At 69.7% G+C, this 56608-nt stretch carries 52 protein-coding genes (1 of these 52 cut by a window edge); 24 read left to right on the plus strand and 28 right to left on the minus strand.

The features are described from left to right. Window positions 1-128: 128 nt before the first annotated feature. On the minus strand, window positions 129-3596 hold the full coding sequence (locus ACQFZP_RS17315) for an efflux RND transporter permease subunit (RefSeq protein ID WP_249312706.1): 3468 nt from the start codon (window positions 3594-3596) through the stop codon (window positions 129-131). Between the two features lie 126 nt (window positions 3597-3722). Beyond that, complete coding sequence (locus tag ACQFZP_RS17320) at window positions 3723-4811, minus strand: YdcF family protein (protein WP_211892231.1); 1089 nt, start codon at window positions 4809-4811, stop codon at window positions 3723-3725. Window positions 4812-5006: 195 nt separating this feature from the next. Here ACQFZP_RS17320 and ACQFZP_RS17325 point away from each other — a divergent pair, with 195 nt between their 5' ends. From ACQFZP_RS17325 to ACQFZP_RS17350, 6 genes are all read left to right on the plus strand, one after another. After that, complete coding sequence (locus ACQFZP_RS17325) at window positions 5007-6026, plus strand: hypothetical protein (RefSeq protein WP_104310417.1); 1020 nt, start codon at window positions 5007-5009, stop codon at window positions 6024-6026. Beyond that, window positions 6023-7063 carry a PadR family transcriptional regulator gene (locus tag ACQFZP_RS17330; protein ID WP_211892232.1) on the plus strand — a complete coding sequence of 347 codons (1041 nt, stop codon included), beginning with the start codon at window positions 6023-6025 and terminating at the stop codon, window positions 7061-7063. Before ACQFZP_RS17325 ends, ACQFZP_RS17330 begins: the two co-directional genes overlap by 4 nt. 252 nt (window positions 7064-7315) lie before the next feature. Continuing rightward, a complete protein-coding gene (locus ACQFZP_RS17335) occupies window positions 7316-7774 on the plus strand; it encodes a fluoride efflux transporter FluC (RefSeq protein WP_211892233.1) in 459 nt (152 codons plus the stop codon). After that, the gene (locus ACQFZP_RS17340) at window positions 7774-8238 is read left to right on the plus strand and encodes a CrcB family protein (protein ID WP_211892234.1); all 465 of its coding nucleotides are present in this window, start codon (window positions 7774-7776) and stop codon (window positions 8236-8238) included. The genes ACQFZP_RS17335 and ACQFZP_RS17340 overlap by 1 nt, the downstream gene beginning before the upstream one ends. 134 nt (window positions 8239-8372) lie before the next feature. Continuing rightward, the gene (locus ACQFZP_RS17345) at window positions 8373-9146 is read left to right on the plus strand and encodes an ABC transporter ATP-binding protein (protein ID WP_211892235.1); all 774 of its coding nucleotides are present in this window, start codon (window positions 8373-8375) and stop codon (window positions 9144-9146) included. Then, window positions 9143-10624, plus strand: a complete 1482-nt coding sequence (locus ACQFZP_RS17350; RefSeq protein WP_211892236.1) for a permease — start codon at window positions 9143-9145, stop codon at window positions 10622-10624. Before ACQFZP_RS17345 ends, ACQFZP_RS17350 begins: the two co-directional genes overlap by 4 nt. A gap of 28 nt (window positions 10625-10652) precedes the next feature. On the opposite strand, the gene ACQFZP_RS17355 is transcribed toward ACQFZP_RS17350, so the two are convergent. Continuing rightward, on the minus strand, window positions 10653-11846 hold the full coding sequence (locus ACQFZP_RS17355) for a flavin-containing monooxygenase (RefSeq protein WP_104310411.1): 1194 nt from the start codon (window positions 11844-11846) through the stop codon (window positions 10653-10655). Window positions 11847-12025: 179 nt separating this feature from the next. Between ACQFZP_RS17355 and ACQFZP_RS17360 the strand changes: the two genes are divergently transcribed. Together ACQFZP_RS17360 and ACQFZP_RS17365 are read left to right on the plus strand one after the other, a co-directional pair. Continuing rightward, window positions 12026-12271: a DUF3073 domain-containing protein gene (locus ACQFZP_RS17360; protein WP_104310410.1), complete on the plus strand. Its 246-nt coding sequence runs from the start codon at window positions 12026-12028 to the stop codon at window positions 12269-12271. Between the two features lie 68 nt (window positions 12272-12339). Next, window positions 12340-12717, plus strand: coding sequence for an SdpI family protein (locus tag ACQFZP_RS17365; RefSeq protein WP_104310409.1), 378 nt, complete (start codon window positions 12340-12342; stop codon window positions 12715-12717). 7 nt (window positions 12718-12724) lie between these two features. Here the strand turns inward: ACQFZP_RS17365 and ACQFZP_RS17370 are convergent, their stop codons facing one another. The 10 genes from ACQFZP_RS17370 to ACQFZP_RS17415 form a co-directional block, all read right to left on the minus strand. Further along, window positions 12725-12952, minus strand: a complete 228-nt coding sequence (locus ACQFZP_RS17370; protein ID WP_371029087.1) for a YbdD/YjiX family protein — start codon at window positions 12950-12952, stop codon at window positions 12725-12727. A 1-nt stretch (window position 12953) separates the two neighbouring features. Beyond that, window positions 12954-15218 carry a carbon starvation CstA family protein gene (locus ACQFZP_RS17375; protein WP_211892237.1) on the minus strand — a complete coding sequence of 755 codons (2265 nt, stop codon included), beginning with the start codon at window positions 15216-15218 and terminating at the stop codon, window positions 12954-12956. Window positions 15219-15335: 117 nt separating this feature from the next. Further along, window positions 15336-15827, minus strand: a complete 492-nt coding sequence (locus tag ACQFZP_RS17380) for an FBP domain-containing protein (RefSeq protein ID WP_211892238.1) — start codon at window positions 15825-15827, stop codon at window positions 15336-15338. 25 nt (window positions 15828-15852) lie between these two features. Next, complete coding sequence (locus ACQFZP_RS17385) at window positions 15853-16533, minus strand: alpha/beta fold hydrolase (RefSeq protein ID WP_211892239.1); 681 nt, start codon at window positions 16531-16533, stop codon at window positions 15853-15855. A 215-nt stretch (window positions 16534-16748) separates the two neighbouring features. After that, window positions 16749-18056, minus strand: a complete 1308-nt coding sequence (locus ACQFZP_RS17390) for a M20 family metallo-hydrolase (RefSeq protein ID WP_211892240.1) — start codon at window positions 18054-18056, stop codon at window positions 16749-16751. Continuing rightward, window positions 18046-19164, minus strand: a complete 1119-nt coding sequence (locus ACQFZP_RS17395; protein WP_211892241.1) for a DUF917 family protein — start codon at window positions 19162-19164, stop codon at window positions 18046-18048. Before ACQFZP_RS17395 ends, ACQFZP_RS17390 begins: the two co-directional genes overlap by 11 nt. Further along, the gene (locus tag ACQFZP_RS17400) at window positions 19157-21046 is read right to left on the minus strand and encodes a urocanate hydratase (protein WP_211892242.1); all 1890 of its coding nucleotides are present in this window, start codon (window positions 21044-21046) and stop codon (window positions 19157-19159) included. The genes ACQFZP_RS17395 and ACQFZP_RS17400 overlap by 8 nt, the downstream gene beginning before the upstream one ends. Then, window positions 21039-21881, minus strand: a complete 843-nt coding sequence (locus ACQFZP_RS17405; RefSeq protein WP_104310401.1) for an IclR family transcriptional regulator — start codon at window positions 21879-21881, stop codon at window positions 21039-21041. The genes ACQFZP_RS17400 and ACQFZP_RS17405 overlap by 8 nt, the downstream gene beginning before the upstream one ends. Before the next feature lie 2 nt (window positions 21882-21883). Continuing rightward, a complete protein-coding gene (locus ACQFZP_RS17410) occupies window positions 21884-23272 on the minus strand; it encodes a dihydroorotase (RefSeq protein WP_211892243.1) in 1389 nt (462 codons plus the stop codon). Window positions 23273-23548: 276 nt separating this feature from the next. Then, window positions 23549-24031 carry an Lrp/AsnC family transcriptional regulator gene (locus ACQFZP_RS17415; protein ID WP_104310601.1) on the minus strand — a complete coding sequence of 161 codons (483 nt, stop codon included), beginning with the start codon at window positions 24029-24031 and terminating at the stop codon, window positions 23549-23551. Window positions 24032-24172: 141 nt separating this feature from the next. On the opposite strand from ACQFZP_RS17415, the gene ald reads away from it, so the two are divergent. Next, window positions 24173-25294 carry an alanine dehydrogenase gene (gene ald, locus ACQFZP_RS17420; protein WP_211892244.1) on the plus strand — a complete coding sequence of 374 codons (1122 nt, stop codon included), beginning with the start codon at window positions 24173-24175 and terminating at the stop codon, window positions 25292-25294. A 237-nt stretch (window positions 25295-25531) separates the two neighbouring features. Here ald and ACQFZP_RS17425 read toward each other — a convergent pair whose 3' ends face one another. The 5 genes from ACQFZP_RS17425 to ACQFZP_RS17445 form a co-directional block, all read right to left on the minus strand. Next, a complete protein-coding gene (locus ACQFZP_RS17425; protein ID WP_211892245.1) occupies window positions 25532-26305 on the minus strand; it encodes an ABC transporter permease in 774 nt (257 codons plus the stop codon). Then, on the minus strand, window positions 26305-27048 hold the full coding sequence (locus ACQFZP_RS17430; RefSeq protein ID WP_211892246.1) for an ABC transporter permease: 744 nt from the start codon (window positions 27046-27048) through the stop codon (window positions 26305-26307). The genes ACQFZP_RS17425 and ACQFZP_RS17430 overlap by 1 nt, the downstream gene beginning before the upstream one ends. Further along, window positions 27045-28109 (minus strand): ABC transporter ATP-binding protein, encoded by a 1065-nt coding sequence (locus ACQFZP_RS17435; protein WP_179555980.1) that lies wholly within the window; start codon window positions 28107-28109, stop codon window positions 27045-27047. Before ACQFZP_RS17435 ends, ACQFZP_RS17430 begins: the two co-directional genes overlap by 4 nt. Before the next feature lie 49 nt (window positions 28110-28158). After that, complete coding sequence (locus ACQFZP_RS17440; RefSeq protein WP_211892247.1) at window positions 28159-29841, minus strand: aromatic amino acid ammonia-lyase; 1683 nt, start codon at window positions 29839-29841, stop codon at window positions 28159-28161. Window positions 29842-30001: 160 nt separating this feature from the next. Next, window positions 30002-30940, minus strand: a complete 939-nt coding sequence (locus ACQFZP_RS17445) for an ABC transporter substrate-binding protein (protein ID WP_104310394.1) — start codon at window positions 30938-30940, stop codon at window positions 30002-30004. 245 nt (window positions 30941-31185) lie between these two features. Between ACQFZP_RS17445 and ACQFZP_RS17450 the strand changes: the two genes are divergently transcribed. Beyond that, window positions 31186-32127 carry an asparaginase domain-containing protein gene (locus ACQFZP_RS17450; RefSeq protein ID WP_258067830.1) on the plus strand — a complete coding sequence of 314 codons (942 nt, stop codon included), beginning with the start codon at window positions 31186-31188 and terminating at the stop codon, window positions 32125-32127. A gap of 324 nt (window positions 32128-32451) precedes the next feature. Here ACQFZP_RS17450 and purM read toward each other — a convergent pair whose 3' ends face one another. Continuing rightward, window positions 32452-33564, minus strand: coding sequence for a phosphoribosylformylglycinamidine cyclo-ligase (purM, locus tag ACQFZP_RS17455; protein ID WP_374100778.1), 1113 nt, complete (start codon window positions 33562-33564; stop codon window positions 32452-32454). 193 nt (window positions 33565-33757) lie between these two features. On the opposite strand from purM, the gene purF reads away from it, so the two are divergent. The 4 genes from purF (at window position 33758) to ACQFZP_RS17475 (ending at window position 37455) form a co-directional block, all read left to right on the plus strand. Further along, window positions 33758-35215 (plus strand): amidophosphoribosyltransferase, encoded by a 1458-nt coding sequence (gene purF, locus ACQFZP_RS17460; protein ID WP_211892249.1) that lies wholly within the window; start codon window positions 33758-33760, stop codon window positions 35213-35215. Between the two features lie 152 nt (window positions 35216-35367). Beyond that, entirely contained in the window at window positions 35368-35997 is a 630-nt protein-coding gene (locus tag ACQFZP_RS17465) for a biotin transporter BioY (protein WP_104310390.1), read from the plus strand. 51 nt (window positions 35998-36048) lie between these two features. Next, a complete protein-coding gene (locus ACQFZP_RS17470) occupies window positions 36049-36750 on the plus strand; it encodes an energy-coupling factor ABC transporter ATP-binding protein (protein ID WP_211892250.1) in 702 nt (233 codons plus the stop codon). Between the two features lie 90 nt (window positions 36751-36840). Beyond that, window positions 36841-37455: an energy-coupling factor transporter transmembrane component T family protein gene (locus tag ACQFZP_RS17475; RefSeq protein WP_211892251.1), complete on the plus strand. Its 615-nt coding sequence runs from the start codon at window positions 36841-36843 to the stop codon at window positions 37453-37455. 253 nt (window positions 37456-37708) lie between these two features. On the opposite strand, the gene ACQFZP_RS17480 is transcribed toward ACQFZP_RS17475, so the two are convergent. Both ACQFZP_RS17480 and ACQFZP_RS17485 read right to left on the minus strand, forming a co-directional pair. After that, a complete protein-coding gene (locus ACQFZP_RS17480; protein ID WP_104310387.1) occupies window positions 37709-38134 on the minus strand; it encodes a hypothetical protein in 426 nt (141 codons plus the stop codon). 83 nt (window positions 38135-38217) lie between these two features. Further along, on the minus strand, window positions 38218-38592 hold the full coding sequence (locus ACQFZP_RS17485) for a sterol carrier family protein (protein ID WP_181026850.1): 375 nt from the start codon (window positions 38590-38592) through the stop codon (window positions 38218-38220). 243 nt (window positions 38593-38835) lie between these two features. Between ACQFZP_RS17485 and purD the strand changes: the two genes are divergently transcribed. From purD to ACQFZP_RS17505, 4 genes are all read left to right on the plus strand, one after another. Further along, window positions 38836-40119 (plus strand): phosphoribosylamine--glycine ligase, encoded by a 1284-nt coding sequence (purD, locus tag ACQFZP_RS17490; RefSeq protein WP_211892252.1) that lies wholly within the window; start codon window positions 38836-38838, stop codon window positions 40117-40119. Next, on the plus strand, window positions 40116-41009 hold the full coding sequence (locus ACQFZP_RS17495; protein ID WP_179555971.1) for a phosphoribosylaminoimidazolesuccinocarboxamide synthase: 894 nt from the start codon (window positions 40116-40118) through the stop codon (window positions 41007-41009). Before purD ends, ACQFZP_RS17495 begins: the two co-directional genes overlap by 4 nt. Window positions 41010-41189: 180 nt before the next feature. Next, entirely contained in the window at window positions 41190-42722 is a 1533-nt protein-coding gene (locus ACQFZP_RS17500) for a SulP family inorganic anion transporter (protein WP_374100776.1), read from the plus strand. A 52-nt stretch (window positions 42723-42774) separates the two neighbouring features. After that, window positions 42775-43077: a DUF1905 domain-containing protein gene (locus tag ACQFZP_RS17505; protein WP_211892253.1), complete on the plus strand. Its 303-nt coding sequence runs from the start codon at window positions 42775-42777 to the stop codon at window positions 43075-43077. A 69-nt stretch (window positions 43078-43146) separates the two neighbouring features. Here the strand turns inward: ACQFZP_RS17505 and ACQFZP_RS17510 are convergent, their stop codons facing one another. Beyond that, window positions 43147-44631, minus strand: a complete 1485-nt coding sequence (locus ACQFZP_RS17510; RefSeq protein WP_249312708.1) for an MFS transporter — start codon at window positions 44629-44631, stop codon at window positions 43147-43149. Between the two features lie 92 nt (window positions 44632-44723). Here ACQFZP_RS17510 and ACQFZP_RS17515 point away from each other — a divergent pair, with 92 nt between their 5' ends. Next, window positions 44724-45389, plus strand: coding sequence for a TetR/AcrR family transcriptional regulator (locus tag ACQFZP_RS17515; RefSeq protein ID WP_211892255.1), 666 nt, complete (start codon window positions 44724-44726; stop codon window positions 45387-45389). 206 nt (window positions 45390-45595) lie between these two features. Here the strand turns inward: ACQFZP_RS17515 and ACQFZP_RS17520 are convergent, their stop codons facing one another. From ACQFZP_RS17520 to ACQFZP_RS17530, 3 genes are all read right to left on the minus strand, one after another. Continuing rightward, window positions 45596-46708, minus strand: coding sequence for a transaldolase family protein (locus ACQFZP_RS17520; RefSeq protein WP_104310381.1), 1113 nt, complete (start codon window positions 46706-46708; stop codon window positions 45596-45598). Window positions 46709-46989: 281 nt separating this feature from the next. After that, window positions 46990-47844, minus strand: a complete 855-nt coding sequence (locus tag ACQFZP_RS17525) for a hypothetical protein (protein ID WP_211892256.1) — start codon at window positions 47842-47844, stop codon at window positions 46990-46992. Continuing rightward, window positions 47844-49295 carry an AI-2E family transporter gene (locus tag ACQFZP_RS17530; RefSeq protein ID WP_249312709.1) on the minus strand — a complete coding sequence of 484 codons (1452 nt, stop codon included), beginning with the start codon at window positions 49293-49295 and terminating at the stop codon, window positions 47844-47846. The genes ACQFZP_RS17525 and ACQFZP_RS17530 overlap by 1 nt, the downstream gene beginning before the upstream one ends. Before the next feature lie 120 nt (window positions 49296-49415). On the opposite strand from ACQFZP_RS17530, the gene purS reads away from it, so the two are divergent. The 3 genes from purS to ACQFZP_RS17545 are packed head-to-tail and all read left to right on the plus strand — an operon-like array spanning window position 49416 to window position 51016. Then, window positions 49416-49775: a phosphoribosylformylglycinamidine synthase subunit PurS gene (gene purS / locus ACQFZP_RS17535; protein WP_104310379.1), complete on the plus strand. Its 360-nt coding sequence runs from the start codon at window positions 49416-49418 to the stop codon at window positions 49773-49775. Beyond that, a complete protein-coding gene (gene purQ, locus ACQFZP_RS17540) occupies window positions 49772-50476 on the plus strand; it encodes a phosphoribosylformylglycinamidine synthase subunit PurQ (RefSeq protein WP_068495145.1) in 705 nt (234 codons plus the stop codon). Before purS ends, purQ begins: the two co-directional genes overlap by 4 nt. A gap of 3 nt (window positions 50477-50479) precedes the next feature. Continuing rightward, a complete protein-coding gene (locus tag ACQFZP_RS17545) occupies window positions 50480-51016 on the plus strand; it encodes a DUF3817 domain-containing protein (RefSeq protein ID WP_307852978.1) in 537 nt (178 codons plus the stop codon). Between the two features lie 79 nt (window positions 51017-51095). Here the strand turns inward: ACQFZP_RS17545 and ACQFZP_RS17550 are convergent, their stop codons facing one another. Both ACQFZP_RS17550 and ACQFZP_RS17555 read right to left on the minus strand, forming a co-directional pair. Then, window positions 51096-52124, minus strand: coding sequence for an ATP-dependent 6-phosphofructokinase (locus ACQFZP_RS17550; RefSeq protein ID WP_104251579.1), 1029 nt, complete (start codon window positions 52122-52124; stop codon window positions 51096-51098). A gap of 333 nt (window positions 52125-52457) precedes the next feature. Further along, entirely contained in the window at window positions 52458-53978 is a 1521-nt protein-coding gene (locus ACQFZP_RS17555) for an MFS transporter (protein ID WP_211892257.1), read from the minus strand. A 54-nt stretch (window positions 53979-54032) separates the two neighbouring features. Here ACQFZP_RS17555 and ACQFZP_RS17560 point away from each other — a divergent pair, with 54 nt between their 5' ends. Beyond that, entirely contained in the window at window positions 54033-54587 is a 555-nt protein-coding gene (locus ACQFZP_RS17560; RefSeq protein ID WP_179555964.1) for a TetR/AcrR family transcriptional regulator, read from the plus strand. 297 nt (window positions 54588-54884) lie between these two features. Here ACQFZP_RS17560 and ACQFZP_RS17565 read toward each other — a convergent pair whose 3' ends face one another. Then, window positions 54885-55928 carry a LacI family DNA-binding transcriptional regulator gene (locus tag ACQFZP_RS17565; protein WP_104310376.1) on the minus strand — a complete coding sequence of 348 codons (1044 nt, stop codon included), beginning with the start codon at window positions 55926-55928 and terminating at the stop codon, window positions 54885-54887. A 191-nt stretch (window positions 55929-56119) separates the two neighbouring features. On the opposite strand from ACQFZP_RS17565, the gene ACQFZP_RS17570 reads away from it, so the two are divergent. Further along, window positions 56120-56608: the 5' portion of a dihydrodipicolinate synthase family protein gene (locus ACQFZP_RS17570; RefSeq protein ID WP_179555962.1), read on the plus strand. It continues 447 nt past the right edge of the window; the window shows 489 of its 936 coding nt (coding positions 1-489); its start codon is at window positions 56120-56122; its stop codon lies beyond the right edge, outside the window.

A 56608-nucleotide genomic window follows, 5' to 3' on the forward strand; every position in this document is an offset into this window, starting at 1 on the left:
CCAACTTGCCAGGCTAGCTCACGTCGCTCGCTCTGACCAGACGGGAACGTGCGGCGTCCCGAACTCTCGCCGGAATCCGCGACCGAGCGGGTCCGGATACGTCCTCGCGCTCCGATCCCCCAACCGGGTCAGTCGACGTCGTTGGCGGCCAGTTCTTCCTCGATGCGCGCGTCACGTCGAGCGCGGCGCCGCTCAAGCGGGCCTTCGACCACCGTGTAGAGCGCGGGGAGCACGAGGAGCGTCAGGACGGTTGAGGAGAGGAGTCCTCCGATGACGACGAGGGCGAGGGGCTGCGAGATGAACCCGCCGTGGCCGGTGATGCCCAACGCCATGGGCGTGAGGGCGAGCATCGTCGCGAGGGCGGTCATGACGATGGGACGGACTCGGCGGGCGCCGCCGGCGAGGATCGCGTCGCGAACGGCGAGTCCTCGCTCCCTGAACTGGTTGACGAGGTCGATGAGCACGATGGCGTTCGTGACGACCACGCCGATGAGCATGAGCACGCCGATGAGCGAGGCGACGCCGAGGGGAACCCCGCTCGCGAGCTGCAGCAGGATGGCTCCGGTCGCGGCGAAGGGTACCGAGACGAGGAGCAGCAGCGGCTGCAGGAGGCTCTTGAACGTCGCGACCATGACGATGTAGACGATGAGGATGGCGGCGAGCAGTGCGAGCCCGAGCTGCTGGAAGGCGGCGGCCTGGTCTGAGCTGACGCCGCCGAGCACAGCCGTCGCGCCTTCTGGGAGTGTCAGCGAGTCGAGCTGCTCGGTGATGAGTGCGTTTGCGGAGCTCAGGTTGTCGTCGGTCGGGACGACGGTGACGGAGGCGAGGGGCACGCCTCGCTCTGACGAGATGGAGACTGGTCCGTCGACGATCTCGACCGTCGCGAGCGTGGTGAGCGGGACGGGCCCGAGCGCGGTTGGGATGCTCGTGGCGCGAAGCGCATCGATGTTGGCGGGCGGTTCCGCCCCGAGCAGCACGACCTGCACGCTGGCGCCGTCGACGGTGAGGGAGCCGACGGGGGTGGGCTGGAGCTGCTGGGCGACGATGCCGCCGATGGCGGTCTGGCTGAGCCCGTACTGGGCGGCCGTCGCCTGGTCGATATCCATCTGCACGAAGGGGCGGGTCTCGTCGAGGTCGCTCGTGACTTCTCCGAGTTCTTCGACTCCGGTGAGGGTGGCGACGACCTGGTCGCTCGCCTCGCGGAGCGTCTCCGCGTCTGGAGCCGTGAGGTCGACGCTGATGGCGCTGGAGAAGCCGGCGCTTCCGCCGCCGCCGACGGAGATCTCGCCAGCTTCTTCGGGGAGGGCGTCGAGTTCTTCGCGCAGTTCGGCCTGGATCGCGTCGGAGTCGGCGTCTGTCGATGTGGTCACGGAGAAGCTGGCGCGTGAGGCGCCGCCGCCGGTGAAGAGCGAGGCCGCGCCGCCTCCGCCGATCGTGAGCTGCACGGTCTCGACACCTGGCTTGGCTCGCAGGATGTCCTCCACCTGCGAGGCGGCTTCCCCGGAGGCGGCGAGCGTGAGGTTGGGTTCGAGAGCCTGCGTCACCGTGAAGCTGTTGCTGCCGGTGTTGCCGAGGAAGTTGGTCTTCATGAGCGGAGCGAGGGCGCCCGTGAGGATGAGGATGAGGACGGCCGCGCCGAGGGTGATGAAGGGTCGGCGGAGGGTCCATCCCAGCACCGGCTCGTAGCCGCGCTGCAGCCAGCTCGATTCTTCGTGCGCGGTCGCGAGCTCGGAGTCGGGGCCGTGCTCTGCACGACCTGCGACGCCCGCTCCCTGTTCTGCCTGGCGGCGGCGGGCTCGGCGCGGGTGGAGCTCTTCGTCGTCACTCCGCAGACCGAGGGGTGCGAACCTCCCGGCGTCACGCTGCGCGCGTTCGCGGCGCGGGCGCACTCGAACGGCCTCGACGGGGCCGTCGCTGCTCGCCGTCTCCGTCTTCGTCTCCGAGCCTTGGACGGCGACGACGTCCGTGGCGGGTGCGGATTCGCTCGCGAGCACGTGCTCACGTTCTCTGCTCGGCTCCGAAGGCGTCGACGCGTCACCGGTCTCGGCGCCGTTGTCGGCGCCGTTGCCGTTGCCCGACCAGGTTTCCGCCGTGCCGACGCGGGCGCGACGCTTGCGGTGCCGCCCGCCGAGCATCCAGTAGGCGAGCACGGGCACGATGGTGAGGGAGACGAGCAGCGACGCCAACAGGGCGATGACGCTCGTGAGCGCGAACGGGCGGAAGAGCTCTCCGGAGATGTCGCCGACGAACGCGATGGGGAGGTAGACGGCGACGGTGGCGATCGTCGCGCTGGTGACGGCGGTGGCCACCTCGCGGACCGCTTCGGAGATCACTCGCACGCGTTCGCTGCCCCGCAGGCTGGCGCCGGGGTGCATCGCCATGTGCCGCTTGATGTTCTCGATGACCACGATCGAGTCGTCGACGACTCGACCGATCGCGATGGTGAGCGCCCCGAGCGTGAGGATGTTGAGGGAGTACTCGGCGGCTTGCAGGCCGATGAAGGTGACGAGCAGCGAGGTCGGGATGGAGATCGCGGTCACGAGCGTCGCGCGGAACGACAGCAGGAACACGAAGATGACGATGACGGCGAAGACGAGCCCCAGGAGTCCTTCGACGACGAGCGTGTCGATCGACTGCTGGATGAACGGGGCCTGGTCGAACACGATCTGCAGGGTCGCGCCCCCGCCGATGGACGCCTGGAGCGCGGGCAGCGCATCCCGAACCGCCTGGGAGACCTCGACGGTGTTGGCGTTCGCGAGCTTCGTGACGGAGACCGTGAGGGCGTCTTCGCCGTTGACGCGGGAGATGGAGCTGGCGGGCTCCGGTCCGAGCTCGAGCGTGGCGACGTCGCTGAGGGTGGTCGTGGCGGGGTTCGCGCCGCTGAGCGGAAGGGCGGCGATGGCGTCGACGTTGTCCAGCAGCGTCCCGGCCTGCACGGTGAGGGCGTCGTCGCCCTCGGTGATCTGGCCGATGGGGATGAGCGTGCCGGCGGCGTCGAGCGTGTCGCGGATGCTCTGGATGCTGGCGCCAGCTCCCGCGAGCGCCGCCTGGTCTGGGGTGATCTCGATGCGAGAGACCGGTGCGCCGCTGACCGCCGCTTCGCGCACCCCGTCGAGTTCGGTGAGACCGGGCACGGTCGAGCTCTCGAGGCTCGCGGCCAGCTCTTCAGCATTTGTGCCGCCGGTGGCCGCGATCTGGATGACCGGGAAGTCATCGATCGATCCGCTGAGCACGGTCGTCTCGGTGCCCTCGGGGAGTTGGCTCTCGATGCGGTTGAGGGCCTGCTGGATGCGCTGCTCTGCGTAGACCGTGTCGGTGCCGTACTCGAATTCGACCGTCACCGACGAGAGGTTCGCGCTGGAGGTGACCTGGGTCGAGGAGAGCCCCTGGAGCCCCTGGAGCGACGTCTCGACGAGGCGGGATACGTCCTCGTCGACGATCTCGGGCGAGGCGCCCGGGTAGCTCGTGACGACCGAGACGATAGGCAGGGAGACCGACGGAATCAGTTCCTGCTTGAGCGAGGTCATCGACAGGCCACCGAAGAGGAGCACGGAGAGCGTCACAAGGGCGATCAGCGCGCGGTTTCTCAAGCTCATCTCAGCGAGTTTGTGCACCCGGTCAGTCTTGCACGCACCTCCGACAGTCTCCGGAACCCCGCTGAGCGCCTCCCGAATCCGTGGTCAGGAACTCATTCGAGGGTTCTCTGAGCGCAACGGCCCAGCTCAGCTCACCCCGAGCGCCAGCACGAGGCTGAGAACAGGCAGCGGCAGCGCGAAGAGCAGACCAGCGGTGAGGTTGAGCAGCAGATACCGTCTGAGGATCGCGGCGAATTCGCGCAGGATCGCGCTCGGCCAGTAGTAGCGGGCGACGGGCGCCTGCACGGCCTGCGCATCGATGCCGAGCTCGCGCGCCAGCATCGCCGCTCGCATGGCGTGATAGTTGCTGGTGGCGATGATGCCGGGGCCCGTGACGCCCTCGCGCTCGAGGATTGCCTTCGTGAACCGCAGATTCTCCTCGGTGTTGACCGACTCCTCCTCGCTCAGGATGCGAGGGCTGGCCACGCCGACTGCGACCTCCCGGCTCCCGAGGTCACCGCCCGCGTTCGCTGGGTCGAGCGCCCACTCGCGCATGGCACGACCCTCGGCCAGCGCCTCGTCGCTGCCCTGCCCGCCGGACATGACGACGACCGCAGCCCCGACACGGTGCGCCGCATCCAGGCCCGTCCGGATGCGAGACGCGAGCAAGGGCGGCACGCGGCGTCCGCCGGACAGCCCGGAGCCGAGCACGATCACCCACGTGCCGGCCGCGCCGCGCACCAGCCGAGCGTAGAGCCACGAGTAGCCGAGGAACAGCACGAAAGCCGCCCCGAGATAGGCGGCGCCGAGGGCGACGAAGAGGGCCACCGCGAAGAAGGTCCGGTCGTCGATCAGCACGGCGGCGAAGGGGAGCGCGGCCAGGGCCGCGAGGACGACGGCGAGCACCAGCGAGAGCAGGTTGCCGAGCGAGCGCCCCTCGCGCCGGAGCATGCGCGCCCCGTTCAGCAGCAGGGTGACGATGAGCACGAGCAGCAGGAGCGGGGAGAGGATGAGCGGCAGCCCCGTGACCGCGCCGACGAGCCCAGCGAAACCGCTGCTCAGGCCGGAGAGCGCTGAGGTCACTGCGATGACGGCGGCAACGAGCCAGACGCCGTTGCTCAACCTGCGCGGCTCCTCGCGCGTCCGCCGCACGGCGATGACGGCCACGAGCGCGGCCAGCCCGAAGAGGATGAGCGTGGAGAGCAGCGCGATGCCCGTGATGCCCAGAATCTCCATGATGCGCGTCGCCTTCCGTTCCCCACCGCCGAGCGACGGCGGAACGGGCTCAGTATGGCCTACGCGCTCGGGGCCGCGACCACCCGCCCGCATGTCGCGATATAACGCGAATGCTCAGAATCGCGATATAACGTGACTGTCGGTTGCCGGACTCACCACCGGAACGCATCCAGAACACCCTCCCGAGGAGCAGCCATGGCCATTGAACAGTGGATCGTAGACGGGCCCCGCGTCATCGACGTGCAGACCGTCCGCAGCGTTCGCGCGAGACTCGCAGGCGGCGCCATCAGCGTGCTCGCGCACGACGAGCCGAGTACCCGCATCGAGGTGTCCGCCATCACCGGCCGTGACCTCAAGATCGCCATCGATGGAGACCAGCTCCTCATCGACCACCCCCAGCTGTCGTGGACCGACGTGCAGACCTCCGCCAAGACGATCTGGAACCAGCCGACCGTCGTCGTGAGCGTGCTCGTCCCAGCAGGTGTCGACGTCGACATCCTCGGCGTGAGCTCAGAGGTGCTGGTCGCAGGCATCGACGGACGCATCGACGTCAACACCGTCGGCGGCGAGCAGTTCCTCGACGCCACCCAAGGCGAGCTGCACCTCAACTCCATCGGCGGCGAGATCAGCGTCCGCGGCCACGCTGGCAAGGCCGTGGTGAAGACGGCATCAGGCGACGTCACCGCGACAGGCCCCATCGTGAGCTTCGACGGCAGCACAGTCTCAGGAGCAACGATCGTCGACGTCACATCCGGATCCCCCACCCTCGTCGCCAACAGGTCGGTCAGCGGGGCAACGACCGTGCGACTCCCGAGCGGAACGCACCCCAGCTACCAGGTCTCGACCGTCGGCTCCTCCGTGCAGCTCGACGGCCTGCACCTCGAACCGCTCAGAGGAACCACCTACCGCTCGGAGCCCGTCGAGGGCGAGGTCACCGACGTGCGCATCAGCACCGTCACCGGCCGCGTCTCCGTCATGCTCTCCGCGCGCACCCCGCGGGCAGGCGACACACCGGCCGACTTCGATGAGCGCATCGACGCCCGCATCGCGCCCGCGACCGAGGATGACCACGCCAGCACGCCCGCAGCAGGCACCGCGAAGCCCGACACCGCGGGCGCCGATGCCGAACCGGGGGGCAACATCGAGGTCGACGCCAGCGCCGACGCTGACACCGACACCGCATCAGACGCCACGAAGCCAGGAGGCACCGCATGACCCCGCCAGTCTTCGCCCACGGACACCTCCGCCTCTATCTGCTGAGCCTCCTCGAGGACCAGCCACGCCACGGCTACGAGCTCATCCAGGCACTCTCCGAGCGCTTCGACGGCACCTACTCGCCGAGCGCCGGCACCATCTACCCGCGCCTCGCGAAGCTCGAAGAGGAAGGCCTCGTGACGAAGCACAACGACGGCCGCAAGAGCGTCTATCGCATCACGGAAGCGGGGCGACGCGAGCTCGACTCGAGACGCGATGAGCTCGCCGCCATCGAGCAGGACGTCGACTCCTCCGTCCGCCGCCTCGCCGCTGACGTCCGGCATGGCCTCGCCAGCGCGCGCGAAGAGCTCCGCGCCGAGTTCGCGCGCCTCGCCCAGGAACTCGGGCCGGACGCACGTTCGGGCTTCGAGAAGGCGGCAAGTGCGGGAGCAGCAGGAGCTGCGTCAGCTCGCGGGTTCTTCGCCGGCGCGGCAAAAGGCTGGAACGAGCCCCGCGACGCCCCGTTCTCCACCCCGGGCAAGACAGCTCCGGGATCCTCAGCGCCTGGATTCGCCGACGGCACGACGGCGCCCGGCGAGCCTCGCCCGCAGGACCCGCCACAGGCTCCGCCGACGCCCGAGGCCCCGGGTGCGCCGGGTGCACCGAGCTCGGGGCACCGCACGCACGGCAGGTTCGACACCTGGGCATCGGCGACCAGCTCGCACGTCTGGAACGACGACAGCGGCAGCGGCAGCGACAGCGACAGCCACAGCAACAGCAACAGCGGCACGAGCGAGGCTCCGAAAACCGGAACCACGAGTTCCGCGAGCAACCCGCGGCGTGACGCCGGTCGTGAGCAGCTCGAGGCCATGTCCCAGGCGGACCTCGTGCTCAACAAGTTCAGGCACGAGCTTCGACAGGAGCTCCGCGCCGCGCAGAGCGCGCAGCACCTCTCACCCGGGATCGTGACGTTCCTCGACCAGGAGCTGGAACGAGTCCGCGAGCGCATCTCTCACGCTCTCGGGACTCGCGACGAGAAGGACGCGCCCGGCACCTGAATCACGGTATCGGAGGGCCGCTTCCCATGACGGGAGGCGGCCCTTCGGTGTCCGCGGCGACCCCGGCGACCGTTGCGACCCGCGCCCGACCGCACGGAGAATTGCGCCCTCCCCCGTCCAACTTCGGTGACGAAACGCGGGTTCTGGCACGATTCGGCGCCGGACGCCGCCGTCTGTCACCGAAGCTGGCCAGCGGGCGGGACCCTCGGAAGCGGGCTGGCGCCACCCTCGCCCTGGGAGTACGGTTGCCGCGTGCGAACGCCAGCCCGCCTCCTCCTCGCCGTGTTCCTCGGCGGAGCCCTCGGCACGCTCGCCCGGGTGTGGCTCGGCTCGGTCGTCTCAACCGCGACGATGCCGCAGGGCACGGCGGACCTCGTCGAGCTGTCAGCCGGAAGCATGCACGTCCTCGATTCGGACATCCTGGCGGCCCTGATCGCCAACCTCGCGGGGTCGCTGGCTCTCGGCATCGTGGCGGGTGCCCATTGGCCTGCGCAGCGCGCCGGGTGGCGTGCGGCGCTCGGCCCTGGCTTCTGCGGAGGCTTCACGACATTCTCGCTCATCGCGCTTGCGCTGGCACTCGTCTTCTCCACGTCCGCGTGGGCAATCGCCGCGTTTGTGCTCGGCACGCTCGGCGGGGTCCTCGCGATCGTCCTCGGCCGCGCTCTCGGGCGCCGCATCTCTCCGCCGCCGGCGGGAGGTGGAGCGCGCTGATGGACGTCCTCTTCATCCTCGCGGTTGCCATCGCCGGCGGTGTCGGCGCCTGTGTCCGCTACGTCGCCGTCGAAGGGTGGCCGCGGGTCCCGGCCCACCACACAGGTGCCGCGGTGGCCGGTTCTCCCACGGCGGCTGACGCTCGGCTCCCCCGCCGCGTGGCACCAGAGTGGCGCCTCATGATCGTGAACGTGATCGCATCGTTGATCGCCGGGTTGGCGGCGGGACTGCTGCCGCTCCCGACCGTCGCCTCGATGGTCGTCATCTCGGGCTTCTGCGGCGGGATGAGCTCCTGGAGCTCAGTGATGCTCGACGCGGCGAACGCGCTCAGCGCGAGGAAGCTCGGCAAGACCGCGATCATCGTGGTCGTCCAGATGCTCTGGGGCGTGTTCGCGGCCCTGATCGGCGTGACGGTCGGTCAGCTGCTCGGCGCCAACCTTGGACTTGGCCTGCTCACCTGGTAGCGACACCACCGGTGGCAGGGCACCGCGGGTCATCCTCGCGGATGACGCGCATCCCGGAAAGCCCTCCTGCAGGAGGGGGCGGATGAGCCCCCAGATGGTCGAGTCGCGGCCACCTGTGCGGGCACCTTGGAACCATGACTTCTCACCCAGGCTTCCAGACACCAGCGGCGCCGCGTCCTGGCGCTCAAACCTCCACCGCTGCCGGCGCCCATCACCCCGGCGCCGTCCTCGCGGCGCACTCGCTCACGAAGACCTACGGCGCGACGGTCGCGCTCGCCGGCGTGAGCCTCGCAGTCCGGGCGGGCGAGGCGCTCGCGATCATGGGCGCTTCCGGCTCCGGGAAGACGACGCTGCTGCACAGCCTGGCGGGCATCATCACCCCCGACTCCGGCAGCATCCAGCTGCACGCTGAGGGTGGCAGCCGTGAGATGACGGACATGTCGGAGGCGAAGCGCACCGACCTGCGCCGCACCGAGTTCGGCTTCGTGTTCCAGGAGGGGATGCTCCTCCCGGAGCTCACGGCGCTCGAGAACGTCGCCCTCGCGGCCATGCTGTGCGGCGTCGAGCGCAAGCGCGCCGAGCACGCCGCCGGCGAGTGGCTCGCGGCCATGGGCCTCCGCGGCATGGAGGCGCGTCGCATCGGCGAGCTGTCCGGCGGCCAGGCGCAGCGCGTCGCAATCGCCCGCGCCCAGGTCACGGGCGCCCGCATCGTGTTCGCCGACGAACCGACGGGTGCCCTCGATTCGGCAACGAGCTCCGACGTCATGACGGCGCTGCTGGCCGCGACCTCCCGCGCCGGTCGGAGCCTGGTCGTCGTCACGCACGATCCCGAGGTCGCGGCCCGCTGCGACCGCACCGTGCGGATGCGCGACGGCCGCGTCCTCGACGACTCGGCGGCCCGCGCATGAGCGCCGCGCGAGGGGCGAGCTTCCCGGGGCCCACCGGCGACACGCTCCCGTCCGCGGGCGCCACGCCGACCGCCAGCTCGACGGTCGCTCAGGGCCCGCGCATCCCGGGTCCCGCGCCTCGCGGAACCGGACGCATCCCGGCGCTCACGCTCCTGCGGATGCTCACCCGGCCCGACACCGTCGGCGTCGCTGCGGTCGCCCTCCCCGCCGTGGCGTTCGCCGTCGTGACGGCCCTCACGCTGATCGTCGTCGGCGGCACCATCATGCTCTTCAACCCGCCGGCCGGCATGCAGTCGCACGGCTTCTTCGCCGTCTTCGCGCTGACCCTGCTGGCCGTGCCGCTGCTGACGCTCGGCGTCGCCGCCGCGCGCCTCTCCGCGAGGCGACGCGACGACCGGCTCGCGACGCTGAGACTGCTCGGCGCGTCCACGACCGTCGTGACGATGCTCGCCGTGGCCGAGGCGACACTCATCGCCGTCGTGGGCATCCTGGCCGGGACGGCGCTCTACGCGGCGCTGCTTCCCGTCGTCGGGTTGCTGCACTTCTACGGCGGGGCCGTCGGGGCCGCGTCCCTGTGGGTCGGGTTCCCGATCCTCGCCGCGACCGCCGCGGGCATCGCGGTGCTTGCCGCGGCGAGCTCCTTCGCCGGACTCGCCGCCGTGCGCGTCACGCCCCTGGGCGTGCGCAAGCGCGACAAGGCACCGCGGGTGAAGTGGCTCGCACTCGCTGGCGGCGTCGTCGCCCTGCTCGTCGCGCTCGGCCTCGTCAGCTTGGCCCAGGGATTCGTCTCGGCGCTCGGCATCGTCGGCATCGTCCTCGCCCTGGTCGTGCCGTTCGCGATCGGGATGCTCGCCATCAACCTCGCAGGCGGACCGCTCGTCGGGCTGATCGGTCGGCAGATGGCGAAGCGCGCGAAGACGCCGGCTCGCCTCATCGCGGGGCGCCGCCTCGCGGAGGCGCCCGGCGTGGCCTGGCGAAGCGTGTCCGGTATCGCGATGATCGCGTTCGTCGCCGTCATAAGCGGCAGCGGACTCGCGTTGCTGGACATGGTGGGCGGCACCGAGGGGGTCTCGGCGGAGGACCTCACGCTCATGACCGACCTCCGGACTGGGGTCTTCCTGACGCTGTTCATCGCCTTCCTCATGCTGGCGTGCACCGTGGGTGTCTCGCAGGCCGCCGCGATCCTCGATGAGCGCAGGCTGCTCATCTCCCTGGACCGCACGGGCATGCCGCGCACGGTCTTCGAGAAGGCGCAACGGGCGCAGGTCTGGGCGCCCCTGCTGCTCGCCGCACTCGGCGGGGCGGGCGCCGCGGTCGCCCTGGTGCTGCCGATCGTCGGCGCCTCCCTGCTCGTGGCGCCACTCGCGATGCTCACGATGGCGCTGTGCTTCGCGCTCGGGTTCGGCGCCGTCTGGCTGGCCCTGCTCGGCACTCGCCCCGTCGTCACGTCGGTGCTCGCCTCGCCGCACCGCGGTTAGCGCTGGGACGCGGGGCGCCGGGCAGGCCCTACTTGACGTCGGCTGGGGTCTCGCCGAGGCGGTCGAACACGCCCTCGGCGAGGCGTTCAGCGTCGAGCCGGGCTGCGACGGGGTTGCGGCGGTTCGTGCCGTAGCCGAGGAGCGCCACACGGTTGTCGCGGCGGCTCCATCCGTCGCGTAGCCGGGCCATCCCTCCCTGCTCGCGCAGCTGCAGGGGCGCGAGGTGCCGCATCGTGGGGCGGCTGCCCGTCGCCCAGATGATCGCGTCCGCCTCGAAGCGGTCGCCGCTCGCGAGTGTGACGCCGTCCGGCTGGATGCTCGCGAGCGGCCCCCGAGACACGAGCAGCCCGCGGCGGATCGCGGCGAGCGTCCCCCTCGAGAGGGGGATGCCGCGGACGCTCACCTCGCTCGGGAGGCGCTCCCCGCGCTCGACGAAGCGCACGAACTCCGCCTCGTGGCGCGCATCCATGTCGCGCTGCCGCGAGTCGGTGCGGGACGGCAGCGTGAGGCGCGGGAGCTCGTGGAAGTCGGGCTCACGTCGGGTCGACCATGCGGTCGCCGCCGCGATCGGCTCGAGCTCGCGCAGGATCGTGACAGCTGAACGGCCGCCACCGACGACCATGACGCGCTTGCCCGCGAATCCGGCCAGCGACTCGATGTGGGCGGATGGCAGCTGCTCGCCCGCGAATTCCAATGCCCCCGGATACCAGGGCACGAACGGCGACGACCAGTCGCCCGTGGCGTTGATGACGTATCGCGTCGTGATGGTCCGGGGCGGACGATCACGCACCTGGATGTGCACCGTCAGATGCGGGGAGCGACGCATCGCCTCGACCCTCAGCACGCGCACGGGCCGCGCCACGAACAGGTCGTAGGCATCCTCGTAGCGGCGCATGAGCGGCGGCATGATGTCGCGGACGATGGCCTCCGGATCCTGGTCGCTCAGTCGGATACCCAGCTCGGACAACCCGGGAGGCCCCGTGAGGAGCGGCGTGTGACCGACCGTCTGGAAATCCCAGCCGCGCCCCCACGACCCGCCGGGCTGGGGCTCTGCATCGAAGACAACGAAATCCCGCAGCGGACGCAGACCCATCTCGGCGAGCGTCGCGGCGACGGTCACACCTGGCACGCCCGCGCCGATGACGACGAGGTCGATGTCGGTCTTCACGCTGTGCACGTCCGGCTTCCTGTCGAGGCGCTGGGGGCGCACCTGTGCGGTCACTCGGACGGTCGACGAGCTTCCGTCCGGTAGGGGTCAGTCTAGAGACGCGGGGTGACGTGGCCGGGTCGGCGCACCGAAGATTAGCTCGGCCGCCGTGGTAATGTGAGCGTCAGATTTTCGTTACCGACGTGCGACCGGGTGGCCATTCCTGCCCGGCCCGATTTATAAGGGGGTTACGCATGGGGCGTGGCCGTCAAAAGGCGAAGCACACCAAGGTCGCCCGTGAGCTCAAGTACTCCGTACATGAGACGAACTATGACGCGCTGGCACGTGAACTGTCCGGTGGCTCCTCGAGCTATCCGGCGACGCAGCCAGTCACTGAAGAACCAGCCGACGACATCCTCTCGAAGTGGTCCGAGTACCTCGACGATGATGATGCCGACGAAGACGACGACGCGAGCGGCTACGAGCAGAAGCGCGCGTAGGCGTCTGCGAACGGCTCCCCCGAGCCGCGCAGTTGCCGTCTGCCTCTGAGCCGAACTCGAAATCCGCAGTGATCGAACTCCAGCCGCCGAGCTTTCCCGCCGCCATCGCTGTGGCGGTCATCCTCATCGTCGGCAACCTCGTGAGCATGCTCACGGTTCGCTGGGGTGCGGATGGTCGACTCGATCGCTGGGGGTATGCGGGTTTGCGGACGGCGGCGACCCGTTCCTCGGATGAGGCTTGGCGCGCCGGGCACGAAGCGGCGCTTCGACCCGCGAATACGGGAGCTGGGGCAGGCATCGTGTTCGCGGTGGTATCCGTGCTCTCCGCCGGAACAGTCGCGCCGTACCTTGTATCGCTCGCTCTCGCAGTCGTGGCGACGCTGGCGGGCGTCATCTCGAGTCTGGTGATCGCTCATCGGGCGGCGAAGGGCGTCGCGGGCCTGTAGGCGGGGTTCAGCAGCAGCGTCCCTGCGGGTTCCTGTCCTGCTCGTCGGTGCGCTCCCTCCAGAACGCGCGCTCGCCCATCGGCTCGACGCCCGGATGCGCGCGGCGCTGGTGCGCGACGTACACCTCGTAGGCGTTGTCGCCCATCATCGACGTCACGTACCAGCGGATGGCTCGCAGGACGCGCCCGACTGTGTCCACAGCCAGGCGCATCCCAGAGGTCGGAGTGCTCGTCACGTCAGTGCCTCACGATGTCGGGGCGCTTTTCGGCGGGGACCGCGTCCCATTCGCGCTGCAGCTCGCGCTCCGGCTTGGTCGGCAGGAACCCCGCTGGGGCGTACAGCCGCGACGGCGTCACCGGGTCCTCCGTGCTCTGGCCGAGGTCGCCCCGCATCGCGCGGAAGGTGCGGACGAGCGCGGCGACGATGACGATGATCGACAGCGTCACGAACAGGATCGACAGGGAACCCTGCACGGTGGTGTTGCGCACGACCGCTTCCATGGCCTCGACGGTCTTCGCGTTGCCGAAGCTCGTCTCGCCAGCCGCGAGCGCATCCCGGAAGGCCGCGTTCTGCGCCCAGTACCCGACGGCGGGGACCGGCGAGAAGATCTTGAACGCCGACGCCGTGATCGTGACGACCGCGACGAACGCAAGCGGGAGCGCGACGATCCACATCCACTTGAAGAGGCCCTTCTTGGCGACGATCGTGAGGCAGATCGCCAGCGCGATGGCGGCGAGCAGCTGATTCGCGATACCGAACAGCGGGAAGAGCGTATTGATGCCACCCAAGGGGTCGGTGACGCCCATGATGAGGATCGCGCCCCAGCCCGCCACCATGACAGCGGTGGCGATCCAGGCGCCCAACCTCCAGTCGGGGTCGCGGAACTTCGGCACGAAGTTGCCGATCGCATCCTGCAGCATGAATCGGGCGACTCGGGTGCCGGCGTCAACAGCGGTGAGGATGAAGAGCGCCTCGAACATGATCGCGAAGTGGTACCAGAAGCTCATCATGCCGACGCCCCCGATGAACTGCTGCATGATCTGCGCGAGCCCCACGGCGAGGGTCGGCGCGCCGCCCGTGCGGGACACGATGCTCTCCTCGCCGACGTTCGACGCCATCGTCGAGAGGGCATCCGGCGACAGGTTGACGCCAGTCAGACCCAGAGAGTTGACGAACGCGACGGCACCCTCGATGGTGCCTCCCGTCGCGGCCGCCGATGAGTTCATGGCGAAGTAGATGCCCCGGTCGATGGAGAGCGCCGCGACGAGCGCCATGATGGCGACGAACGACTCCATGAGCATGCCGCCGTAGCCGATGAAGCGGGTCTGCTTCTCTTTCTCGACGAGCTTCGGGGTGGTTCCGGATGCGATGAGCGCGTGGAACCCGGAGAGGGCGCCGCACGCGATCGTCACGAAGAGGAACGGGAAGAGCGAGCCCGAGAAGACCGGACCGTCGACGCGGCTCGCGAACTCGCTGAACGCCGGCACCTCGATCTCGGGGCGCACGACGACGATCGCGCCGGCGAGCATGACGATGACGCCGATCTTCATGAACGTCGACAGGTAGTCGCGAGGTGCGAGCAGGAGCCAGACGGGGAGGACGGCGGCGACGAAGCCGTAGATGATGATGCCCCAGGCGATGGTCGTGCGGTCGAGCGTGAAGAGCTGCGTGCCCCACTCGGTGTCGGCGATCCAGCCGCCGGCGACGATCGCGAACATGAGCAGCACGAAGCCGATGATGGAGATCTCGGTGATCTTGCCCGGGCGCAGGTAGCGCAGGTAGAGCCCCATGAAGAGGGCGATCGGGATGGTCATGGAGACGCTGAAGACACCCCACGGGCTCTCGCCGAGCGCGTTGACGACCACGAGCGCGAGGATCGCGACGATGATGATCATGATGACGAGCGTCGCGATCTGCGCCGCGATGCCGCCGATTACGCCGAGCTCGTCGCGGGCCATCTGCCCGAGCGAGCGACCTCCGCGGCGGGTCGAGAAGAACAGGATGAGGTAGTCCTGCACGGCACCCGCGAGGACGACGCCGACGATGATCCACACCGTGCCGGGCAGGTACCCCATCTGCGCTGCCAGCACCGGCCCGACCAGAGGACCTGCGCCGGCGATCGCCGCGAAGTGGTGGCCGTACAGCACGCGACGGTCGGTCGGCACGAAGTCCTTGCCGTTCGCCTTGTACTCGGCAGGTGTCGCGCGGCGGTCGTCAGGGCGTGTGAGCTTGCGCTCGATGAGCTTCGAGTAGAAGCGGTAGGCGATGAGGTAGGTGCAGACGGCGGCGAACACGAACCAGATGGCGTTGACCGTCTCGCCGCGGACGATCGCGAGCATCGTCCAGGCCAGACCGCCCAAGAGCCCGATGCCGACCCACAGGGCGACCTTCGCCGGCGTCCACCTCGGCTTCTCGGCGTCTGGATCGAGATCCTCCACCGCTACAGGTGGCAGTTCAGGGTCGCGGAGTGCTGCTCCGCTGTTCTTCGCGTCGTGGCTCACAGGTCGCTCCTCGTCGAGTGGCTGTCGTGGAGTCCACGATGGACCATGCCACCGACACTCGCCACCTCCGGAAGGAGGGAGTGACCGGATCGAGACCCGGGCGCACGACGGACTCGGTCAGACCCCGTCGCGGAGGTTGCGCGCGAAGCTCGCCGCGCGCGTCCGCAGGTTCTCCGTGCGCTGCTCGCGCGCCGCATCCCGGTCATAGCCGATGTACGCGGACGGAGGCAGGCGGCGCACGTTCGCCGAGCACTCGAACGCAGCGCACACGAGCGTCCCGACGGTGTCGCCGCGCCGGCCCGCGTCCCCCGTGCGCTTCGCGCTGTAGAAGACGACGTCGTTGGGCAGCGTCACGTCCTCGCACCACGAGCACATCGCCCGACGCGTCGGCAGCTTGCGCGCCCGCTCGAACACGATCCCCACGAGCTCGCCGTCGACGGGGACCACCGCGTAGGCGCGACGCCCCAACTTCGGGTCCGTCCAGCCAAGGTAGTCGCGACGCCCCCAGTCGATATCGTGGAAACCGGGCGGCAGGGTCACGTCGCTGACCTCCTTGCGCGAGGCGTTCACGAACGCATCCCGAATCTGGGCCTCGGTGAGCTGCTGCATCCGACGAGCGTACCGAGCCGAACGGTCAGAGGCCGTCAGCAAACTCCGCGAGCGCCTTCGCCAGGGGATCCGGGGCGCCGATGGCGACATAGTGGCCGCCGGGCACGACGACCGCCTCGACCCCGGCACGGTCGCGCGCATGCTGCTTCGCGAACTCGATCGGGAAGAACAGGTCGTCCTCGGCGGCGATGAACCCCGTCGACGTCTCCCGCCCCAATCCGGGCCACGGAGCGTCCATCCACGACCCCGTCTCCTCCCGCACGTGCGCCTTCGCATCGACGACCAGGTCGTCTGGGACCAGGTTGTAGAACACGAGCTCGTCCTCGGAATCGACACCGAGCGCGCTGTGGCCCGTGGCATCCCACCACTCCTGCATCGTCTCCCCCGGCTTCGGGATCATGCCGGCGACGTACACGAGCCCGTCGGCGTCCAGGCGCTCCGCCACGAGCGCCGCCGTGAAGCCGCCAAGCGAGTGGCCGACGATGACCAGCTGCTCGCCCTGCCCGTCACCGTCGGAGCTGTCGCCCCTCGCCTCGTCGAGCTGCGCGGACACCGAATCGGCGTAGTCGACGAGCGACAGGCCCGGCTCCTCAACCGGCAGGTCGACCGCGATGGCGCGGTGCCCCGCCTCCTCGAGCTTCGGCACGACAAGGTGCCAGTCCCAGCTCGACGATCCTCCACCGTGGATGAGCACAAACGTCGCCATGGTGTTCCCCGTTCCCGCATCGGTTGTCTGTGAACGGATGCACATGCATCCGACTGCCAAGCCTGGGGGCCGAGCCTGGACTTTCGCCCGACTCGGCACCTGGCCGGCGATCTCGGCGTCTCAGGACTCGGGCTGACGAACTCACTTCGTGCTGGGAAACTTCCCGTAGCGAAGCGAGGTTTCCATCCCGAGACTTCGGCGACGGCCGAGGGGACTCAGCTCGCGACGAGTGGACGCTCGCTGCGGTCGGCGGCGACGAGAGCCGTCGCGAGCACGTGGATGCCGACGGCGATGTCGTCTGCCTCCGTGAACTCCTCGGGAACGTGGCTGCGCCCGCCGACGGATGGCACGAAGATCATGCCCATCGGTCCGAGGTGGGCGAGGTGCGCGGCGTCGTGGCCTGCACCGGAGGGCACCGCCTCCCACGTGTAGCCGAGCGCGTCGGCTGCGTCACCGAGGAGGCGCTGCACGTCGGGGTCTGCCGCGACCGGATCCTGGTCGTTGAGCCACTCGATGGCGGTCTCGACGCCGCGCAGCGCGGCACCCGCCGCGATGTCCTCGGCGACGCGACGCTTCGCGCCGTGCAGCCACGACGCATCCACGCTGCGCATCTCCGCCCAGATGCGCGCCTCGTCTGGAACGATGTTGAAAGATCCGGGCGACGACTCGATGCGGCCGGTCGTCGACACTCCGTGGATGGGGGCGCCGCACGCTTCTCGCTCGATCGTGAGGATCGCCTCGGCGGCCGCGATGAGCGCGTCCTGCCTGCCCTGCATGGGCATGGTGCCCGCGTGGTCGGCGCGGCCGGAGAAGGCGGCCATGAGCCGCTCGATGCCGGCGATCGCCGTGACGACGCCGATCTGTTTGCCGCTGCGCTCGAGCTGCGGGCCCTGCTCGATGTGCAGTTCGAGGTAGGCGTGCAGCGAACCGGGCGCCCAGGCCTGGCCGAGCGCGCCGCCGGTGTCGAGGCCGAAGCCCGTCATGGCGTCGCCGAGCCGCAGCGCCGAGTCGCCGTTGGTGCGCTCGAGGTGCTCTGGCAGCAGGAGTCCGGCGATCGACCGCGACCCGATGCAGGAGACGCCGAACGAGTTCGCCTCCTCGCCGAGGAAGTCGACGACGTACAGGTCGCGCGAGAGCGTGATGCCCTCCTCGCGGAGCCGCCTCGCGACCTCGATGCCGCCGAGCACGCCGACGATGCCGTCGTAGCGTCCGCCCGCGTGCACAGTGTCGGTGTGCGACCCGGTCATGAGGGGCTTGAGCGCCGAGTTCGCGCCGCGCAGCACCCCGACGACGTTGCCTGCCGGGTCGATGTGCGCCTCGAGGCCCGCCGCGCGCATCCGGTCTCGCACCCACTCGCGCCCCGCGCGGTACGCGTCGGAGAACACGCGGCGCGAGAAGCCCGGCTCGGCGCTCTCGACGAGCCCGGCGAGCTCGGTCAGATCGGCGAGGACCCGCTGCCGGTCGGGCCGGAGACTGGACGGGTCAACGGCGCCGAGCAGCGCATCCGCGGTGTCAGCTGACATAACCGACCGTCCCGCCGACGAGGCCCGAGTCGCGGTACTTCAGGAAGTCCATGCCCATGATCTGCTCGATCTCCGCGAGCCCGGTCTCGTCGATGACCGACGACGACACGGGCAGCGCAGATGCGGGCACCGAGACGAGCACGACCTCCTCGCCCTCGTAGGCGTCCTTGACCGCGACGGCCTCGCCGAGCTTGGCGTCGAGGATGATGATCGTGTCCGGGTAGGTCGCGATGCGCTCACCGCCGGACTCGATGGCCATGTACTCGTTGAGGTACGGCACCGTGAAGTCGCCGATGCGGAACGTGCCGTGGTCCCAGCCGCCGTGCGTCTCGGTCGGCACCTCGAAGCCGAGCGGGCCGCGCGACACGACCGTGCCGCCGAGGCGCTCGACGACCGCCTGTACGAACGCCTCCTGCTTCCCTGCGCCGCGCTTCCTGAGCGCAGCGGCCATGTCGCGCCCGAGGTCGAGGGCCAGCGAGATGGACCCGTGCGCCGCGTGCTCCTGCACATAGCTCAGCTCGACGGGGTTGCGCGCGGCCGCGATGAAGCCGCCCGTGCGCACCGAGATGTCGCGCAGCACGTCGTCGCACGTGTTGATCGTGCCTGTGTTCACCGAGAGGAAATGCCCGTGGAGGGCGCGGTTGCCGCCCGAGACGACCTGCGTCGCCACGTACCCCTCACGTTCGGCGAGGCCGAGCGAGCCGAGCTTGCCCGTCGGATGCGCTCGCACGTCGCCGGCCACGTCAAGCACCTTCACGCCGAGCACCGACGACTGGATCCACCCGTTGAGGGTCGTCGAGTAGCCGTTCTGGGCGGTCATGACGGCCGCGATGGGCACATCCGTCGCCCTGATGAGCTCCTGCAGCGCGTGCACGTAGTCGACCGGGCGGATCTCCCAGTTCTTCGCCGCCGGGGCGCCGATGGCCGTGACCGTCGCCACCCAGCTGTCCTCCGGCAGCTCGTCGATGCTCGCGAGCACCGGCCGGTTCAGCTCGGTCGCCATGCGGCCCATGAGCTCGCCGTGGTGCTTCCACCCGCCGCCGCCGCACGCGAGCACACCGCCCCCGAGCACTCCGTGGATGGCGTCTTCCTGGGTGAGTTCACGCACGAGCGTTCCCTTCGGGGTCGGTGTCAGAGCTGGCTGGGAGTGCTTGTGGTCCCGGGGCTGATGCAGCTGGCCCAGCGGATGCGCCGCGCGCGGCCAGCCCGAGGGCCGCGATGGGCGCATCCCCCGTCTCGCCTCCGCGCGCGATGGCGACGGTCGCCTCCTCGTAGCCGGCGGCCGCGTGGCGGATGACGCCGAGGCCCGTGTCGAGGTCGAGCGCGAGGCGCAGGCGCTCGAGGGTCTCCGGCTTGCCGTCGGCGACGATCGAGACGCCGGCCGACTGCATCCACCCCGTGTAGCCGCCGCCGCCGGAGTGGATGGCGACGAGGTCGGCACCGGCCGTCGAGAGCAGCATGGCGTCGAGGAGCGGCCAGTCGGTGACCCCGTCGGAGCCGTCCCGCATGCCCTCGGTGCCGATGCGCGGATGCGTCATGCCGGCCGAGTCGAGGTGGTCGCGGCTGAAGAGCACGGGAGCCGAGAGGCGTCCGTCGGCGACGAGCTCGTTCGCGGCCTGCGCGAGGCGCGAGCGTTCGCCGTGGCCGAGCCAGCACGATCGGGCCGGCAGCCCCTGCTGGGGCACGTGCACGCCCGCGAGCGCCAGCCACTCGGCGATCTCGGGCCGCTCGGGGAAGAGCGACGAGGCGAGCGCATCCATCGTGAGCTGGTCGTCGACGTCGCCGGACAGGCACACCCAACGGAACGGGCCTATACCCCGCGCGAAGAGCGGCCGCAGGTAGGCCTCCATGAAGCCGGGGATGCGGTTGACCCGGTCGGCCTCCCCCTCCCCCAGGTGCTCGAGCGCCTTGACACGCAGGTTGTTGCCGTTCTCGAAGGCGACCGAGCCGCGTTCCTGCAGCGTGAGCATGGCCTCGACCTGCTGGGCCATGGATGCTCGGGCCAGCGCCTCGACGCGCTCCGGCTCCGTCTCGCGGGCAGTGATCCACGCGTCGAGCGTGTACTCCAGGGGCACGTAGCCGTAGCGCGCGTCGTGCGCGGCGGTCTGGTCGGTGACGATGTCCGGCGTGACGCCTCGGGATGCGAGCTCGGTGAACACGGCCGCCGCGTTGGCGTGCAGCGCGACCGCGGCCGGGATCCCCTCGGCGCGCGCCGCCTCGATCAGCGCGAGCGCGTCGTCGAGGGTCGGCGCTTGCACGTCGATGCCGCCGACCGCGAGCGCGCGGTCGATCTTCACCTGGTCGATCTCGACCGTGAGCGAGGAGAGGCCGAGGATGCGCGCCGAGATCGGCTGGGCCGACCCCATCCCGCCGAGGCCAGCGGTGAGCATCCACCTGCCCTCCGCCCGCGCGTCGTAGTGCTGGACGAGCACCTCGCGCAGCAGCTCGTACGTGCCCTGCAGCACGCCCTGGCGGCCGATGTACTGCCACGCGGCGGCGGTCAGGCCGCCCCAGATGGTCTGGCCGGCGCGGTACCGCTCGTAGAAGCGGTCGCTGGTCGCCCAGTTGCCGACGGTGTTGTTGACGGCGGACAGCACCATGGGAGAGTCGCGCTTCGTCGACATGACGCCGACTGCGGCGCCCGTCTGCAGGATGAGCGTCTCGGCCTCGTCGAGCTCGAGCAGCGAGGTGACGATGCGGCAGGCCTCGTCCCAGTTGCGGGCGGCCTTCCCGAGCGAGGCGTAGACGATGAGTTCCGCCGCGTTCTCGCCGACCTCGAGCACGTTCTCGAACATGCGAAGCAGGCCCTCGGCCCGCCAGTTCCTGGCCCGCAGCTTCGTGCCGCGCTGCGCCGTGATGGGCTGGGTGCCGCGGGCGAGGATGGGACTGGCGAGGGGCGCGGATGCCGGCGGCGGCGTCTCGCCGTCCGTGGGAGTCTCGCCGCCCGCGCGGGTCTGGCTGTTCGCGGGGGTCGCGGCTGATTCAGGCACTCTGATCGCTCCAGACTTCGAGGTCGACGTTCGATGGCAGTTTCGCGGCGAGCTCTGCAGCTCCCTGCTTGAGGAGCGCGATGCGCTCATCCAGTGCCCCAGTCTGCCGCTCGTCACCGACAAGCGACAGTGAGCACAGCACGCGGCCGCCCGCGAAGACGGGAACGCCGATGCCGACCATGCCCGGGGTGATCTGCCCGTAGGAGACGGCGTGCCCCTCGGCGCGCACCTGGCGCAGGTACGGCTCGATCATCTCGGGGCTCATGGTCGCGGTCGTGTACGCGCGCAGACCGCCGGAAAGCAGCTCGCGCACCACCTTCTTCGGCGCGTACGCCAGCAGCGGCAGCGCCGTGGCGCCCGCGTAGAGGCTGCGCACCTTGCCGCGTCCGAACGGGATGCGATGCTGCGGATGCGCGTAGGACACCTCGAGGCACACGGCGGTGATGTGCACCCGCACGGCGAGAATCGCGGTCATGCCGGTGAGCTCGCGGAGGCGGCGGAGGACGGGGGCCGCGTAGCGCACGAGGTGCGGCGAGGCGTCGTCGCTCTCCGCGAGACGGCTCGACGGCATGAGGTAGCCGTCGATCTCGATCGCGAAGCCCGCATCCCGAAGCACTGTCACGTAGCGGTAGACGGTCGAGAGGGGCATCCCGAGCTCGCTGCTGATCTCGGAGATCTTCAGGCGCCCGCGCCCCTGAATGAGCTGCAGGATCTCGAGGCCACGGTGCAGCGACTTGTACGCCGCTCCACCGGTGCCGCTGCCACCGCCGGATGCGGCCGCTCCCCCGGAGATGGGCCGCCCGTTCGGGTCCGCCTTCGGTCGCAGGTCGCTCATGATCAGACCAGGACCTCTCCCCGGCCAGCGGCCGCGAGCAGCCCCGCCGCGTCGGAGTAGACCAGCTCACCGCGGGAGAACGTGTGCGTCACGCTGCCGCCCGGCGACATGCCCTCGTATGGCGTCCAGCCAGCGTTCGACAGCATCCGGTCGAGCTCGATGGATGCGTCGCCAGGCGTGAACACGACGATGTCGGCGTCCTTGCCCACCTCGAGCGAGCCCTTGCGCACGTCGAGGCCGTACCGGCGCGCTGGCGAGATCGTGAGCGCATCCACCGCCTGCGACAGCAGCGCCTCGGACGCGTCGCGGCGGAGCGCCCCGCCGAGCGTCGCCGCGACGAGCGTCTGCACGCCGGGAGCACCCGAGCTGTTGTCGAGCATCACCTCGTGCTCCTTCAGCTCGCGGGACCACGGCGCGTGGTCGGAGCTGACGACGCTCACGGCGCCACGGCCGATGCGGTCCCACAGGCCCTCACGTGCGGTCGCATCGCGCAGCGGAGGGTTGATCTTGAGGTGCCCGCGCTGCGTCTCGAGATCGTCCTGGGTGAAGGTCAGGTAGTGCGGGCACGTCTCGAGCGTGACGTCAGCGCCCTGCGAGCGGTACCACTCGACGAGGTCGACGCTGCGCGGCAGCGACAGGTGGCAGACGTGCAGGCGCGCGCCCGTGTTGGCCGCCACCTCGAGCGCCGTCAGCACCCCGAGCGTCTCCGAGACGGGCGGCCGCGACCGCGAGTGCGACTGCGGGTCGGTGCTGCCCGCCGCCCGCTCCTCCCGGAGCAGCGACTGGATGATCTCGTTGTTCTCGGCGTGCGTGCAGAGGGTGCGGCCCGCGTCCCGCACGGCGGCCATGACGCTCAGCAGCTCGCGGTCGTCGATGCGCGGGAAGCGCGTCTCGTGCGTGTGGAAGAGAGAGACCTTGAAGCCGACGGCCCCAGCCTCGGCGAGATCTCCAGCCGCACGCCACCCGCCACCGGGTGCGAGGGTGCCGAGCAGCGCGACGTCGATGTGCGCCTCGTCGTTCGCGAGATCCTGCTTCGCGCGCAGCTTGTCGATGCTGTTGATGGGGCCGGTGCCGTCGTACGGCATCTCCACGATCGTCGTCACGCCACCCGCGGCCGCCGCCCTCGTCGACGCGGCGATGCCCTCGCCGCCGTGCGAGAGGGAGTGCACGTGCGCATCCACCACTCCGGGCAGCACGTAGGAATCGCCGACGTCGACCAGCCTGGCTCCTGCGGGAGCCGCGGCGCGGGACGCACCGGTGTGCACCGCGACGATCCGAGGCCCCGCAGCCCACACCTCGCCCGGTCCCCAGACGCCGCGGGCATCCCGGATCCTCCCGCGCACGATGAGGGTCGCGACGAGGTCTTCCTGCGGCTGCGCTCCTGGCTCCATGCACACAGAATAAGAACGCAACAGTGGTTTCGGCTACTGCGTTCTTAGATCACGGGACGAAGTGCGGATGCAGCTGCCGCATGCCGGCCAGCTGGCTGCAGACCTGGGGCTTCAGCAGGCCACCCCAGCACGGAGCCAGCGCAACCCCCACGTCTGCACGCCGGGCCGATTCCAGCATCCCCAAACCTGGGGCTTCAGCAGGCACGAGCAGCGCCGAGCATGCGCACCCCCAACGTCTGTGCCTGAGCTCGGCGCGGTCAGCGCACGCAGCTCAGGTCAGCGGATGCGGTGGTGGTCGAAGACGATGCTCGTGCGAGTGGATGCGACGGCCGGGTGCGTCGACAGGTGCGCCACCACGAACTCCCGCACGTCATTCGAATCACGCACTGCGACGTGCACGATGAAGTCCTCCGAGCCGCCGAGGAAGAAGATCTGCACGACCTCGGGCAGCGCCCGCATCTCCTCCGCGAAATGCGCGAGCTCCTGCCGCTTCCCCGACCGGATGTTGACGCTGATGAGCGCCTGCAGCGCGAGGCCGAGCTGCGGCAGGCCCACATCCGCCGTGAACCTCGTGATCACGCCGCGGGCGACCAGCGAGCGCACGCGCGCGATGCACGTCGACTGCGCGATGCCGACGGCGTTCGCGAGCTGCGTGTTCGACTGCCGGGAGTCGGCCTGCAGCAGCTCGACGAGCCTGCGGTCGATGTCGTCGAGCGCCCCTGCATCCGCACCCCGAAGTTCCTTCGGCGTTCCAGCCATGCGCATCCCCTTCGATGACAGATTTCTACCAATACTGGCCCAAGGGCCGCGGTTCCTGCGGCTCTCAACCCGTTCGAAACACTTTCTGCGCATGATTTCCGAAGAACAGCACCGAATCAGCACGAACACAACGAGGTCATCATGCGCATCGGGATCCCTGCAGAGATCAAGAACAACGAGAACCGCGTCGCCATCACGCCCGCCGGAGTGCACGAGCTCGTGCGGCACGGCCACGAGGTGCTCATCGAGGCGGGCGCAGGGCTCGGCTCCGCCATCACCGACGAGGCCTACGAGGCCGCCGGTGCGAGCATCCTCGCCACCGCCGACGAGGTGTGGGCGCGCGCAGAGCTGCTCCTCAAGGTCAAGGAGCCCATCGCCTCCGAGTACCGGCACATGCGGCCAGACCTCGTGCTCTTCACCTACCTGCACCTCGCCGCCGACCGGGCGCAGGCAGAGGCGCTCGTCGGCGCGGGCACCACCGCGATCGCCTACGAGACGGTGCAGCTGCCGAACCGCTCGCTGCCGCTGCTCACCCCCATGAGCGAGGTCGCTGGCCGCCTCGCGACGCAGGTCGGCGCGTACCACCTCATGAAGGCCGCCGGCGGGCGCGGCATGCTGCTCGGCGGCGTCCCCGGAACGCCGAAGGCGAAGGTCGTCGTCATCGGCGGCGGCGTCGCCGGCGAGCACGCGGCCGCGAACGCCGTCGGCATGGGCGCCGACGTCACCATCATCGACCTCAACATCCCCCGGCTCCGGGAGCTCGAGGTGCAGTTCCAGGGCAAGATCCAGACGCGTGCCTCATCGGCGTACGAGATCGCGGCGCAGCTCGCCGAGGCCGACCTCGTCGTCGGCTCCGTCCTCATCCCGGGGGCCGCCGCACCGAAGCTCGTGACCGACGAGATGGTTGCGGGCATGAAGCACGGATCGGTGCTCGTCGACATCGCCATCGACCAGGGCGGATGCTTCGAGGGGTCGCACCCGACGACCCACGACGACCCCACGTTCCCGGTGCACAACTCGATCTACTACTGCGTCGCGAACATGCCTGGCGCCGTGCCGGAGACCTCGACGCGCGCGCTCACCAACGCGACGCTCCCGTACGTGACCGCCATCGCCGACAAGGGCTGGAAGCGTGCCATGCAGGACAACCCGGCGCTCTCGCTCGGGCTCAACGTGCACGGCGGGCACATCACCAACCGCGGCGTCGCGACGGCGCTCGGCCTCGACTACCGCCCCGTCGACGAGATCCTCGCCGCCGAGTAGCCGCCGCGCACCGCATCCGCGCACCGCATCCGCGCACCCGACCTCAATCGCTGCCAGTCAAATGGCCCCTGAGCCCCGAGCCACCGCGAACGCCGCCAGCCAGGTGGCCCTTCTGGAACATCCAGAAGGGCCACCTGGCTGGCAGTGATCGCGCTGTGGGGCGGGTGCGCGGGCCGGCCGGGCCGGCGACCGGGGTGCCAGCGCAGGCCAGGGAACCCGCGGACACCGACCGCACGGCTACGCGCTGGTCGTGGCGGCGCTCGTGGATGCGACCGTCGCGCCGGAGACAGCGCCAGCACTCGAGCCTGCGCCCGAGCCTGCGCCCGAGCCCGAGCTAGCCTCAGCATCCTTCGGACCCCGCTTCGTGCGGCCGGGGACGACGAGGCGGCCGAGCAGTGCGAGGATGCCATCCACGACGAGCGCGAGGAGCGTCACGAGGATCGCGCCGACGAGCACGCGCCCGTAGTCGGTGACGGCCAGGCCGTCGAAGATGTAGCGCCCGAGGCCGCCGAGGTTGACGTAGGCCGCGATGGTCGCGGTCGCGATGACCTGCAGCACCGCGCTGCGGAGGCCGGCGACGATGAGCGGCATGGCGTTGGGCAGTTCGACCTGCCACACAATCTGCCACTCGGTCATGCCCATGGCTCGCGCGGCGTCCACGGTCGCTCGGCTCACGTTGGCGACACCCGAGTAGACGCCGGCGAGGAGCGGCGGCACGGCGAGGATGACCAGCGCGATCACGGGCGGGAACAGGCCGAGCCCCATGAGCAGCACGAGCAGCGTCATGAGGCCCAGGCTGGGGAGTGCCCGGAGCACGTTGGCGGTGGCGACGATGAAGGTCGTGCCCTTGCCGGTGTGGCCGATGACGAGGCCGAGCGGGAACGCGATGACGGCGGCGAGTGCGACGGCGAGCAGCGAGTACCAGAGGTGCTCGCCGACACGCGCCGGGATGCTCGCGGAGCCGACCCAGTTGGCCGGGTCGAGGAAATAGGACAGCATCTCGTTGAACATCAGACGTTTGCCTTCTTTTCCGGAGAATCGAGTCCGATGACGGTGTCGAGCATGGCGGTCTCCGTGCGCTCGTTGGGTGTGCGCCTCGCGGCGCGCTTCGCTTTGACGCGCCCGCTGCGGAGCCACGGTGTGGTGGCGACGCCGATGAGGGCGATGATGCGGTCGAAGATGAACGCGAGGACGAGGATCGTGATGATGCCCGCGAAGATCTGGTCCGGGTAGTCGCGCTGGAAGCCGGCCGTGAAGAGCTGGCCGAGGCCGCCGACGCCGATGACGGCACCGACCGACACGAGCGAGACGTTGGTGACGGCGACGACCCGGAGGCCGGCGACGAGCACCGGGATGGCGAGGGGCAGCTCGACCTCGATGACCCGCTTGATCGACGAGTAGCCGATGGCGCTCGACGCGTCCTTCACGTCGGCGGGCACGGCGTCGAGCGACTCGAGCACGGTGCGGATGAGGAGCGCCGTCGAGTAGAGCGTCAGCGCGATGACCACGTTGAGCGGGCTGATGATCGGCGTGCCGACGATCGAGGGGATGACCACGAACAGCGCGAGCGACGGGATCGTGAACACGATGCTCGCGACGACGATCGCGACCGCGCGACCCCGGGGGCGCCCGACGAGCAGCATCCCGAGCGGCAGCGCGATGATGAGGCCGAGCACCGTGGGCACGACCGAGAGCATCGCGTGCTGGATGATGATGGGCCAGACGGTGTCCCAGTTCGCGATGAGCCAGTTCATGACCGGTCGCCGCTCGAGTCGGCGACGCGCGCGAACACCGTCTCGCCGCGCACGACACCGGCGGCGACGCCGGATTCGTCGACCACGACGGCGAGGCCCGCCGGGGAGGCGAGCACCGCGTCGAGCGACCGGCGCAGGTTGTCGTCGAGGGTGACGACGGCGCCGACGGGGACGCGCAGCGAGCTCGCGCGGTGCAGCCAGGCGTCGGGGCGGCCGTTGTCGTCGACGGCGAGCGACCACTCCGATGTGTGGGGGTCGAGGCTGATGATGCCGGCGACCGGCTCGGCGAGGGGCTCAGCGGTGAGGGATGCGTCCCGGAACGTGAGGGCCCGGTAGCCGCGGTCCTTGGAGATCATGCTGGAGACGAACGTGTTCGCGGGCCTCGTCATGACCTCCTCGGCCGCCGCGTACTGGTGCAGTACGCCGCCGGGGCCGAAGACGGCGATCTTGTCGCCGAGGATGAGCGCCTCGTCGATGTCGTGCGTCACGAACACGATCGTCTTCTTCAGCTCGCGCTGCAGGCGGATCATCTCCTGCTGCAGCTCGTCGCGCACCACCGGGTCGACGGCGCTGAACGGCTCATCCATGAGCAGGATGGGCGGGTCGGCCGCGAGCGCACGGGCGACGCCGACGCGCTGCTGCTGGCCGCCGGAGAGGTCGGCGGGGTAGCGGTGCACGAGCTCGGGGCGGAGGCGAACCCGCTCGATGGCGTCCATCGCCTTCGCGCGGGCCTCCTTCGCGGGCACGCCCTTGAGCCGGAGCACGGTGGCGACGTTGTCGAGCACGGTCCGGTGCGGGAAGAGTCCCGCGTTCTGGATCACGTAGCCGATGCCGAGGCGCAGCTGCGTCGAGGGCACATCCGCGACGTCCTTGCCTGCAACCGTGATGCGGCCGCTCGACGCGTCGATCATCTTGTTGATCATGCGCATCGACGTCGTCTTGCCGCATCCGCTGGGGCCGACGAAGGCCGTGAAGGAGCCCTCCTCGATGTCGAGGCTGAGGTCGTTGACCGCGGTGGTGCCGTCCGGATACGTCTTGGTGACGCTCTCGAAGGTGATCATGCTGCTCCTTGGCTGGGGACGGGGTGATCTTGGTGCGAGAGCCGACGGCTCACGCGTCCTGCACGTGCTCGCTCAGCTCGGCGATGTCGGCGCGCACTCGGTCGATTCGCTGAGAGGTCATGATGGCGGGGTCGTTGAGGGCGAGCGTCTCACGGATGCGCTTCGAAAGCTGCACCACGAGCGGGGCGCGGTCCTTCATTGAGGGCGCGGGGGCTGCGACGCCCACGCCGACTGCGAGGAGCGCCTCGATCGCGAGGAGCCGCTCGGCGGCCTCAAGGCTGTCCTCGAGGAGGCGCACGGCGAGGTAGCCCTGCGCGTTGTGGTCCTCGACGCCGTCGCCGACGACCCCGCCGAGGTGCGAGACGGGCGCCGCGAGCTGCTGGAGTCGCGCCATGAGCGATGAGGCCGTGTTCGCGAGGATGACGGGCACGAACGGATGCTCGGCGTCGTCGATCGACAGCACCTGCTCGACGAGCGAGCGCTCGGAGCGGAGGCGCCTGATCATGAGGGAGCAGCGCCGCTCGCTCATGATGCCGAAGTGCGCGAGGAGGAGGCGGACCGAGTCGGCGGTGATCGCCATCTGGATCGTCGAGAAGTTGCCGTTGGAGATGATGACGTCGTTGTCGACGTCGATGTAGGGGTTCTCGCTGCGCGCGTTCAGCTCGACCGTGACCGACTCGCGCAGCACATCCGCCTGCTCGATGAGCGTGCCGTGCACCTGCGGGACGGTGCGCATGGAGAGCGGGTCCTGCAGCGAGCCAGCCGTGGCGGGGCCGTAGGCGCGACTCGAGCCGAGGAGCGAGCGGAAGCGGGCGGCGGCGCGGATCTGACCGGGGTGGGGGCGCGCCGCGACGACCTTCTCCTGGAAGCCCTTGACGCTGCCGTTGAGGGCGTCGAAGGTGTGGGCGACGACGAGGTCGGCTGAGGCGGTGAAGCGGTCGAGTCGCACCGAGGTGAGGGCGGCGATGCCCACCGAGGCGGCATTCGCGCCGACGAGGGCGAGGCCGTCCTTCGCGGCGAGCTCCAGCGGGACGAGCCCCGCCGTCGCAAGCGCCTCGCGAGCCGGGACGGTCTGCGTGCCCGTCTCGTCGAGCACCCGGCCACGGCCGACGAGCACGTTCCCGATCGCCGCGAGCATGGACAGGTCTGCCGCGCCGACGGATCCCTCAGACGGGATGGCGGGCGTCACGCCGCATTCGAGCAGGCAGCGCAGCCCCTCGAAGAGCGACGTCGTCGCCCCAGAGTTGCCCTGCGCCATGACGGCGAGGCGCGCGAGCATGACGGAACGAGCCTCGATCGGGGTGAGGTTCTTGCCGACAGCGGCGTCGTGGGAGGCGAGGACGAACAGCTGGAAGGCGTGCTGGAGCTCCTCGGGGATCTCCTGGTCGCGCAGCGGGCCGAGGCCACGGTTCACGCCGTACGCCGGTTCGCCGCGCGCCATGACGCTCTCGATGACGCCGCGGGCCTCCGCGAGGCGGACCCTGACGTGCGGGTCGATGTCGAGGTGGCCGACGGTGACGGCCAGTCGCTCCAGGATGCGCGGGGTCATGCGGTCGCGACCGATGACGAAGCTCGAGAGCGGCAGCGACGCCTCCGCGCTGGTCCCCGCGAGCGCGTTGACGCCAGCGGACGACGCGTCCGTGACCGAGCGCTTCGCCTGCGCGGCACGCCTGTTGGGGCGCATCGTCGGGCGCACTTGCGGCCGCTGCTCGGCGTCTGCGTGCTGCTGCATCCGGAACTCGCTTCTGGTGGATCTTGAAACTGGAGGGGTGAAGAAAGCGGGGGAGGTGGGTTCGGCGGTCGTGCCTGGTGGTGCTGCCGAGAGTGTGGATGCGGACGGCGCGTGACCGGCCGCATCCACCCTCTGGGCGGTCGTGCGGGTGCTCCGGTGCCTACGCGCCGAGCAGGCCCTTCTCGGTGAGCCAGTCGGTCGCGGCCTTGGTCGGCTCGACCTTCTCCTCGCCCGAGACGCGCGTGTTCAGCGCGATGAGCTCGTCGGTGGTCAGCTGCGCCGAGATGGCGTCGATGACCTCAGCGACCTCGGGGGTGAGCTTCTCGGTGTTGCCGATCGGGACGACCTGCTGCGCCGGGAAGTTGTTCTTCGGGTCCTCGAGCACGACCAGGTCGTTCTCGACGATCGCGGGCGACGTGGTGAAGATGTTCGCCACCTGCACCTGTCCGCTCACGAGCGCGTCGACCGTAGCCGGTCCTCCGCCGTCAGCGATGGGGGTGAAGGCGCTGGGCTCGACGCCGTAGTTCGCCTTCAGGCCGGGCAGGCCCTGCGGGCGCTCCTGGAACTCGGCCGGGGCACCGTAGGTGATCTCGGCGTTGTGCGCGGCGAGGTCGGCGATGGTCGTCAGGTTCCACTTCTCAGCGGTCTCCTTCGTGACGACGACCGCGTCCTTGTCCTCAGCCTCGGCCGGGGTGAGCCCCGTGAGGCCCTCCGCCTCGAGCGCCGCGGTGAGCCCCGTGTTGATGGTCTCCGCATCCGCCGTGTCCGCCTCGGGGTCGAGGAAGATGAGGAGGTTGCCGGTGTAGTCGGGGATCAGGTCGATCGATCCGTCCGACAGCGCCGGGATGTACGCCTCGCGCGAGCCGATGTTGAACTGCGTCTCGACCGTGAAGCCGGCATCCTTGAGCGCTTCCGCGTACAGGTTGCCGATGATCTCCGACTCCGGGAAGTTCGCCGAGGAGACGACGATGGTGTCGCCGGACGCGGCGCCCTCGTCGGTTCCGCCGGCGTCGGGGGCGGTCGGGTTCGAGCAGGCTGAGAGGAGGCCGATCGCTGCAAGCGCGGCGATGCCTCCAGTGATCAGGCGTGTCTTCTGCATTGGGGTTTCCCTATCTTCGGCGGTAGCCAGAACATCAGTGATGTGCGGCCATCTTAGGAATGTGCCCCATGAATTCGGGACGCGCTTCCCGGAAGGCGCGAATTAACTCTGTGTTACGTGCCCAACGCACGGGAAAGCGTCCGTGTTCCCCGCGTCGCGGGTCGCGCATCCTGGCCGTCGGTCCCCGAACGCCGCGCAGTCAACCCTCAGCGCGCGCCCCGGCGAAACCGGGTAGACATGTGACCGTGACGACCACTGCGCCTCTCCCCCTCATCGCCGTCATCGCGACGGGCGGCACCATCGCCAGCACGACAACCGCCTCAGGGGCGACGACGCCCAGCCTCGGCGCGGATGCGCTGCTCGAGGGCGCAGACGCGCCAGGTGCCCGCCTGCGGCCCGTGAACCTCATGGCCGTCGATTCCTCGAGCCTCACCCTCGGCGACATGCAGTCGATCAGCGACGAGGTGCGCCGCCAGGTGGAGGATGACGAGGTCAGCGCCGTCATCGTGCTGCACGGCACCGACTCCATGGAGGAGTCGTCGCTGCTCACCGACCTGCAGCTCAAGAGCTCGAAGCCCGTCATCTTCACCGGTTCGCAGTTCACTGCGGAGTCTGAGGCACCGGACGGGCCCGCGAACGTCGCCGCGGCCCTCGCCGCCGCGCTCGATCCCGCCAACCGCGGGCGAGGCGTGCTCGTCGCGTTCGGCGGCCGACTGCTCAAGGCGTGGGGCCTCACGAAGGCATCCGCAGACCGCGCGGATGCGTTCCGGAGCGTCACCGACAGGCCCGCCCGCCGCCTGCACCTGCCGGCCCCGGTGACCGGAATGCGCGTCGACACCGTCGCCGTCATGCCTGGCGGCGACGCCACGCACCTGCACGCGAGCCTCGAAGCCGGCGTGCAGGGCATCGTGCTCGTCGGCCTCGGTTCCGGCAACGCGAGCCAGAGCATCGTCTCCGCCGCATGGGAATGCCAGGCCTCCGACATCCCGCTCGTCGTCTCGAGCCGCGTGCCCTTCGGTGTCCTCAAGGCCAGCTACGGCGGAGGCGGGGGCGGGCACGACCTCGCGGTCGTCGGCGCCATCCACGCGGCGGTCCTGCGCGCCGGGCAGGCGCGCATCCTGCTCGCCGCCCTGCTTGCCAATGAGGCCACGAGCGAGGACATCGCGGCGGCGTTCGCCGCCGAATAGGTGGGCTGCCACTCCTGCGCCGCGGCGGAGCTCAGACATCACGGACGCCTGTCCAACTTCCGGGATCAGTGAGCGCGGGAGACGCCGCAACGCGCGAACCCGGCCGTTTCATCACGCAACTTGGCCAGGTGGGCGCGGATTTCCCGCGGCCGGTTCGACGTTGCGCGGACGCCTGTCCAACATCAGTGCGATATCAGGCCCGAAAGCGTCGAAACGCCCTCGAAGCACGTTTATTGCACTGATGTTGGTCAGGCCGCGCGAAGACCCGCGTACTCGTGGCCCCGCTTCTTCGTCCGTCCGCGAGAAGCGGCGACTCCCGTCCTGCTAGCTGGCGTAGCTGCCGACGAGGCGCACGGCGCCGCCGTCGACGCCCTTGGCGCCCTGCTCGAAGCCATCGAAGTCGCGGGCCTCGGTCGAGATGGTGCCGGCGACCCAGGAGGGGAGGCCAGCAGCCTCGAGCCACTCGACGACCGCGGATGCGCGCTGCGCGTCGACGACCGCGAACATGCCGATGCCGAGGTTCCAGGTGCCTTCCGTCGACTCGAGGTCGGTGCCGGCGAAGCCCGCGAGGACGCGGAAGATGTCGTTCGGGGACCAGGCGCCGCGGTCGAGCTCGATCCAGGCACCCTGCGGGAGGACGCGGGCGAGATTCGCTGCGATGCCGCCGCCGGTGACGTGGCTGAAGGCGTGCACGGCGCCGTCGAGCGCTGGCTCGGCGAGAAGACGGACGAGCGGGCCGGTGTAGAGGCGCGTCGGCTCGAGGAGCACTTCGCCGACGACCCCGCCCAGCTCCGCCGAGGTGTCTGTGAAGGCGAGCCCCTGGTCGGCGACGATGCGGCGCACCAGCGAGTAGCCGTTCGAGTGGAGTCCGCTCGACGCGATCGAGATGACGACGTCGCCGTGCTGCACACGCTCTGGTCCGAGCATCCGGTCGGCCTCGACGACGCCGACCGCGGCGCCAGCCACGTCGTAGTCGTCCGGGCCGAGGAGACCGGGGTGCTCTGCCGTCTCGCCGCCGGTCAGCGCGGTGCCGGTCTCGGCGCACGCCTTCGCGATGCCCTCGACGATCGAGGCGATGCGCTCGGGGACGACGCGGCCGCAGGCGATGTAGTCGGTCATGAAGAGGGGCTCGGCGCCCACGACGACGATGTCGTCGACGACCATCGCCACGAGGTCCTGCCCGATGGTGTCGTGCTTGTCGATGGCCTGCGCGATCGCGACCTTCGTGCCGACGCCGTCGGTCGAGGTCGCGAGGATGGGCTTCGTGAACGACGTCAGACGCGACGCGTCGAAGAGGCCGGCGAAGCCGCCGACGCCGCCGAGCACTTCTGGTCCGTGGGTCGCCTGGACGGCGCGCTTCATGAGCTCGACGGCGGTGTCGCCCGCACGGGTGTCGACGCCAGCGGCGGCGTAGAGGTCGTTGCCTGACACAGGGATGCCCTTTCCTCGGGGGATGCGCCCAACAGCCTAGCCCGCCGCGAGGGTGACGCCGGAAGCGAACCCTTCCCACGCTGGTGCGCGCGGACTCGCCAGCTGTGACAAAATCGAAACATCGTTCAGGGCCCCTCGTGGGCCTCCTTGAAATCGGGCCCTCGCGGGCGCGCTTACCTGTGCTTGGAGCTCCCCCAGCGTGTGCGGCATTGTTGGTCACGTCTCGACCAGTCCCGTCAACCAACAGATCTACGATTCCCTCCTGCTCCTGCAGCATCGCGGCCAGGATTCGTCCGGCATCGCGACAGCCGACGGGGACACGTTCCACATCGCGAAGGTCAAGGGGCAGGTCCGCGAGGGCTACCGCACCCGCGACATGCGCAACCTGCTCGGCAACGTCGGCCTCGGCCACGTCCGCTATGCGACGGCTGGCAGCGCGAAGAGCGACGACGAGGTGCAGCCGTTCTACGTGAACGCGCCCTACGGCATCGTCCTCGTGCACAACGGCAACCTCACGAACACGCGAGAGCTGCGCAAGGAGCTCTTCAACGTCGACCGCCGCCACCTGAACTCGTCGAGTGACACCGAGCTGCTGCTCAACGTCCTCGCGAACGAGCTGCAGCACGGCATCAACGGCGACGACCTCACCCCGGACGACCTGTTCGACTCGATCTCCCGCCTGCACGACCGGGTCGAGGGCTCGTACGCATCCGTCGCCCTCATCTCCGGATACGGGCTGCTCGCCTTCCGCGACCCGTTCGGCATCCGCCCCCTCGTCCTCGGTCGCCGCGACGACGAGCACGGCCGCGACGAGTGGGTTGTCGCGTCCGAGTCGCTCGTGCTCGAGTCGGGCGGCTACGACTTCGTCCGCGACGTCGAGCCGGGCGAGGCGATCTTCGTCTCCATGGGCGGCGAGCTCTTCTCGCGCCAGTGCGCCGTCAACCCGCGCCTCGTGCCCTGCTCGTTCGAGTACGTGTACCTCGCTCGCCCCGACTCCGTCATGAACGGCATCTCGATCTACGAGTCGCGCCTGCGCATGGGGAAGACCCTCGCCGCGAACGTCGAGCGCAGCATCAGCGCCGGCGACATCGACGTGGTCATGCCCATCCCAGACTCGGGCCGCCCCACGGCGATGGAGATGGCGAAGACCCTCGGCATCGACTACCGCGAAGGCTTCTACAAGAACCGCTACGTGGGCCGCACGTTCATCATGCCGGGGCAGAAGGTGCGCAAGAAGTCGGTGCGCCAGAAGCTCAACGCGCTCCCGACGGAGTTCCGCGGCAAGAACGTGCTGCTCGTCGACGACTCGATCGTGCGCGGCACGACGTCGAAGGAGATCGTCGAGATGGCCCGGCAGGCCGGTGCCAACTCGGTGACCTTCGCATCCGCCGCTCCCCCGGTCCGCTACCCGCACGTGTACGGCATCAACATGCCGTCGCGCGGCGAGCTCGTCGCATCGGGCCGCTCGATCGAGGAGATCGCGTCGGTCATCAGCGCCGACCGTCTCGTCTACCAGGAGGTCGGCGACCTGTTCACGGCCATCACCGAGGGCTCGAACGTGAAGGAGCTCGACATGAGCTGCTTCGACGGCAACTACGTCACCGGCACCGTCACCCCCGAGTACCTCGCCTGGCTCGAGCTCAACACGAAGAGCTAGCCAGCCGGCGCATCCTTGCCGCCCGACGGGGCCAGACATCTGGGAAACGCATGTTCGTCGCGAAACGAGCATGCGTTTTCCACAGGTGTCGCGGGATGCGAGACGCCGGACGCGAGGCGGGCGGCAGGGCGGGGCGCCGGTAGAGTCCTCGCATGACCGACGCTCCCCTCGCGCCCCGCAACCGAACCCGCGACCTCACGCAGATCGCCGTGTTCGCGGGCATCGTGGCGGCCCTCGGCGTGGTGCCGGCCATCACGATCCCCGGCCCGGGCGTCCCGATCACGCTGCAGACCCTCGGCGTCATGCTCGCGGGGGCCGTGCTGGGCGCGAAGCGCGGGTTCTCCGCGCTGCTGCTCTTCAACGTCCTCGTGCTCGCGGGGCTCCCGCTCCTCGCTGGCGGCCGCGGCGGCCTGGCCGTGCTGGCGAGCCCCACGGTCGGCTACTTCATCGGCTTCCCCATCGCGGCCTTTGCCGTCGGCTGGCTCGTCGAGCGCTTCGGGAACCCGTTCCGCCTTCTGCCCGGCATCCTCGCAACCGTCGTCGGCGGCGTGCTCGTGCTCTACGTCCCCGGCATCATCGGCGTCGCGCTCGTGGCCCAGATCGGGTTCGGTGCCGCTGCCGTCTCGGCTCTCGCTTTCCTGCCGGGCGACCTGGCGAAGGCGGTCATCGCGGCGCTCATCGCCCGCGGCGTCCACAAGGCCTACCCGGGGCTCATCTCCGGTCGTCGGCACCGGCGGAAGGCCGCGTCCAGTCCAGCAGCGGCACCGGCAGTGGATGCGTGACCGCTCGGCTCCCGCGTCCCCTCACGTCCGCCCGATGAACGGGGCCTGCGCATGATCGAGCTGCACGGCGTGAGCGTCGCGTTCGGCGACGGCGCCCAGCGGCGGCGGGTGCTCGACGACATCTCGGTCACGCTCCACGAGCAGCGCATCGGGATCATCGGCGCCAACGGCTCGGGCAAGTCGAGCCTCGCGAGGCTCCTCAACGGCCTGCTGCTGCCGACGAGCGGAACCGTCTCGGTCGACGGCTTCGACACGAAGCGGGACGGGCGAGAGGTCCGCCGGCGCGTGGGGTTCTGCTTCACCGACCCCGACTCGCAGATCATCATGCCGACCGTCGGGGAGGACGTCGCCTTCGGGCTCGGGCGGCGGGGCCTCAGCAAGGCCGAGATCGCCGCCCGCACGGCCAGCGCGCTCGAACAGGTCGGGCTCACCGACCGCGCCGACCACCCGGCGCACCTCCTCTCCGGCGGACAGAAGCAGCTGCTCGCCCTCGCGGCGGTGCTCGTGACCGAGCCGAGCATCCTCGTCCTCGACGAGCCCACGACCCTCCTCGACCTGCGCAACGCACGCGCCATGGCCGCCCGTATCGCACGCCTGCCGCAGCAGGTTGTCCTCGTGACCCACGACCTCGACCTGCTCCGCACCTTCGATCGCGTGCTCGTGGTGCACGACGGGCGCATCCACTTCGACGGGTCACCGTCGGAGGCCATCGCGTCGTACCGGGCCGCCATCGAGGCCGAAGGGGCGCCGTGAAGCCCGCATCCCGGCCGACGGGGTTCTGGGACGCCCGCCTCGACGACGAAGGGCGCGCTGCGGGGCACCCGCTCTCGCCGGGCACAGCCCGTGGCTGACCGCTCGTCGCCGCTCGCGGTCTACGTGCCCGGGGCATCCGTCGTCCACCGGCTGCCGGCAGGGGCGAAGCTGCTCGCGCTCGTCGCCGCCGGTGCAGCAGTGCTCGCGATCGCGTCGCCGCTCGCCGCCGGCATCGCGGTCGCGACTGCCCTGCTCGGGTTCGCGGTCGCGCGACTGAGCCTGCGCTACGCCTGGCGCGGCGTGCGGCCCACGTGGATCTTCCTGATCGGCATCTTCGCCTTCCAGTGGTGGAGCGCTGACCTCGCCCGGGCTCTCGGCGTCGTCGGGTCGATCGTCGCGCTGCTCCTCGCGGCAGCCCTCGTCAGCCTCACGACCCGCACGACCGACATGATCGACGCCATCGTGTGGCTGCTCCGGCCGCTCCGACGCGTCGGCGTGGATCCCGACCGAATCGCGTTGCAGCTCGCGCTCGGCGTGCGAGCGGTGCCGCTCATCGGCGAGCTCGCCGAGACCGCGAGGCAGGCGCAGTACGCACGCGGCCGCCGCGGCAGCCCGCGTGCCTTCGCCGTGCCGCTTGTCGTGCGAGCGCTGCGTCGCGCCGACGCCATGTCAGACGCGCTGCACGCGCGCGGCCTCGACGACTGAGCGAACCGAGAGGTCCTCGCGCTCTTCCGCACCTGGCTCGGACCGGGACCTGACAGCCTTTGCTGACAGTCAGGGTGACGTGGGGAGCGTCGCCGCCGCACCGCCCGCATTTTCAGTCCTACGTCACCTTGAGTGGCAACACCCCCCGCCTCGAATCGTCACGACGCGATGAACTGGGTCCGTGAACACCAGTCAGTTCCAGAGGGAGGCGCGCGCACGGCCACTGTTGCAGCGGCCGTGCGGGGGGGGGGGGTTAGCTGCGGTTCTCGAGCTCGTCGGCGCGGATGAGACGCGCGTCGACCGACTGCTTCGCAGAGACCCGACCCGCGATGTACCCGGCGAGCCCGCCGAGTGCAAGCGTGATGGGCACCGTGAACGCGAGGAGGAACGCGAACACCTGGATGCGCGTGAACGCCTCGTTGGGCGGGAACGCGAACGTGAGGATCGTCACGAGCACCACGCCGACGATGGCGCCGAGCACGAGGAAGCTGCTCATGCGCGGGACCCGGTGCACCTTCGCGTCCATCTCGCGGACGCCGTCATCCTCGTCTTCGTCGATCAGCTCGGCGAACTCGGCCTCGTAGCCCTCCAACTCGTCGCCGGCTTGGACCGTGCGGTCAGCCGTCGGTTCGGCGCCGCCTTCAGGTCGCGGCGGAGTGGGTTCGTTCTCGCGGAGCATGCATCCATTGTCGCGCAGTTCCCGGTGAGCGCGCGCAGGATGCGCAGTGGCCGGGGCGGCGGCCCCGCCGAGGCACGACGCCCTCAGCGACGTACGAGCGGCAGCCAGGCCGAGACGTCGGCGCGGGTGCCGGAGGCGCGCACGCGGTTCGCCTCGAAGGCCTCCTGCCATGAGGTCCGGCCCGTTGCCAGCTCGAGCCAGGTGTCGGCGTCGAGCTCGATGACGTTCGGCGGCGTGCCTCTCGTGTGGCCGGGACCCTCGACGCACTGCACGGCCCCGAACGGCGGCACGCGAACCTCGACGCTCGCGCCGGGCGCCCGGTCCTCGAGGGCCTGCAGCGTGTAGCGAACGGCAGTCGCGGCGTCGGCACGAGGCGTCGGACGCCCCTCCGCGCGAGCTTCAGACCAGGCGGTGATGGCTCCGAGGCCAGCGGCGTCGGCGATTCGGGGTTTCGGCACGTCCTTATTGTGCTCCAGCCGCGCCCCCGGAGTCGGTGAGCGACGCACCTCACCGGGGCGGGCTGCCAACTTCGGCGACTCTTCGGCGTTTCCGTTCGGCGGACACCGTGATCCGAGGAAGCAGTCACCGGAGCTGGCGACCGGTGCGCGACGAGGCGCAGGCAGAAGCGCCGCCGGTGTCGCCGACCGGTCATCTGCCTTCACGCGGAAGCGGGAGACGTCGTCCCCGGTTAGGCTGGTGCGGTGAGAATTCTCGTCCTCGGATCCGGTGCCCGCGAGCACGCAATTGTTGCCGCCCTCCACAGCGAGCGCGCACACTCGATCGTCACGGCCCCGGGCAATCCGGGTATCGCCGACGAGTCTGAGGTGATCAGGCTCGATGTGAACAACCCGTCGCTCGTGACGGCGTTCGCCAAGGACGAGGGCTTCGACCTCGTCGTCATCGGCCCGGAAGCGCCACTCGTCGCGGGTGTCGCCGACGCGCTGCGCGACGCCGGTATCCCCGTGTTCGGCCCGTCGAAGGCCGCCGCCGAGATCGAGGGCTCGAAGACCTTCGCGAAGGACGTCATGTCCCGCGCCGGCGTCCCGACGGGCGGCGCACGCCTCGCGACGACGCTCGACGAGGCGGCCGCGGCGATCGACGAGTTCGGCGCTCCGTACGTCGTGAAGGCCGACGGTCTCGCGTCCGGCAAGGGTGTCATGGTGACGGAGAGCCGCGAGGACGCGCTCATCCACGCCGAGCACTGGCTTGCCGCTGGCCCCGTGCTGGTCGAGGAGTTCCTCGACGGCCAGGAGGTCTCGCAGTTCGTCTTCTCCGATGGGGTCAACGTCCGGGCGCTCCCGCCCGCACAGGACTTCAAGCGCCTCCTTGCCGGCGACGGTGGCCCGAACACGGGCGGCATGGGCGCGTACACGCCCGTCCCGTTCCTGGGCGACCGCTTCGGCGGCGAGCGCGCCTTCTCGAAGCTCATCGTCGACCAGGTCGCGAAGCCCGTCGTCGACGAGATGCGGGCCTCCGGAACGCCGTTCGCGGGACTCCTGTACTGCGGACTCATCGTGACGAGCGCCGGCATCCGCGTCATCGAGTTCAACGCGCGCTTCGGTGACCCCGAGACGCAGGCCGTGCTCGAGCGCCTCGCCCAGCCGCTCTCCGAACTGCTGTACGCGTCGGCGACCGGCACCCTCGGACATCTGCCAGACGAGCTCGCGATCGCCGACAACGCGGCGGTCACGATCGTGCTCGCGAGCGAGGGCTACCCGGAGGACGTGCAGTCCGGCCGCACCATCACGGGTGTTCAGGATGCGCTGGCTGAGCCGAACGTGAAGGTGCTGCAGGCGGCCACGACCCAACGCGACGACGACACGCTCGTGACAAGCGGAGGCCGCATCCTCAACGTCGTCGGAACCGGCGCGACCATCGCGGAGGCTCGCGCGTTCGCGTACCAGGGGCTCTCGCGCATCCACGTCGACGGCGCGCAGTACCGCACAGACATCGCCGAGCTCGCGGCCCGCGAGCAGCAGTCGTGACCGACGCCGCGCTGACTCCCACGCTCGAAGGGTGGTCGCACGTCTCGTCCGGCAAGGTGCGCGAAGTGTACGAGTCACCGACCGACGACCGCGTGCTGCTCGTCGTCGCGAGCGACCGCGTGAGCGCATTCGACCACATCCTCTCCCCCGGCATTCCCGGGAAGGGCGCTCGCCTCACGGCGTTGAGCCGCTGGTGGTTCGACCGCATCGCGGTGCCGAACCACCTGCGCGAGCCGTCGGGATGGGATGCATCGCTGCCCGCCGACACCGCAGCCCGATCGATGCGCGTCGTGCGGTTGGAGATGTTCCCCGTCGAGTGCGTCGTGCGCGGCTACCTGACCGGTTCGGGGCTCATCGAGTACCGCGAACACGGCACAGTGTGCGGGATCGCCCTGCCGACGGGGCTCGAGGACGGCGACCGGCTTCCGGCCCCGATCTTCACGCCCGCCTACAAGGCGCCCCAGGGTGAGCATGACGAGAACATCAGCTTCGAGAAGATGATCGAGCTCGTGGGCCTCGACGATGCAGTCGCGCTGCGTGACCTGTCGCTGCGGGTGTTCCGCGAGGCGTCCGCGGTCGCCGAGGCGCGCGGCGTCATCTTGGCCGACACGAAGTTCGAGTTCGGACGCAACCCCGCCAACGGCGAGATCACGATCGGCGACGAGGTGCTCACGAGCGACTCGTCACGCTATTGGGACGCGAAGCTGTACGCCGACACCACGCTGCCGCTGAAGCAGCGGCTGTCGTCGTTCGACAAGCAGATCGTCCGCGACTGGCTGTCCTCGAACTGGGACAAGCAGGGTGAACCGCCCGCGCTTCCGGCCGAGGTCATCGAGCGCACCCAGGCTCGCTACGCGGAGCTCTTCGACCGCCTCGGAGTCGGCGCCTAGCCACGTCTCAGACGCCGAGGCCAGTGCCGTGCGGACGAGCACGCCCCTTGCTCGGCGCACGTAGCGGACCTATGGTCGTCATTCCGCGGTCTGAACGATCTCGACACCGCCCTGGAATTCCGCTGCCGCTCATGGACTCGCGGGTCCTCCTGCTTCCTCACCCTCGAGACTGGATCCGCTGTGCCTCCCTCTGCCCCATCCGCGCCGGTGTCCGCCGTCACGGCCATCACTCCCGAGCAGCGACAGTCGGTGCTCCGAACGCTGCGATCACCTCGCCTGCTCAAGGTGGAGGTGCTCGGCGGCCTGGTCGTGGCGCTCGCGCTGATTCCCGAGGCGATCGCGTTCTCGGTCATCGCGGGAGTGGACCCCCGGGTGGGTCTCTTCGCCTCGTTCACGATGGCCGTCTCGATCGCCGTCCTGGGCGGCCGGCCCGCCATGATCTCGGCGGCGACGGGCGCCGTCGCGCTCGTGATCGCGCCGCTCATGGCCTCGCACGGGCTCGACTACCTCATCGCCGCGGTGCTCCTCGCCGGTGTGCTGCAGGTGCTGCTCGCCGTGATCGGGGTTGCGAAGCTCATGCGGTTCATCCCGCGCCAGGTGATGGTCGGGTTCGTGAACGCGCTCGCGATTCTCGTGTTCCTGGCGCAGGTGCCCGAGCTGCTCGGGGTGCCGTGGCTCGTGTATCCGCTCACCCTGCTGGCCCTCATCATCGTGTTCGGGCTTCCCAGACTGACGACCGTCGTGCCTGCTCCGCTGGTCGCGATCGTGGTGCTCACGCTCATCACGGTGCTCGCGTCGCTCAGCGTTCCCACGGTGGGCGACAAGGGCGAGCTGCCGAGCACCCTGCCGGGGTTCTTCGTGCCGGATGTGCCGCTCACGTTGGAGACGCTGCAGATCGTCTTCCCGTTTGCGTTGGCCATGGCATTCGTCGGGCTGCTCGAATCGCTCATGACGGCGAAGCTCGTCGACGACATCACGGATACGCGTTCCAGCAAGACCCGCGAGGCGTGGGGGCAGGGTGCCGCGAACGTCATCACCGCGTTCTTCGGCGGCATGGGCGGCTGCGCGATGATCGGGCAGACGATGATCAATGTGAAGGCGTCCGGCGCGCGCACGCGCATCTCGACGTTCCTCGCCGGGGTCTTCCTGCTGCTCCTGGTCGTGCTGCTGGGCGACGTTGTGGCGCTCATCCCCATGGCCGCGCTTGTCGCCGTCATGATCTTCGTGTGCTGGGCGACGTTCGACTGGCACTCGATCCGCCCGTCGACGCTGCGCGGGATGCCGCTCAGCGAGACCGCGGTCATGCTCGTGACGGTTGTCGCGACGGTCGCGACGCACAACCTCGCGATCGGCGTCGGGGCGGGCGTGCTGTGCGCCGTGCTGCTCTTCGCGCGTCGTGTCGCACACGTCGTCGAGGTGCGGCGGACCCTGTCGGACGACGGTGCGCTCGCCTCGTACGCGGTGACGGGCCAACTGTTCTTCGCGTCGTCGAACGATCTGTACGCGCAGTTCGACTACGCGTCCGACCCGGCACGGGTGGTCATCGACCTGAGTGCGGCGCACGTCTGGGATGCGTCGACCGTCGCAGCTCTTGATGCCGTCATCGAGAAGTATGAGAGGCACGGCGCCACCGTGGAGGTCGTCGGCTTGAACGCCGAGAGCGAGACCCGCCTGCAGCGGATGCGCGACGTGCTGCCGGGCGGCGGGCACTAGCCCCCGCATCGCGGAGCTCGCCGCGACCGCTCTCGTGCGCGATCATGGTCGCATGGAGTTCTCGTTCTCGAATCCCCTGTGGCGCTGGGACAAGCGGCGTGAGCTGTGGACGTTCGTGAGCCTCAGCGAGGACGCGTCCGACAAGATCGCGGCCGCCACGGAGCGCTTCACGCACGGCTTCGGCTCGGTGCGGGTCGAGGCGGCCGTCGGCGGTTCCACGTGGCGCACATCGATCTTCCCGAGCGACGACGCCTACATCCTGCCCATCAAGAAGGCCGTGCGCGAGGCCGAGGGGCTCGAGCTGGATGCGCCGGTGGTCGGCAAGGTGCGTCTCGTCGACCTGCAGGAGCGGTGACCCGCGACGCTTGAGCATGCGCCCGGACGCGCGGCATGGACACGGAAGCCCAGACCGGCGGCCGCACGTCTAGTGGGCGAGGGTCGGCTCTGCGGCCTCTTCCGCCTCGATCTCCCGACTGAGTGAGAGCCCCTGGTTCCGGCGTCGGAACAGCAACGCGGAGACGACAGCACCGAGCGCGAAGAAGCCCGCGCCCCACCAGTAGGCGGCGGCGTAGCTGGCGATCATGGCGTCGCCGACCGCATCCCGGCCATGCTCGAGCAGATAGTCGGTGGCGGCCGTCGCGGCGAGCGTGTTGAGCAGTGCGGTGCCCACCGAACCGCCAACCTGCTGGCTCGTGTTGACCATCGCCGACGCGACCCCGGCGAACTCGCGGTCGACGCCGAGGGTGGCCGTCTGCATCGACGCGGGCATGATCGTCCCCATCGCGAAGCCGATCATCATGAGCGGCGGCATGACGTGCGCCGCGTACGAGCTCGTCGCATCCAGGAACGTGAGCCAGACCATGCCGCTCGCGGCGATCGTCATGCCGATCGGGACGAGCACCTTCGGGCCGAAGCGCGGCACGAAGAGGTTCGTGCCCAGCTGTGCGGCCAGCACGAGCATCGCGATCATAGGCAGGAACGCGAGCCCCGTCTGAATGGGCGAGTAGCCGAGCGTGAGCTGCAGGTAGTACGTGACGAAGAGGAAGACGCCGAACATGCCGGCGCCCGCGATCATGACCGACAGGTAGGCGGCGCCGCGGTTGCGGTCGCGGACGATGTGCAGGGGAAGCAGCGGGTGCCCGGCGCGAGTCTGCCAGACCACGAACCCGGCGAGGAACACGACCGCGCCGGCGAGCATGCCCCACGTGAGCGGCGAATCCCACCCGTCGGTCTCGGCGTGCGAGAAGCCATAGACAAGCGCGAAGAGGCCGGCGGAGACCAGCAGCGTTCCCGGGATGTCGAGCTTCGGGCGTGGACCGGTGCGGGCGATCGACGGCACGAAGACGAAGGCGCCGACCAGCGCGACGGCAGCGATCGCGACGTTGATGTAGAGGTTCCAGCGCCAATCGAACGCCTCCGTGAGCACGCCACCGAGGAGCAGACCGACTGCTCCGCCCGCGCCAGCGATCGCGCCGAAGACGCCGAAGGCCCTGGCGCGCTCCTTGGGGATCGTAAAGGTCGTCGTGAGGACGGCAAGGGCCGTCGGCGCGAGCAGCGCACCGAAGACACCCTGCAGGGCGCGGGCTGCGACGAGCAGCTCGAAGGACGGGGCAGCGCCGCCGAGGGCGGAGGCGACCGCGAAGCCGATGAGCCCGATGACAAACGTGCGCTTGCGACCCATGAGGTCGGAGAGGCGGCCTCCGAGGAGCAGGAGGCTGCCGAAGGCGAGCGAGTAGGCCGTGATGATCCACTGGCGCTGGCCATCGGAGAACCCGAGGTCCGCTTGCGCGGACGGCAGGGCGATGTTGACGACGGTCGCGTCGAGCACGACCATCAGCTGGGCGAGACCGACGACGACCAGCGTCAACCAGCGGCGACGATCCGTCGCGGGTGCAGAGGTTTCAGGCATGCGCATCACCATATCCGAGACTCGGCCGTTTCGGATACACTGAGTTCCGTAATGTGCACGGCTAGTCTGTGCAGCGACGAGAGGCGGTTTCGATGACGAAGACACACCTCGCCGACAGCTCCCCCGCAGCACCGGCGACACCAGACGAGACAGCCGGGAAGCCGCGGCTCGGACGCAAGCGCGACCACACGCGCGATACCGACATCCTCGAGGCGGCGCTGGATGTGCTCGCCGAGACCGGATACGACGGCATGACGATCGACATGGTCGCAACCCGCGCGAAGGCCGGCAAGGCCACGCTGTACCGGCGCTGGGCCTCGAAGTCGGACCTCGTGCTCGACGCAGTGGCCTGCATGAAGTCGAAGGACCTCGACCTCGAGGCGCTCCCCGACACGGGCACCCTGCGCGGCGACCTCATCGCCATGGTGCGCCCCCCGAACATCCGCGACGCCGAGCGCAAGCTCAACGTCATGACCGGTGTCGTCTCGATGATCGCGCGCGACCCGGAGATGGCCGCCGCAGCGCACGCGGCGATCGTCGCTCCCCGCGCCGCCGCCAACCGCGTGCTCTTCGAGCGCGCCATCGAGCGCGGCGAGATCGCCGCCGATGTCGAGCTGGACACCCTCAGCATGATTGCGCCGGCGATGGCCGCATTTCGCACCCTCATCCTGCGCCAGCCACCGGACAGGGAGTTCCTCGTCGGCATCATCGACAACGTCGTACTGCCCGCCGCCCACCGCGGGACCCCCGCGCACTGACGTGGGCGCGGGCACGCGAAAAGGGGAGGGCCCGTCGGCTTTCCTCGCGAGAAAACTACGGACCCTCCCCTGCGCCGCCACGCTGATTGAGCAGCAGGCGGGATGAGCTCGGCACGCTCCGGGTGTCGCGACGCGGCGCGGCCGAGCTCAGTTCAGGAAGCGGATGGTGGCGGATAGCCGCCGTGGGCGCCTCCGCCGTGGGCGCCTTAGGCGGCGGGCACCAGGATCTCGCGCACGAGGGCGTCGAGCTGTGCGTCCGCATCGAGGAACTGGCGGAGCGTGTTGCGCGCCGCCCCGAAGTCCTCGAACTCCTCCGGAGCCATGCCGTCGACCTCGTAAGCGCGGCGGAACTCGCTGAGCGTGCCCAGCTCCTCGAGGATCGCGGCATCGACGGGCACGTGGATGCGCTCGGAGACGGGGAGGTTGTTCTCGTTGATGCGGGCCTGCCAGTCGAACGGCGGCGAGACGACGATGTCGCCACCGACGAGCTCGGACCACTGGAGCTGGTTGCGGAAGGCCGCCGACAGCACGCGGCTGCGGTAGCCGCGCTCCTGGAACACGGCGTGCGCGCGCTTGAGCGCCGCAACGCCTGCCCACTCGAGGATGCCGGGCGTGACGAGGATGCGGTTCGCGGTCGTCCACTTCTTGAGCCAGTCGTCGAGACGTCCGCCCATGATCGTGACCACGTGGCCGAACTCCTGCTCGGGGAGACCATCGGCCGCGCGGCGCTCGAGGGCGCGCTCGAGCGCGGCACCGACGGCAACAGCCTGCGGCACCGTGAAGCTCAGGGTCGCGTTGATGCTGACGCCACGGTAGGCGGCCTCTTCCATCGCCTCGATGCCTGTCTTCGTCGCGGGGATCTTGACGATGATGTTCTTCGCGAGCTTCGAGAACTCCTCGGCCTGGTCGGCGAGGGCCGCGGCGTCGCGGTGCAGGCGCGGATCGGTCTGGATGGAGAGGCGGCCGTTGCGGCCCCCGCTGCGCTCGAACTCGGATTCGAGGAGTCGGGCCGCGTTGATCGAGAGGTCACGCACGGCCTGCCAGCCGATCTCCGATTCGCCCCAGGTGGGGTTCTGCGCGGCGATCTCCTTGATGCGCGGACCCCAGACATCGGGACGCTTCTTGATCGCCGCGAACGCGATGACCGGGTTGCAGGTCGCACCGACAGCCCCGAACTCGATGGACTTCGTGAGCTCCTCCGGGTCCGCCGAGTCGTTCCAGAGGGCGGTCTGCGTGTTCTGCGCGGCCCAGGCGAGGGGTGCGAGCTCCGTCGCCGGGGTGCCGTTGTCGTTGGAAGGCGCTGTTTCGAGCAGGGTCATGCTGTTCTCCTCATCGGTGGCTGTTGGCCGGGTTCGCCGGTGCCGCGGCAGCCACGCTCCCCGAGGTCCGGGGCGCTGAGCCTCGCGAGCCATCGACGACGCGGATGCTCTTCCTCGAGCCCGTGCCGATCGCTACCCGCCTGCCGCATATGTCCTGACATTATCACAACAGGTATTACCGTCGCCAGATGTCGGCGCAGCGAGGATGGCCGCCCACCGAGAGTGCCTCCGCGCGTGCGTTCGATTCGTGGTGGCCCGGGCAGCGACCGATGCGTGCTGAGCTACTCTCCGCCGGCCTTCGAACCGCGGCCCTTGGACGATGAGCCGTGCTTCGACCGCTGTCGGACGATGATGACGACCAGCGCGACGAGCAGCAGCGCACTGAGCATCCCGAGAACCCAGACGATGTCCCAGAGGTACCGGTCCCACCAGGACGGCTCGAAGTCGACGACGGCACGCCACACGTTGACGAACGCCTCAGGGGCGCTCCTCGCCTTGGCGTTGTCCTCACCGAAGACCCAGAGGGCGGGCGCCAGGAAGATGAGGGCGAGCATGCCCGAGAAGGTCAGCCGCTCGAGCCGCGCACGGGCCAGGTCACCCTTCGGCACGGTCTCGGCGTTGATCTCGGCCGCCCTCGCGGGGTCACGCCAGGAGAGGACGGGAAGCACGATGAACACCAGCCCGAGCAAGGCCCCGAGGAGCACCGCTGCGACGCCGACCAGCCACGTCAGGAAGGCGTTGAGCAGCACCTCGGCGACGGGCCCGTCCGTCTCGTTCAGCTCCGGCACGATGCCGCCCGTGAGCGTCAGCACCAGGAGGAGCAGGGTGCCGAGCAGCCAGGAGGCCGTGAAGAGCAACGGCCCGACCACCATCGTGCGCACCATGAAGCGCCCGAGCAGCGGCCGATCCTCGGCGTCAGGCAGACCGAGGAGCTCGACGCTCAGCCAGATGCCGAGGAGCGCGGGAGCCCCCATGCCCACGTACGACCACGTGGATGCGTCGTACGGGAACTGCGAGACGTCCGAGATCGTGGAGAGAGTCCAGACGCCGACGAGCACGGCCACGGCGATGCCTGCCGAACTGAGCTCGGCGAGGACGCCCTTCTCCCGGATCCCCCGGATCAGCCCTGCGAACATCAGACGTCGATGCTCGAGCCCTTGGCGCCTGAGGAGGCGCCGGCCGGGGCGTCGTCTTCGTCGAGGTTCTTGCGCCAGGGCAGCCTGGTTCGCATGTCATCAGGCAGGGCTTCGTCTTCCTGCAGCTTCTCGAGGGGCTCGTACCAGGCGCGGATGAGAGCCCAGCTGACGGCTGCGACGGGCACCGCGAGCAGGGTCCCGACGATGCCACCGAGGATCGTGCCGACCGTCAGCGCGATGAGCACGACGAGCTCGTGCAGCTTGAGCGACTTGCCGAGCACGACCGGCTGGAGGAAGTTGCCCTCGAGCTGATTGACGAGCACGACGATGCCGACGACCACGATGGCCGGGACGAGCCCGTTCGTGACGAGCGCCACGAGCGCTGCGAGGATGCCGGCCAGCGTCGCGCCCACGATCGGGATGAACGCGAGGATGAACACGAGCACGGCCAGCGGGAAGGCGAGGGGGACGCCGACGATGGCGAGCCCGATGCCGATGAACACCGCATCCACGAGGGCCACGATGACCGTGCCTCGCACGTACCCGCCCATGACCTCCACAGCGCGGGACCCCATGAGTCGCGCGCGGCGCTTGTTCGCACCCTTGAGCGGCTTCGTCAGGAAGCCCCAGATGAGGGGGCCGTCTTTCATGAAGAAGAACAGGATGACGACGAAGAGCACGCCGCTCGTGATGAACGTGGTGACGCCGGAGATGCCGGCGGTGAGCCCACTCGCGGCGGCATTGCCGAACTGGCTCGTGAAGATGAAGTCCTGCGCCTGGCCCAGCCACTCGTTGATCTGGTCCTGGTCGATCGTGATCGGGAACGTCGCGTTCACCCACTCGATAGCCTGGTTGAACCCCTGGACCGCCTGCTCCGACAGCTCCGACCACTGGTTGCGCACGAGCAGCACGACCATCGTGAGCGCACCGCCGAGGAAGACGATGATGGCCAGCAGCACGGTGATGGTCGCGAGCGCGGGCGGCCACTTCTTCGACGTGAGGAATCGGATGATCGGCCACGCGGCGGCCGACACGATGAGCGCCAGCAGCACCGGGATGACGACGATCGTGACCTGCAGTCCAGCGAAGATGAGCAGGGTGGCGGCAGCGACGATGACGAGCCCCTGCAGCGCCCGCGTCGCGACGCGACCCAGCTGGTCGGTCCACATGACGCCGACGCTCGTCGGGCGCCGGCCGCGGCCCTCGCCATCGTCTGGCGCGTATGCCTGGACCGCGTTGCCGCCGACCATGACCTCATCTCGCGCCGGAGCATCGAGGTGCTCGACAGGCGACGACTGCGCCGCCAGCTGCGCCGCGACGGAGGACGCGGACGGCGCGGGCAGCACTGGCGCGGGACGCCCCGCCCGCTTGCCGCCGCCGAAGAGGCGCTTGAGCTTGTCGCGCATGGATGCTCCCGAGATGTCAGCGATAGCGGCCGGCGGGGATGCCAACGGCCGAGAATGTGGGTCAAGGCTATGCGTGTGCACCGACATTCTGGACGAGCCTCGCGCATCCGCGCCTGACGGTAAGCTGGGGGCGTCTCTTTCCTCCACCGATCGGAGCCGCTCCCGATGCCCAAGATCGTCGTCATCGTCATGCCAAAGCAGGAACTCCTCGACCCGCAGGGCAAGGCCGTCGCCGGCGCCCTCTCGCGCCTCGGCAAGGACCACCTGCACGACGTGCGCGTGGGCAAGCGCTTCGAGATCACCACCGACCGCGAAGTCACGGCAGAGCTCATGGAGGAGATCTCGCAGGTCGCCGACGAGCTGCTCGCCAACGGGGTCATCGAGGACGTCATCTCGATCGACGTCCTGCCAGACGGCGCCGAGTCGGCCGACGACGACGCTGACGACGCGGTCGCCGCCGACACCGAGGCGTCCCTCGCATCGGTCATCGCGGCCGAGGTCCAGTCGAAGGGCTCCGCTTCATGAGCCCCCGCGTCGGCGTCATCACGTTCCCGGGTTCGCTCGACGATCGCGACGCCCAGCGCGCCGTGCGCCTCGCGGGCGGTGAAGCCGTCGCCCTCTGGCACGGCGAGCACGACCTGCACGGCGTCGACGCCATCATCCTCCCCGGCGGCTTCAGCTACGGCGACTACCTGCGCGCAGGCGCGATCGCCAGCCACTCGCCGATCATGGCCGAGGTCATCACGGCCGCCAACGCGGGCCTCCCCGTGCTCGGCATCTGCAACGGCTTCCAGATGCTGACCGAGGCGCACCTGCTGCCCGGTGGGCTCATCCGCAACGACCACGGCAAGTTCGTGTGCCGCGACCAGGTGCTGCGCGTCGAGAACAACGACACCGTGTGGACCAACGCGTACGAGAAGAACGCCGAGATCACCATCCCGCTGAAGAACGGCGAGGGCGGGTTCATCGCCGACGACGAGACGCTCGCTCGCATCGAGGGCGAGGGCCAGGTCGCGTTCCGCTACGTCGACGTCAACCCGAACGGCTCACGCAACAACATCGCGGGCCTCACGAACGAACGCGGCAACGTCGTCGGCCTCATGCCGCACCCCGAGCACGCGGTCGAGCTCGGCTTCGGACCGGACACAGCGACCCACATGGCCTCCGGCCTCGACGGCCTCCCGATCTTCCGCAGCGCCGTCGAGGCGCTGCTCGCGCGCGTCTAGACGGTGTCAGAAGCGAGCACGACGGCCGGGCGCACGGCGCAGGCCACGGCGATCGGATCGACGACCCCCACCGACGGCCGGCGCCTCACCCCGCGCGTCCTGCTCCGGGCGGTCTCGATCGGCGAGGCCATCACGTGGGCCCTGCTGCTCACCGGCATGTTCCTCAAGTACGTCACGCAGACCACCGACCTGCTCGTGTCCGTCGGCGGCTCGCTGCACGGCGCCATGTTCATGGTCTACCTGGTCGTGACGGCGTTCGTCGGCATCAACCAGCGCTGGCCGTGGTGGATGTTCGGGCTCGGCTGGTTCGCGGCCATCCCGCCGTTCGCGACGCTCGTCTACGACTGGTGGGCTGAGCGCCGGGGCGCCCTCGAGGGCGGCTGGCGAGACGCTCCATCCAAGGGCTTCTCGCTGCAGCGCATCGTCCGCTGGTTCGTTGACCGGCCGATCACCATGAGCGCGGCCGTCATCGTGCTCGCCGTCGTCATCCTGACCGGCTCCCTCAGCGGCGCCCTCGTCGGACCCACCGGCACCCACTGAGCACCCTGCGCGTGCACGAAGAGGGCGGATGCACCTGCATCCGCCCTCTTCGTGCATCTCGGGTCAACGACCCGACGGCCTAGCGGCCGAAGAAGATCTTCGCCTGGTCCCAGCGGTCCTGGGGGACGGTCTTGAGGCCGTCGAGGGCCTCCTCGAAGGCGACGGTCTGCATCTCGGTGCCGCGCAGCGCGACCATGTTGCCCCACTGCTTGCCGTTGACCATGTCGACGGCGTACTGGCCGAAACGGGTCGCAAGCACGCGGTCGAACCCCGTCGGCGCGCCACCACGCTGGATGTGGCCGAGCGTCGTGTTGCGCGTCTCGATGCCCGTCAGCTTCTCCAGCTCAGCAGTCACGTAGTCGCCAACTCCGCCGAGAAGGGGCCGACCGGAGACCTCGGTGCCCTGCGAGAGCACCTCGTCCATGCCCTCGGGGATGAAGCCCTCGGCGACCACGACGAGCGGCGAGCGCCCACGCTGGTGCACCTCGGAAACCCACTCCGCGACCTGCGTCATCGGCACCTTCTGCTCCGGAATGAGCACGGCGTGAGCGCCAGCCGCCATGCCGGAGTGCAGCGCGATCCAGCCGACGTTGCGGCCCATCACCTCGGCCACCATGACGCGGTGATGCGACTCACCGGTCGTGCGGAGGCGGTCCATGGCGTCCGTCGCGATCTGCACGGCCGTGTCGAAGCCGAACGTGTAGTCGGTGGCCTGGAGGTCGTTGTCGATGGTCTTCGGCACGCCGACCACTGGGATGCCGGCGTCAGCGAGACGCTTGGCGCCGGCCAGCGTGCCCTCTCCGCCGATCGCGATAAGCGCATCCACGGAGTGGCGCTCCATCATGACGGCGATGTTCTCGGGACCGCCGTTGGGGCCGTCGAACGGGTTCGTGCGCGAGGTGCCGAGGATCGTGCCGCCCTGCTTTGCGAGGCCACGCACCTTCGTGCGAGGAAGATCCATGACGTCACCCTCGATGACGCCACGCCAGCCGTCGCGGAAGCCCACGAACTCGTTGTCATAGGTCTTGATGCCGTGGAGCACGCTGCCACGAATGACAGCGTTGAGTCCTGGGCAGTCGCCGCCGCTGGTCAGCAGTCCGATCTTCATGCGTTGGTTCTCCTCTGGGTGTGGCAATACACGCAAACAGCCATCACGGTTGAGTAGCCCACCCACTGCGGAACGGATTCAGTGCAGAAGCGGATTCCTGCGTTGGAAGACGGCTCGACAGCGACAGTACCGGGTCCGGGTGTCTCGCGCGATTTCTGACGAGCGACGATGTGGGTCGGTCTGCCACGCAGGCGCTGCCGGTCAGGGTGACGTGGGGCTCCGAATCTGGAGCCCGACCCCCGGTTCGGGGTTCACGTCAACCTGACTGGCTGCACAGCCCTACGACCCACCGAGGGTCCGCGCGATGCGAGCGACAGCTGCCGGCGACGCCGACTACGCGGGCGTCTTGCTGACCATGCGCAGCGCGAGGAAGATCGCGCCGACCATGAGCACGGCACCGACCGCCGACGTGACGGTGCTGCCCGCATCGAAGGCGTGGAACGCGGAGTCGAGGAGCGTCTGCGCCTGCGACGCCATGCCACCCGCCTCGAGCTCGTTCGAGACGTTCACGGCACCGGCCAGGGTCTCCCGCGCCGCCTCCGCCTGCTCGGCGGTCACCCCTTCCGGGACGACCATGCCGGAGCGGTAGCTGGACGTCAGGACACCACCGAGGACGCTCGTGCCGAGCACCGCGCCCACCTCGTAGGCCGTCTCCGAGACGGCAGACGCCGCGCCGGCCTTGGCCGGCGGGACACTCGCGATGATGACATCGTTGGAGAGCGTCTCGGCGATCGCGATTCCCGCCGCGAGCAGCGTGAACGCCGCCACGAGCATCCACAGCGGCGCTGAGCCGCCCGTGATCGCGAGCGACAGGTAGGCGAGGAACGCGAGGCCGAGGCCGAACGCCATCGCGATGTGCACCTTCACGCGGCGCACGACGCGCACGATGAGGAGGCCGGCGACGATCATCATGACCGTCCCTGGCAGCAGCATGAGGCCGGCCTGCAGCGGAGTGAGTCCGAGGATGAGCTGGAGGTGCTGCGACAGGAAGAAGAGCAGACCCACGAGCGCGACGACGCTGACGAGGTTCACGAGCACCGAGCCGGTGAAGGCGGGCACCGCGAACAAGCGCATGTCGAGGATCGGATTCTCCTGCTTCAGGAGTCGACGCACGAACAGCCAACCGGACAGCAGGCCGACCAGGAGCGAGCCCACCGAGATGAGGTCGAGGCCGTCGGTCGCCGTGTGCTTGATGGCGAAGACGATGGGCGCGAGCGCCGCCATGGAGAGCAGGATCGCGGGAACATCGATGGGGCCGGGGTTCGGGTCGCGCGACTCGGTGACGAGCAGCGGCGCGAAGACGAGCAGCGGCAGCAGGAACGGCACCGCGATGAGGAAGACGGAACCCCAGTGGAAGTGCTCGAGGAGCACGCCGCCGACGATCGGCCCGATGGCGGTGCCCGCCGAGAAGCCGGTCGCCCAGATGGCGATGGCGAGGCGGCGCTGGGCGCGGTCGTGGAACATGCCGCGCAGCAGCGAGAGCGTGCACGGCATGATCATGGCGCCGAAGACACCGAGCAGCAGACGCGAGAGCAGCAGCATCTCGGCGGAGACGGAGAAGGCCGCGAGCACGGAGACGAGCGCGAATCCCGTAGAGCCGATGAGCAGCAGCTTGCGGCGGCCGATGCGGTCGCCGAATGAGCCCATCGTGACGAGGAGGCCCGCGAGCACAAGCGGGTAGATGTCGATGATCCAGAGCTGCATCGCGGCGCTCGGCTTGAGGTCGAGCGCGATGTAGGGAAGGGCGAAGCTCAGGACCGTGTTGTCGATCGACACGAGGAGGACGGGGAGCATCAGCACCGCGAGGCCGAGCCATTCCTTCCGGCCTGCGCGCTGTTCGATCAGTGTGGTCATGAAGAACGACTATACCGACCAGCCGGTATAGCTGGCAACTGTAAGATGTCGGCCATGAGCTCCGCCAGAGAGAAGATCCTCGACGCCTACGAGGAGTCACTGACCACCGTGGGCGTCGCCGCGACCACCCTCGACGCCGTCGCCCGCATCGCGGGCGTCTCCAAGGGCGGACTCATCTACCACTTCCCCTCGAAGGAGGCGCTGGCGGATGCGCTCATCGAGCGCTTCACCGGCATGGCGCGAGCAAGCGCCGACCAGCTGCACGGCGACGCCGCGACCACCGTCCGCCACTTCATCGAGATGAGCAGCTCGGTCGGCGACGAGCTCGACACCGCCTGGCTCGCCGTCATGAACCTCTCCCGCAACGGCAACCAGGGCGCGACCCGAGCCGTGCTCGAGCTGGAGCGCTCGTGGCACGACGCGATCCTCGAATCGACCGGCAGCCCTCTCGTCGCCCACATGACGAAGCTCCTCGGCGACGGCCTCTACCATTCGACGTCGTTCGTGAGCGAGTCGCGCGAGAGCCTCCCCGAAGCCGCGAAGCTGCTCCCGAGCGACGGGGAGCGCGAGGCGATCATCCGCACGCTCCTCGACCTCCTCGACGAGTAACGACGTTCACCTGACCAAGCTGCGGGACAAAGCGCCTTCGTCCGGCGCCACGAACGCCACGGGCGCGCATCGATCACGGAAGTTGGCCACAGGGGGCAGGGCCAGAGCACGGGCGCGAGCACGAGGCACGAAGCCCCGGAGCGCCGGTCGACCCAGCCACCGAGCGGCGGACCTGTCCAACATCAGTGCAAGAACGCGCGAACGACGGCCTGACGGGGCGAAATGCGGCCATATTGCACTGATGTTGGACAGGACCGCGGCGCACTCGGCACCCGCGACGGGCCGACGGAGCCGCGGTCAGCGCTGCGGCGGCGGGCAGCTGGATGCGCGCGGGATGAGGGTCGGCATCGCGCGGCGGATGACGGGACCTGCGCCGGGCGTCAGCAGCAGCTCGAGCGCGGTCGTGGCGATCTGGTCGAACGACGTGCGCACCGAGGTGAGCGGCACGGGCAGGGCCTCGGCCAAGGGGACGTCGTTGTAGCCCACGAGGGCCAGGTCGGTGCCGATCCGCAGGCCGTGGCGGTGCGAGGCGGCCATGACGCCGAGGGCGAGGTTGTCGTTCGCGGCGAAGATCGCGGTCGGCGGCACGTCGGCCGCGTCGAGGATGCGCTCGGCGGCGGCGGCGCCGTGTTCGATGCGGAAGCCGTCGCCCGCGATGCGGTGCGGAGGGATCTCGATGCCGGCCTCGCGCGCCGCCCGCAGCGCTCCGGCCAGGCGGTCTCGTGCACTGGACGTGAAGTCGGGACCCGTGACGAGTGCGATGTCGCGGTGGCCGAGGTCGATGAGGTGCCGCACGGCGAGGTAGCCGCCGACTTCGTCGTCGCCGAGGGAGGACGGGCTGACGCCGTCGGTGCGCAGGACGAGTGCGAGCGGGATGCCAGACTCCTGCAGCGACTGGGGGAAGGAGTCGACGCGTCGAGATGAGGCGATGATGAGCGCATCCACGTTGCGGTCGAGGAGGACCTGGGCGGCGCGCTGCTCGCCTTCGGCGTCGTCGCCGGTCGTCGCGACGACCGCGACGTAGCCGCGCGCGGCCGCTGCACGCTCGACCGCCTCGTACATGAGCGCCATGACCGTGTCGCTGAGGCGCGGCACGAGCACGCCGATCGTGCTCGTCGATCCGCGGCGGAGCTGGGACGCGAACACGTTGCGCCGGTAGCCGAGCTCGTTCGCGATCTCGCGGACGCGCACGGCGGTCGCCGACTGCGACTGCGCGGTGCGCTCGTCGAGGATGCGGCTGACGGTCGAGATGCTGACGCCGGCTTCGGCGGCGACCTCTTTGAGGGTCACGACTCGGCGCTCGCCCGCTCCGGGGGCAACAGCACTGTCGTTTCGCCTCATGCGGAGGAGTGTATCCCGGTCGCTGACACCGCTCCGGCAGCAATCACAGGATTCGGGGGTTGACACCGGGAACGTTTGCATCAAGACTTGCAATCGTTCCCGCAAACGTTTGCACCCTGGCAGGACCAGAAGCAACGCCAGCCCGCAACGGCCGGGACCCACCACCTCAACGATGAGCAAAGGAAGACAAGATGTCGATCGATCTCCGCGGCCTCTCCCCCGCCCCCGTCACCCCCTTCACCGAGGACGGCGCCGTCGACTACGACGCCATCCACCGCCTCGGCTCCTGGCTCGGCTCCGTCGACGGCGTCAAGAGCCTCGTCGTCCTCGGCCACGCCGGCGAGGGGACGTTCCTCACGCAGACCGAGCAGGCGAAGGTCATCACGGCCTTCCGCGAGTCGGTCGACTCGCGCATCCCGATCGTCGCCGGCATCACCCAGGAGGGCAACGCCGTCGCCGCCGAGGAAGCCAAGCGGGCAGTGGATGCTGGCGCGTCCGCCGGCCTCGTCTACCCGTCCCACGGGTGGCTGCGCTTCGGCTACCAGGACGGCGCGCCCCAGACGCGCTACCGCGACATCTACGAGGAGAGCGGACTCCCGCTGATCCTCTTCCAGTACCCCGACAACACGAAGGCCAGCTACAACCTCGACACGCAGCTCGAGATCGCCGGCCAGGAGGGC

This window comes from Pseudoclavibacter sp. Marseille-Q434 (assembly GCF_050315415.1).
GTDB lineage: Bacteria > Actinomycetota > Actinomycetes > Actinomycetales > Microbacteriaceae > Pseudoclavibacter.

Excerpts from the sequence above, each read along its gene's own strand:
- ACQFZP_RS17315 (WP_249312706.1), bottom strand. The coding sequence starts at position 3,596 with ATGAGCTTGAGAAACCGCGCGCTGATCGCCCTTGTGACGCTCTCCGTG.
- ACQFZP_RS17320 (WP_211892231.1), bottom strand. The coding sequence starts at position 4,811 with ATGGAGATTCTGGGCATCACGGGCATCGCGCTGCTCTCCACGCTCATC.
- ACQFZP_RS17325 (WP_104310417.1), top strand. The coding sequence starts at position 5,007 with ATGGCCATTGAACAGTGGATCGTAGACGGGCCCCGCGTCATCGACGTG.
- ACQFZP_RS17330 (WP_211892232.1), top strand. The coding sequence starts at position 6,023 with ATGACCCCGCCAGTCTTCGCCCACGGACACCTCCGCCTCTATCTGCTG.
- ACQFZP_RS17340 (WP_211892234.1), top strand. The coding sequence starts at position 7,774 with ATGGACGTCCTCTTCATCCTCGCGGTTGCCATCGCCGGCGGTGTCGGC.
- ACQFZP_RS17345 (WP_211892235.1), top strand. The coding sequence starts at position 8,373 with ATGACTTCTCACCCAGGCTTCCAGACACCAGCGGCGCCGCGTCCTGGC.
- ACQFZP_RS17350 (WP_211892236.1), top strand. The coding sequence starts at position 9,143 with ATGAGCGCCGCGCGAGGGGCGAGCTTCCCGGGGCCCACCGGCGACACG.
- ACQFZP_RS17360 (WP_104310410.1), top strand. The coding sequence starts at position 12,026 with ATGGGGCGTGGCCGTCAAAAGGCGAAGCACACCAAGGTCGCCCGTGAG.
- ACQFZP_RS17380 (WP_211892238.1), bottom strand. The coding sequence starts at position 15,827 with ATGCAGCAGCTCACCGAGGCCCAGATTCGGGATGCGTTCGTGAACGCC.
- ACQFZP_RS17385 (WP_211892239.1), bottom strand. The coding sequence starts at position 16,533 with ATGGCGACGTTTGTGCTCATCCACGGTGGAGGATCGTCGAGCTGGGAC.
- ACQFZP_RS17390 (WP_211892240.1), bottom strand. The coding sequence starts at position 18,056 with ATGTCAGCTGACACCGCGGATGCGCTGCTCGGCGCCGTTGACCCGTCC.
- ACQFZP_RS17405 (WP_104310401.1), bottom strand. The coding sequence starts at position 21,881 with ATGAGCGACCTGCGACCGAAGGCGGACCCGAACGGGCGGCCCATCTCC.
- ACQFZP_RS17410 (WP_211892243.1), bottom strand. The coding sequence starts at position 23,272 with ATGGAGCCAGGAGCGCAGCCGCAGGAAGACCTCGTCGCGACCCTCATC.
- ACQFZP_RS17415 (WP_104310601.1), bottom strand. The coding sequence starts at position 24,031 with ATGGCTGGAACGCCGAAGGAACTTCGGGGTGCGGATGCAGGGGCGCTC.
- ald (WP_211892244.1), top strand. The coding sequence starts at position 24,173 with ATGCGCATCGGGATCCCTGCAGAGATCAAGAACAACGAGAACCGCGTC.
- ACQFZP_RS17425 (WP_211892245.1), bottom strand. The coding sequence starts at position 26,305 with ATGTTCAACGAGATGCTGTCCTATTTCCTCGACCCGGCCAACTGGGTC.
- ACQFZP_RS17430 (WP_211892246.1), bottom strand. The coding sequence starts at position 27,048 with ATGAACTGGCTCATCGCGAACTGGGACACCGTCTGGCCCATCATCATC.
- ACQFZP_RS17435 (WP_179555980.1), bottom strand. The coding sequence starts at position 28,109 with ATGATCACCTTCGAGAGCGTCACCAAGACGTATCCGGACGGCACCACC.
- ACQFZP_RS17440 (WP_211892247.1), bottom strand. The coding sequence starts at position 29,841 with ATGCAGCAGCACGCAGACGCCGAGCAGCGGCCGCAAGTGCGCCCGACG.
- ACQFZP_RS17445 (WP_104310394.1), bottom strand. The coding sequence starts at position 30,940 with ATGCAGAAGACACGCCTGATCACTGGAGGCATCGCCGCGCTTGCAGCG.
- ACQFZP_RS17465 (WP_104310390.1), top strand. The coding sequence starts at position 35,368 with ATGACCGACGCTCCCCTCGCGCCCCGCAACCGAACCCGCGACCTCACG.
- ACQFZP_RS17470 (WP_211892250.1), top strand. The coding sequence starts at position 36,049 with ATGATCGAGCTGCACGGCGTGAGCGTCGCGTTCGGCGACGGCGCCCAG.
- ACQFZP_RS17480 (WP_104310387.1), bottom strand. The coding sequence starts at position 38,134 with ATGCTCCGCGAGAACGAACCCACTCCGCCGCGACCTGAAGGCGGCGCC.
- ACQFZP_RS17505 (WP_211892253.1), top strand. The coding sequence starts at position 42,775 with ATGGAGTTCTCGTTCTCGAATCCCCTGTGGCGCTGGGACAAGCGGCGT.
- ACQFZP_RS17510 (WP_249312708.1), bottom strand. The coding sequence starts at position 44,631 with ATGCCTGAAACCTCTGCACCCGCGACGGATCGTCGCCGCTGGTTGACG.
- ACQFZP_RS17515 (WP_211892255.1), top strand. The coding sequence starts at position 44,724 with ATGACGAAGACACACCTCGCCGACAGCTCCCCCGCAGCACCGGCGACA.
- ACQFZP_RS17520 (WP_104310381.1), bottom strand. The coding sequence starts at position 46,708 with ATGACCCTGCTCGAAACAGCGCCTTCCAACGACAACGGCACCCCGGCG.
- ACQFZP_RS17525 (WP_211892256.1), bottom strand. The coding sequence starts at position 47,844 with ATGTTCGCAGGGCTGATCCGGGGGATCCGGGAGAAGGGCGTCCTCGCC.
- purS (WP_104310379.1), top strand. The coding sequence starts at position 49,416 with ATGCCCAAGATCGTCGTCATCGTCATGCCAAAGCAGGAACTCCTCGAC.
- purQ (WP_068495145.1), top strand. The coding sequence starts at position 49,772 with ATGAGCCCCCGCGTCGGCGTCATCACGTTCCCGGGTTCGCTCGACGAT.
- ACQFZP_RS17550 (WP_104251579.1), bottom strand. The coding sequence starts at position 52,124 with ATGAAGATCGGACTGCTGACCAGCGGCGGCGACTGCCCAGGACTCAAC.
- ACQFZP_RS17555 (WP_211892257.1), bottom strand. The coding sequence starts at position 53,978 with ATGACCACACTGATCGAACAGCGCGCAGGCCGGAAGGAATGGCTCGGC.
- ACQFZP_RS17560 (WP_179555964.1), top strand. The coding sequence starts at position 54,033 with ATGAGCTCCGCCAGAGAGAAGATCCTCGACGCCTACGAGGAGTCACTG.
- ACQFZP_RS17565 (WP_104310376.1), bottom strand. The coding sequence starts at position 55,928 with ATGAGGCGAAACGACAGTGCTGTTGCCCCCGGAGCGGGCGAGCGCCGA.